This window comes from Mesorhizobium sp. P170090, assembly GCF_057786115.1.
The window spans coordinates 1860210-1917880 of the sequence record NZ_JBYNWH010000001.1 but is presented as its reverse complement, the minus strand read 5'-3'; the positions used below and the strand labels follow the sequence as shown (position 1 = coordinate 1917880).

38 protein-coding genes, 14 pseudogenes and 1 riboswitch (2 of these 53 cut by a window edge) are annotated in these 57671 nt (G+C 59.3%); of the genes and pseudogenes, 19 read left to right on the top strand and 33 right to left on the bottom strand.

Annotation, left to right across the window (positions count from 1 at the left end; all coding sequences use genetic code 11):
• Together AC3EML_RS09230 and AC3EML_RS09225 are read right to left on the bottom strand one after the other, a co-directional pair.
• A protein-coding gene (locus AC3EML_RS09230; RefSeq protein ID WP_488505188.1) for a N,N-dimethylformamidase beta subunit family domain-containing protein crosses the window boundary here: on the bottom strand, positions 1 to 1580 show its 5' portion. 625 nt of this gene lie to the left of the window's left edge; the window shows 1580 of its 2205 coding nt (coding positions 1-1580); its start codon is at positions 1578 to 1580; its stop codon lies off the left edge, out of view.
• A complete protein-coding gene (locus AC3EML_RS09225) occupies positions 1573 to 1860 on the bottom strand; it encodes a N,N-dimethylformamidase alpha subunit family protein (RefSeq protein ID WP_488481995.1) in 288 nt (95 codons plus the stop codon). The genes AC3EML_RS09230 and AC3EML_RS09225 overlap by 8 nt, the downstream gene beginning before the upstream one ends.
• 638 nt (positions 1861 to 2498) lie before the next feature.
• On the opposite strand from AC3EML_RS09225, the gene AC3EML_RS09220 reads away from it, so the two are divergent.
• Positions 2499 to 3785, top strand: a complete 1287-nt coding sequence (locus AC3EML_RS09220) for an ATP-grasp domain-containing protein (protein WP_488376740.1) — start codon at positions 2499 to 2501, stop codon at positions 3783 to 3785.
• A 138-nt stretch (positions 3786 to 3923) separates the two neighbouring features.
• Complete coding sequence (locus AC3EML_RS09215; RefSeq protein WP_352522300.1) at positions 3924 to 4187, top strand: aminotransferase class III-fold pyridoxal phosphate-dependent enzyme; 264 nt, start codon at positions 3924 to 3926, stop codon at positions 4185 to 4187.
• Positions 4188 to 4432: 245 nt separating this feature from the next.
• On the opposite strand, the gene AC3EML_RS09210 is transcribed toward AC3EML_RS09215, so the two are convergent.
• The 7 genes from AC3EML_RS09210 to AC3EML_RS09180 form a co-directional block, all read right to left on the bottom strand.
• Positions 4433 to 6460: a CocE/NonD family hydrolase gene (locus tag AC3EML_RS09210; protein WP_352522299.1), complete on the bottom strand. Its 2028-nt coding sequence runs from the start codon at positions 6458 to 6460 to the stop codon at positions 4433 to 4435.
• 252 nt (positions 6461 to 6712) lie between these two features.
• Positions 6713 to 8335 (bottom strand): ABC transporter substrate-binding protein, encoded by a 1623-nt coding sequence (locus AC3EML_RS09205; RefSeq protein WP_352522302.1) that lies wholly within the window; start codon positions 8333 to 8335, stop codon positions 6713 to 6715.
• 877 nt (positions 8336 to 9212) lie between these two features.
• Positions 9213 to 10214 carry an ABC transporter ATP-binding protein gene (locus AC3EML_RS09200; protein WP_352522297.1) on the bottom strand — a complete coding sequence of 334 codons (1002 nt, stop codon included), beginning with the start codon at positions 10212 to 10214 and terminating at the stop codon, positions 9213 to 9215.
• The gene (locus AC3EML_RS09195; protein ID WP_352522296.1) at positions 10211 to 11224 is read right to left on the bottom strand and encodes an ABC transporter ATP-binding protein; all 1014 of its coding nucleotides are present in this window, start codon (positions 11222 to 11224) and stop codon (positions 10211 to 10213) included. Before AC3EML_RS09195 ends, AC3EML_RS09200 begins: the two co-directional genes overlap by 4 nt.
• Positions 11221 to 12114: an ABC transporter permease gene (locus tag AC3EML_RS09190; protein ID WP_352522295.1), complete on the bottom strand. Its 894-nt coding sequence runs from the start codon at positions 12112 to 12114 to the stop codon at positions 11221 to 11223. The genes AC3EML_RS09195 and AC3EML_RS09190 overlap by 4 nt, the downstream gene beginning before the upstream one ends.
• 1 nt (position 12115) lies before the next feature.
• Positions 12116 to 13054, bottom strand: a complete 939-nt coding sequence (locus AC3EML_RS09185) for an ABC transporter permease (RefSeq protein WP_352522294.1) — start codon at positions 13052 to 13054, stop codon at positions 12116 to 12118.
• A 17-nt stretch (positions 13055 to 13071) separates the two neighbouring features.
• Positions 13072 to 14655, bottom strand: a complete 1584-nt coding sequence (locus AC3EML_RS09180; protein ID WP_352522293.1) for an ABC transporter substrate-binding protein — start codon at positions 14653 to 14655, stop codon at positions 13072 to 13074.
• A gap of 1014 nt (positions 14656 to 15669) precedes the next feature.
• Here AC3EML_RS09180 and AC3EML_RS09175 point away from each other — a divergent pair.
• Positions 15670 to 17694, top strand: coding sequence for a CocE/NonD family hydrolase (locus AC3EML_RS09175; protein WP_352522292.1), 2025 nt, complete (start codon positions 15670 to 15672; stop codon positions 17692 to 17694).
• Positions 17695 to 18833: 1139 nt separating this feature from the next.
• Here the strand turns inward: AC3EML_RS09175 and AC3EML_RS09170 are convergent.
• Positions 18834 to 19004, bottom strand: a complete 171-nt coding sequence (locus AC3EML_RS09170; protein WP_352522291.1) for a hypothetical protein — start codon at positions 19002 to 19004, stop codon at positions 18834 to 18836.
• A 126-nt stretch (positions 19005 to 19130) separates the two neighbouring features.
• On the opposite strand from AC3EML_RS09170, the pseudogene AC3EML_RS09165 reads away from it, so the two are divergent.
• Positions 19131 to 20259: pseudogene (locus tag AC3EML_RS09165) on the top strand (IS256 family transposase).
• A gap of 147 nt (positions 20260 to 20406) precedes the next feature.
• On the opposite strand, the gene AC3EML_RS09160 reads toward AC3EML_RS09165, so the two are convergent.
• Complete coding sequence (locus tag AC3EML_RS09160; protein WP_352522290.1) at positions 20407 to 21135, bottom strand: SDR family NAD(P)-dependent oxidoreductase; 729 nt, start codon at positions 21133 to 21135, stop codon at positions 20407 to 20409.
• A gap of 656 nt (positions 21136 to 21791) precedes the next feature.
• On the opposite strand from AC3EML_RS09160, the gene AC3EML_RS09155 reads away from it, so the two are divergent.
• The 4 genes from AC3EML_RS09155 (at position 21792) to AC3EML_RS09140 (ending at position 27986) form a co-directional block, all read left to right on the top strand.
• Positions 21792 to 23081, top strand: coding sequence for an ATP-grasp domain-containing protein (locus AC3EML_RS09155; RefSeq protein WP_488376741.1), 1290 nt, complete (start codon positions 21792 to 21794; stop codon positions 23079 to 23081).
• A 714-nt stretch (positions 23082 to 23795) separates the two neighbouring features.
• On the top strand, positions 23796 to 24503 hold the full coding sequence (locus tag AC3EML_RS09150; protein WP_352522312.1) for a class I SAM-dependent DNA methyltransferase: 708 nt from the start codon (positions 23796 to 23798) through the stop codon (positions 24501 to 24503).
• Between the two features lie 76 nt (positions 24504 to 24579).
• Positions 24580 to 25941 carry a 4-aminobutyrate--2-oxoglutarate transaminase gene (gene gabT, locus AC3EML_RS09145; RefSeq protein WP_488505187.1) on the top strand — a complete coding sequence of 454 codons (1362 nt, stop codon included), beginning with the start codon at positions 24580 to 24582 and terminating at the stop codon, positions 25939 to 25941.
• Between the two features lie 824 nt (positions 25942 to 26765).
• On the top strand, positions 26766 to 27986 hold the full coding sequence (locus tag AC3EML_RS09140; protein ID WP_352522310.1) for an ATP-grasp domain-containing protein: 1221 nt from the start codon (positions 26766 to 26768) through the stop codon (positions 27984 to 27986).
• Positions 27987 to 28969: 983 nt separating this feature from the next.
• On the opposite strand, the gene AC3EML_RS09135 is transcribed toward AC3EML_RS09140, so the two are convergent.
• From AC3EML_RS09135 to AC3EML_RS09115, 5 genes and pseudogenes are all read right to left on the bottom strand, one after another.
• Positions 28970 to 29881 (bottom strand): LysR substrate-binding domain-containing protein, encoded by a 912-nt coding sequence (locus AC3EML_RS09135; protein ID WP_352522309.1) that lies wholly within the window; start codon positions 29879 to 29881, stop codon positions 28970 to 28972.
• Between the two features lie 468 nt (positions 29882 to 30349).
• Positions 30350 to 30718, bottom strand: a pseudogene (locus AC3EML_RS09130) (IS66 family transposase); the annotation flags it as partial.
• A gap of 167 nt (positions 30719 to 30885) precedes the next feature.
• Positions 30886 to 31881: an isopenicillin N synthase family dioxygenase gene (locus AC3EML_RS09125; protein WP_352522308.1), complete on the bottom strand. Its 996-nt coding sequence runs from the start codon at positions 31879 to 31881 to the stop codon at positions 30886 to 30888.
• A gap of 3 nt (positions 31882 to 31884) precedes the next feature.
• Complete coding sequence (locus AC3EML_RS09120) at positions 31885 to 32079, bottom strand: hypothetical protein (protein ID WP_352522307.1); 195 nt, start codon at positions 32077 to 32079, stop codon at positions 31885 to 31887.
• Positions 32076 to 32783 (bottom strand): class I SAM-dependent DNA methyltransferase, encoded by a 708-nt coding sequence (locus AC3EML_RS09115; protein ID WP_488505186.1) that lies wholly within the window; start codon positions 32781 to 32783, stop codon positions 32076 to 32078. Before AC3EML_RS09115 ends, AC3EML_RS09120 begins: the two co-directional genes overlap by 4 nt.
• A 1195-nt stretch (positions 32784 to 33978) precedes the next feature.
• Between AC3EML_RS09115 and AC3EML_RS09110 the strand changes: the two genes are divergently transcribed.
• The 4 genes and pseudogenes from AC3EML_RS09110 (at position 33979) to ggt (ending at position 38172) form a co-directional block, all read left to right on the top strand.
• The gene (locus AC3EML_RS09110) at positions 33979 to 34359 is read left to right on the top strand and encodes a hypothetical protein (RefSeq protein WP_352522305.1); all 381 of its coding nucleotides are present in this window, start codon (positions 33979 to 33981) and stop codon (positions 34357 to 34359) included.
• A 51-nt stretch (positions 34360 to 34410) separates the two neighbouring features.
• Positions 34411 to 35370, top strand: a pseudogene (locus tag AC3EML_RS09105) (Mu transposase domain-containing protein).
• Entirely contained in the window at positions 35339 to 36166 is an 828-nt protein-coding gene (gene istB / locus AC3EML_RS09100) for an IS21-like element helper ATPase IstB (protein WP_352557363.1), read from the top strand. The pseudogene AC3EML_RS09105 and the gene istB overlap by 32 nt, the downstream one beginning before the upstream one ends.
• Positions 36167 to 36477: 311 nt before the next feature.
• On the top strand, positions 36478 to 38172 hold the full coding sequence (gene ggt, locus AC3EML_RS09095) for a gamma-glutamyltransferase (protein WP_352593654.1): 1695 nt from the start codon (positions 36478 to 36480) through the stop codon (positions 38170 to 38172).
• A 506-nt stretch (positions 38173 to 38678) separates the two neighbouring features.
• Here the strand turns inward: ggt and AC3EML_RS09090 are convergent.
• From AC3EML_RS09090 to AC3EML_RS09070, 5 genes and pseudogenes are all read right to left on the bottom strand, one after another.
• Positions 38679 to 38856 (bottom strand): annotated as a pseudogene (locus tag AC3EML_RS09090) (phage integrase N-terminal SAM-like domain-containing protein); the annotation flags it as partial.
• Positions 38857 to 39223: 367 nt separating this feature from the next.
• A complete protein-coding gene (locus AC3EML_RS09085) occupies positions 39224 to 40393 on the bottom strand; it encodes a M20 aminoacylase family protein (protein WP_352756489.1) in 1170 nt (389 codons plus the stop codon).
• Positions 40394 to 40780: 387 nt separating this feature from the next.
• Positions 40781 to 41259 (bottom strand): annotated as a pseudogene (locus tag AC3EML_RS09080) (malate synthase G); the annotation flags it as partial.
• A 30-nt stretch (positions 41260 to 41289) separates the two neighbouring features.
• A pseudogene (locus AC3EML_RS09075) lies at positions 41290 to 41460 on the bottom strand (hypothetical protein); the annotation flags it as partial.
• Positions 41461 to 41473: 13 nt separating this feature from the next.
• Positions 41474 to 42724 carry a D-amino acid dehydrogenase gene (locus tag AC3EML_RS09070; protein ID WP_352522325.1) on the bottom strand — a complete coding sequence of 417 codons (1251 nt, stop codon included), beginning with the start codon at positions 42722 to 42724 and terminating at the stop codon, positions 41474 to 41476.
• A gap of 48 nt (positions 42725 to 42772) precedes the next feature.
• A riboswitch (glycine riboswitch) is annotated at positions 42773 to 42870 on the bottom strand.
• Between the two features lie 745 nt (positions 42871 to 43615).
• On the opposite strand from AC3EML_RS09070, the pseudogene AC3EML_RS09065 reads away from it, so the two are divergent.
• A pseudogene (locus AC3EML_RS09065) lies at positions 43616 to 43855 on the top strand (integrase core domain-containing protein); the annotation flags it as partial.
• 668 nt (positions 43856 to 44523) lie between these two features.
• On the opposite strand, the gene ehuB reads toward AC3EML_RS09065, so the two are convergent.
• Positions 44524 to 45414, bottom strand: coding sequence for an ectoine/hydroxyectoine ABC transporter substrate-binding protein EhuB (ehuB, locus tag AC3EML_RS09060; protein WP_352522327.1), 891 nt, complete (start codon positions 45412 to 45414; stop codon positions 44524 to 44526).
• Between the two features lie 323 nt (positions 45415 to 45737).
• Here ehuB and AC3EML_RS09055 point away from each other — a divergent pair, with 323 nt between their 5' ends.
• Both AC3EML_RS09055 and AC3EML_RS09050 read left to right on the top strand, forming a co-directional pair.
• A complete protein-coding gene (locus AC3EML_RS09055) occupies positions 45738 to 46904 on the top strand; it encodes a M24 family metallopeptidase (protein WP_488505185.1) in 1167 nt (388 codons plus the stop codon).
• Between the two features lie 127 nt (positions 46905 to 47031).
• Positions 47032 to 47481, top strand: coding sequence for an IS66 family transposase (locus AC3EML_RS09050; protein ID WP_488376742.1), 450 nt, complete (start codon positions 47032 to 47034; stop codon positions 47479 to 47481).
• A 380-nt stretch (positions 47482 to 47861) separates the two neighbouring features.
• On the opposite strand, the gene tnpC is transcribed toward AC3EML_RS09050, so the two are convergent.
• The 4 genes and pseudogenes from tnpC to AC3EML_RS09030 form a co-directional block, all read right to left on the bottom strand.
• The gene (gene tnpC / locus AC3EML_RS09045; protein WP_488376743.1) at positions 47862 to 49520 is read right to left on the bottom strand and encodes an IS66 family transposase; all 1659 of its coding nucleotides are present in this window, start codon (positions 49518 to 49520) and stop codon (positions 47862 to 47864) included.
• Positions 49521 to 49578: 58 nt separating this feature from the next.
• A complete protein-coding gene (gene tnpB, locus AC3EML_RS09040) occupies positions 49579 to 49917 on the bottom strand; it encodes an IS66 family insertion sequence element accessory protein TnpB (RefSeq protein ID WP_435053502.1) in 339 nt (112 codons plus the stop codon).
• 96 nt (positions 49918 to 50013) lie between these two features.
• A complete protein-coding gene (locus tag AC3EML_RS09035; RefSeq protein WP_488376744.1) occupies positions 50014 to 50376 on the bottom strand; it encodes a transposase in 363 nt (120 codons plus the stop codon).
• 146 nt (positions 50377 to 50522) lie between these two features.
• Positions 50523 to 50865 (bottom strand): annotated as a pseudogene (locus tag AC3EML_RS09030) (transposase); the annotation flags it as partial.
• Between the two features lie 74 nt (positions 50866 to 50939).
• Here AC3EML_RS09030 and AC3EML_RS09025 point away from each other — a divergent pair.
• On the top strand, positions 50940 to 51188 hold the full coding sequence (locus AC3EML_RS09025) for a hypothetical protein (RefSeq protein ID WP_488376745.1): 249 nt from the start codon (positions 50940 to 50942) through the stop codon (positions 51186 to 51188).
• A gap of 96 nt (positions 51189 to 51284) precedes the next feature.
• Here AC3EML_RS09025 and AC3EML_RS09020 read toward each other — a convergent pair whose 3' ends face one another.
• The 3 genes and pseudogenes from AC3EML_RS09020 to AC3EML_RS09010 form a co-directional block, all read right to left on the bottom strand.
• Positions 51285 to 52331 carry a GNAT family N-acetyltransferase gene (locus tag AC3EML_RS09020; protein WP_352522323.1) on the bottom strand — a complete coding sequence of 349 codons (1047 nt, stop codon included), beginning with the start codon at positions 52329 to 52331 and terminating at the stop codon, positions 51285 to 51287.
• A gap of 290 nt (positions 52332 to 52621) precedes the next feature.
• A complete protein-coding gene (locus AC3EML_RS09015) occupies positions 52622 to 53716 on the bottom strand; it encodes a pyridoxal-phosphate dependent enzyme (protein ID WP_352522322.1) in 1095 nt (364 codons plus the stop codon).
• 437 nt (positions 53717 to 54153) lie between these two features.
• Positions 54154 to 54324, bottom strand: a pseudogene (locus AC3EML_RS09010) (IS3 family transposase); the annotation flags it as partial.
• 98 nt (positions 54325 to 54422) lie between these two features.
• On the opposite strand from AC3EML_RS09010, the pseudogene AC3EML_RS09005 reads away from it, so the two are divergent.
• Together AC3EML_RS09005 and AC3EML_RS09000 are read left to right on the top strand one after the other, a co-directional pair.
• Positions 54423 to 54681: pseudogene (locus AC3EML_RS09005) on the top strand (transposase); the annotation flags it as partial.
• Positions 54682 to 54899: 218 nt separating this feature from the next.
• Positions 54900 to 55538: pseudogene (locus AC3EML_RS09000) on the top strand (DDE-type integrase/transposase/recombinase); the annotation flags it as partial.
• 15 nt (positions 55539 to 55553) lie between these two features.
• Here the strand turns inward: AC3EML_RS09000 and AC3EML_RS08995 are convergent.
• The 3 genes and pseudogenes from AC3EML_RS08995 to AC3EML_RS08985 form a co-directional block, all read right to left on the bottom strand.
• Positions 55554 to 55808 (bottom strand): hypothetical protein, encoded by a 255-nt coding sequence (locus AC3EML_RS08995; RefSeq protein WP_352522321.1) that lies wholly within the window; start codon positions 55806 to 55808, stop codon positions 55554 to 55556.
• Positions 55809 to 55811: 3 nt separating this feature from the next.
• A pseudogene (locus AC3EML_RS08990) lies at positions 55812 to 56134 on the bottom strand (transposase).
• A gap of 139 nt (positions 56135 to 56273) precedes the next feature.
• The gene (locus AC3EML_RS08985; protein ID WP_352522320.1) at positions 56274 to 56771 is read right to left on the bottom strand and encodes an IS110 family transposase; all 498 of its coding nucleotides are present in this window, start codon (positions 56769 to 56771) and stop codon (positions 56274 to 56276) included.
• Between the two features lie 245 nt (positions 56772 to 57016).
• Here AC3EML_RS08985 and AC3EML_RS08980 point away from each other — a divergent pair.
• Positions 57017 to 57296, top strand: a pseudogene (locus tag AC3EML_RS08980) (integrase core domain-containing protein); the annotation flags it as partial.
• Positions 57297 to 57497: 201 nt separating this feature from the next.
• Here the strand turns inward: AC3EML_RS08980 and AC3EML_RS08975 are convergent.
• Positions 57498 to 57671: pseudogene (locus AC3EML_RS08975) on the bottom strand (transposase) (its annotated part continues 126 nt past the right edge of the window); the annotation flags it as partial.

Genomic DNA, 57671 nt, shown 5'->3' with positions numbered 1-57671 from the left:
ATCGCACTGGTAAACCCGTTCCCGCCGAGGTACATGAGCCGTCCACCTCGATTGAGAAAGTCATCGAGGGCTTGCAACATCGGCAGCGACCAATATTCAGGATGACTCCCGGTAATAAGTACCCGACATTTGTCCAGTGCTGCCAAGCCCTCGCGGTCGAGGTCCTCGTCCGTCAGTGTCTGGTGATCCGGAGCCACGCGGGCGAGCCAGCCTAGCAAACAAAGGTCAATCTGGAAATTCCAAAGCCATCCTCCAGGCTGGAGATTCACCACCGGACGTCGCAGCGAGCCAATGCACCGCTCGCTGCCATCCTCGTGCGGATCGTAGAGCGACTTACCAATGCCCGGGTGTTCGAAAGCCAGCAGATCGAGCGGCGTGTACGAGGATGCGATGCAACCGAGGTTATACTCGTTCGTTTGCCGCTGCATGGTCAAGTTCGCGTAGCACGCATATGTTGCAGTCGGTGCCAGAAAAGCAACATCGCTGGTGGCGTCGGCAGACTGTCGTACAAAAAACGGAACAAAAAACTCTGCATCCGCGCCGCGCAGACGCGCGGCGTAGCAGCCGCTGGGCCAATCGGTCGGCACGGTAAGCCTCAGGTCTTCCTGCCAGCCGGGGGTTTCAATATCGTCGTGGTGGAAGTGAGCCGCGCCGTACTGCTCAGGCGCGCGGCGCCAATCCATCGTTGGGCTTTCCCAAGCCGATCCCTGGACAGCGCGGGTGGGCTGATTGATGCACACGCCGTCGTGACCAGAGCCTGATTCATCTGGAACAACTTCTGATACTGGCTCGCCCATCAAATTCCAATCGCCCAGACAGGGCCAATTCAAAGGTTCAGTCGGTTTGCGTGATGCCAAATCGCTGAGTTGTTCGAGCGACAGTGCCGCAGCCAGAATCCGGGGGCGCTCGATTTTGCCATTAAAATGGTGGCAAGGAAATCCGTCGCCATCCCGCTCGGCGGCTATTAGAAGGCGGCCATCGCCATTCGCGGGCGGCTCTACGTCATCTACAGTAAGCCAATTCGCGCCAACATGGTCATGCGTCCCGGAAGCGAGGCGATGGACCACAACCAACAAATGTCGGCGCTCGGCATCATAGCTCAGAGCAACGAAACTCCAGAGCCACAGAGGTAAGGGGCGATCCAGGCGGTAGATCCGCGGCTCGACTGTATTTCGGAGGATTGCCGCCAGGCAGCCGTCTGCCTCCAGACGCAATGCTACTCCCCCACGGGGGGTCAGAGTACTGAGCAGGCAACGTGGCTGGCCGGCTATAAGGGTCGGCATGACGTAGGCACAAACCGTTACCGATCCAAGATCCGCCAACCGCTGCGATCCATCCACCTTGATGTAGGAGCCAGCGCAAATGGGTTGCTCGCGTCCTGGATAACGCTTGGCCTCCCGAACCGGCATGACGGGCGGCTGGAACGGTGGCATCTCCGGTCCGGCATCGAAGCCAAGGAGCCGCACGAAATCGCAGTCGAAGCTGTCGAGTTTCATGCAACTGACTGCGAAAGAGATCGTCTCGCCAGGTTTAACGCTGTCGCGATCGGCATAAGCGAGAATCGCTGGACGATCAGACATCATTGCCTCCCTCCTGAATTGGGAGCGCACCGATGAGGTGTTGCCAACGCTCCTTGAAAACCCAGCGCTCAACATCCTCGCGCGATTGAAAACGCGCGGGGGCCGTTTCGGCCACCCGCAAGGGTATGTCAAGTGACCACCGCGCAGCGCGCCACTCGCTATAGGGCCGTGTCATAATGGCTATCCATTTGCCAGCTAGCGGCTGTGAGCGCATGACGTCCAGAATGAGACGCAGCTCGGCGCTGTGGCGACCAAAAGGCGCGACCAAGAACTCGCCCACCAGGTCAGAACGCGCGGCAAACCCCGCCAAGGCAGATCGAGCCGCCGCCGTACCGGCACTCTCAGGCGGGCACTCCCATTGAGACTTTACGAACTTAGCGCTCGAACAGTCGATCGTCACAGCGGCCTCCTGGCATAGCGTGGCAATTCTTGGACCCGCGCATTTGTGAACCCTCGATGCTGACAAAATTTTCCGGTAACCTAAAATGAACTCGATCGCCTAGCCGGCTAAAGAGCTCATCGTTGTTGTTGCTTTAGTCGCCGAGGCGTCAGGAGCACCATCGTCTCGATAACGGCACGAAATAACATCTGCAGCGCCAAACACCAGCGCTATCGAACTGCAAAAATATCACCTCGCACCTGAGTCAACAAACAAACCCGGACCACCTTTTTTAGACCTCCGTCGAGCCAGTTCCGATCTCGTGGACCGGCCAGCAGCTGGCGCGACTAACGGCGCGATCGCGCGCGGCTTCATTGCCGCTACTTGCAACAAAACCTTCAAAAAAGTTTGCAGGATCTTCGCGCCCGCAAATCACCGACACTGCTATTGTCACAGCCAAGTCTGAGGTCGTCACGGCTAAACAACCGGGTGGCGACAGGCGCTGACCACACAATACGCAAAGGTAGGCTCAACAACCAATGGCAACGAGAGCACTCATTCTGGTCGAAGGCGATCCAACGGGTACTGGTCTCCTCTACATCCAAGCGGCCCAGCGTCTTGGTCTTCATCCAATTACGCTGTCGGCTGATCCAGCTCGGTACGAGTATCTGGCGGCAGAAAAGTACGAGGCAATCCGTGTCGATACAGACAATCTCGATGCGCTGATCCGTGAATGTTCCCGTCTAGGGGCCACTTATGACGTTGCTGGAATTACGTCCTCCCTGGAGGCGTTCTACGCGACAATTGGCAAGCTCTGCCAGTATTTCGATCTACCGGGACCGAACCCCACATCGATTGAACGATGCTGCGAAAAATTCAGTCAACGTCAGCTCCTTGCGGAGGCCGGCGTTCCAGTACCTGCGTATCGCTTGGCAGCGAATGCGGCGGGCGTGCAAAGCTCTGCCGCGGAGATCGGCCTGCCGGTGATTCTTAAGCCGGCCGTGGGCGCAGGAAGCTGCGGTGTCCGATTGTGCCGCAACGCCGATGAGGTGGCCGAACATACGACCTATCTGTTGGGCGGGAAGCACATATGGCGGTCGTCGCCAAGGATGCTGGTTGAAGAATTCGCCGGAGGCCCCCAGTATAATCTTGAAGTAATGGGAAATGAGGTCATTGGGGTTGCCGCCGCTGACTACGGGCCACCGCATTTCGTCTGTCGTGAGCACATCTATCCGGCCCTGCTGACCGATGACGAGCATGAGCGGATCGCCGATGTTTCGCTGAGCTGTTTGCGAGCTCTCGGCCTTGGTTGGGGGCCAGCGAACATTGAACTCCGGTGGACGGAGCGTGGTCCAGTCGTCATTGAAGTCAATCCGCGTCTTGCGGGTTCGCCCGTTCCTCAACTGGTTCAGGCTGCTTACGGTGTTGATCTCGTTTCCGAGCACATCAAGCTTGTCATCGGGGAGCAATGGAATTTGCGCAAAAGGCGCTCGCACACTGCGGCCGCGCGGTACCTAATTCCCGATTGCGATGGCACTCTCGATTGGATCGATGGCGACAGCAGGGCGGCTGCTATATCGGGTGTCGCCGAGGTCAAATTTTTTGTTGAAGCCAAGACGCTGATCATCAGGAAAGGCGATTACCGAGACCGGATCGGTCAAATCCTCGCCGCTTCCCCCAGCCGTGCTCTGACCGAGGCGACACTTCAGCGTGCCGTCGACTTAATCGACTGGTCCATCACACCATTTCCGACCGTTGGCGAACAGGAACAGTCCCTGGGCCCAACCCTCTCTGCTCCAGCGTCGGCGGCGCCCGATGAAAGATGATCGTTGTCAAGCCCGTTAGAGTTAGCAAACGGACAGCGCACCAACGGAGGGAGCGGCCATGACCACGCTAGGGCAAATCTCACTGACGAAGCTGGCAGCCGATCTAACGCGTGTTTGTACAAGGGAGTGTATTGCAGCATGATGGCACGATCGAGCGCAGAACTCCACGCGAGACGTGAGCGCGCGCTGCCGCGCGGCGTTGCATGTGCGTTTCCGGTATGCGCGGAGCGCGCCCAAGGCGCGGAGATTTGGGACACGGAGGGGCGCCGGTATATCGATTTCATCGGCGGCATGGGCGCGCTTGCGGTCGGACATTCGCATCCGCAGGTGGCTGATGCAGTCAGAACGCAGTTGCAGCGCTTCACCCATACCTTCTTCGGCAGCATTCCTTATGGCGGCTAGGTGCGGCTCGCCGAACGCCTCAAGAGCGCCTTGCGTGTGACGCGGATAACCCGGCATGTTCCTCAAGTAGATCCCAGGAGGTTGCGAGCGATAGACGGATGTGGGCTGAGATCGAATGCTCCGCCACGGACGCCACGTCCGCTTGAACGAGAAGATAGCGTAGAAACCGCACGGTCGTAAGTCAGCACATCCCTGGACGGTCTCGACGAACCAGCAGTCCTGCGCAGGAGGGGCATCGTTACCGGTCAATTGAGATCGCGAAGGAAGTCCTTGACCTCGTCGCGTTCGAGGACAAGCTCCTCACCGTCATGCGCGACGATGCGTGTCTCGATGCGCCATACGTCGCGCAGGGCACGCGCGGTGGCCGAGACCGCGATGCGAACCTTCCAGTCATCGCGGGCGTAGGACTTCTCCCAAATGCAGGTTCCGCGCGCCGTATTCGGGTCGTCCGGATGCACGGTGAATGTGTCAGTGTGCTTTGCGGAAACAATCAAACCACTATGCGGGTGCAGCACGGCACCCGTGTCGCTCGAAAGGCGGAACGTTGTTTCGCCGGTCACCTGATCCGTTGTGATCTCTTGACGCGAAGGTTCACCAGGCCCGATGACCTCCCGTGCCATGGGCCGCGCGCCTTCGGGTTCCGCGAAAGGCGCCAGTTTGACGTCCAGATCATTCGCCTTCCGTACCGGCAAGATCAGGCTGCTGGCGCCGCAATAAATCGAGAGAGTTGCCCTCTCCGGACTGGGAAAAACGATAGGCCAATGGCCGGTAGCGATAGCGAGCCGGATACGTTGTCCTTTTTCGAAGCGCTGTCCGCAGCAACGCAACTTCATGCGTACCGTTTCGGGTTTGCCCGGCGTCATCGGTGCCAGTTCAAGGTCGTCGTGTCGATGGGTCAAGTTCAGGACACCATAGCTGACCAGCACGGCTGCGCCGTCTTCCAGCCCGAGCGACAGCGTGGCCGACAGAATTGCCACCGGCTTATCAGAGGCGAGTGTCACCTCGAACTCCGGGAAGCCGAGAATTTCCACCGCCTCGCCAAGAGGCTCGGTTTCGAACACCAAAGCGCTGTCGGCTTCCATGTGCCGGTCAACCGGCAGCGTCGGCGTCATGCCCTCGGCGCACCAGGCACCGGATGACAGCCCAGCGGTGGACGGCGAACAGATCGTGAGGACGGCGTCGCTGCCGTCCCCTTCTGCAAGACGGCCCGGTGAAAGCGCTAGCCGGCGTTCGACAATGCCCGGCGCGGGCCAGGAGTGCTCTGCCACCCAACGCCCAGATCGCTCTTCGTGGAGCGGCGCGGGATGCGCCGGATCCTGAATCCAGGCGCGCAACATGGGCTCGTCGGCGATGCCGGTATCGATGTCCTTTAGATAGCGGTTCCACCAACGCAGGCATTCCTGGAGGAACCCAATCCGTGGCCCAGGTATGGCGAAGTGCGGATACTTATGGCCCCAAGGACCGATCAAGCCTTTGCGAGGTCCCGGCAGGTTCTCGAGCATGCGGAAGACCGGGTTGGGATAGCCGTCCGCCCAGCCGCTCACGGCGTAGACAGGAACGTCGACGTCGGAATAGTCCTCGCAGATGGAGCCGTGCTTGTAGAAATCGTCTCGGCGCTGGTGTTCAAACCAATCCTGCAGCCAAATGCCGTTGCCGTTGAGCCGCCGCTCCCACATCTCGCGCCAGCGCTCCCCGACGAGCGCGGGGTCGGGCGGGGTCATGGCGATCGTCCAGGCTATCGCGCCCCACGACAAATTGCTGCACATCTGCGCACCGCCGAGATAGTGGCAGTCATCATTGTAGCGATCGTCGGTGGAGCAAAGCGAGATCACAGCCTTGAGTGCCGGCGGGCGGCGGGCGGCAACCTGCAGGCCGTTGAAGCCACCCCAGGAGATGCCGATCATGCCGACGCTGCCCGAGCACCAGGTTTGTTTCGCGAGCCATTCGATCACCGCCAGGCAGTCGTCCTGCTCCTGCTTGAGGTATTCGCCCTTGCAAACGCCTTCGCTATCGCCTGAGCCGCGCATGTCGACGCGCACCCCGGCAAAGCCATGGCCGGCGAAATAGGGATGAGTGAGCGCGTCGCGTTCCACCGTCCCGTCACGCTTGCGGTAGGGCAGGTATTCCAGGATCGCAGGTACCGGGTCTGCCTCAGCGTCCTCCGGCAACCAGATGCGGGCAGCGAGCTTCACGCCGTCCGGCAGCGGGATCCAGATATTCTCGATCTCCCGCACTTTGCGGGGGAAGTCGGAGACGACGCGAGTATCGTCCATGTTGAGACCCTTCTATGCGCTCGCGCCTGCGGCAGGAGCTTCGATGTTCAACGGAAATGGCAAGTCAACCGGCTGGCGCCGATGGTCACGGGGGGCGACACCTCGCTCGCACAAACCGGCTATGCAAACGGGCAACGCCTGTGGAACTCGCAGCCGGAAGGCCTCGCGACCAGCGAACGGCGCTTCCGCGGGCACCCAGATGCAGGGGCTTCGTCGTGCCGACGAAGCTCCCATGATTATACCAGCAGTTTCTCAAGCAGCCTCGTCGAGCCAAACCTTCCCGAGGTCGATCTCGAATGTCGGGTGCATTGCGTAGCCTCTAACTTGCTTTGTAGAATGATTGAACAAGGTAAGCCAGTAAGGCTGTATTATGATGCCAGAATCCTGCAGGAGCGTTTCAATATCCTTCATGAGCCCCTTGCGCTTCTCCGGGTCGGGCATCGTCAATCCCGTATCGAGTTTTTTATCGAATTCGGGGTTTGACCATGCCGTCTCATTCCATGCTGCGCCACCGCGATAGGCAAGCATCAACACCTGAACACCCAAGGGGCGCATGTTCCAGTTTGTTATCGAAAGAGGGTATTTCAACCATCCATTCCAAAAAGTGCTACTGGGCAAAACCGTACGCTTCACCTTAAATTCGGCCTCGCGCAACTGCGCGGCAATCGCATCGCCCGTATCCTTATGCCATTCCTCGTCACTAGTGATAATCTCGTGTTCGAAATCCATCTGCCCAGCTTCGCTCATAAGGCGCTTGGCAGCCTCAACGTCCCGCTTCTTTTCCGGTACCGGGTAATACTCGGGTTGTAGTGGCGCTACATGATAATTCGCAGCAACGGTGCCGTAGCCATTGGCAGCAATTTGTAGAACAGCACTGTTGTCGACTGCCAACTGCAGAGCATTGCGCACGCGCTGGTCATCATACGGCCTAGTGGCAACCCTGGTGCGGCATACTAGCGTTGTCGACGTCTTCGCTTCAGATCTCACCAAGCCGATATCATCAAGGGCGCCGACATAATTTGCGAACGTCTGATACGTCGCGTCGATTTCACCTGATTCGAAGGCGCTCTGAACGACGGACGGATCGCCGCCATAGTCAATGAATTGCACCTCGTCCAGGTAGGCTTCGCCGCCCCACCAGCTTCCGTTTGTTCGACGCTTCAGGACTGCCTTTTGGCCGACGTCGTAGGACGCTAGTTCAAAGGGTCCCGTACCTATCGGATGCGCAACGATATCCGACCCGTTCTTTTCATAGTCACGGTGAACGATTAGCGCGGGATAATCGGCAAATCCCGGAATGATCGTAATATCGGGTTTTGGCAGCTTGAGTTTAATCGTGTGGTCGTCAACTTTTATAATGGCGCCTTCTATTGCTTTGCCCGTCTTTTCATCAACGAGCGTGGCCAGGCGCGCGGCCATTGAGTTCCCAGGCACGTCCCTTTCACACCAGCGCAGCAGGTTAAACACCACGTCATCTGCAGTGAAGTCGTCGCCATTGTTCCACTTGACGCCCTTCCGCAGTCGCAGGACATATTCTCTCGCGTCGTCATTCGTGTCCCAACTCTCAAGAAGCCTGGGTTCGAACGTGTATTCAGTAGTATACTTGACCAAAGGTTCGAGGAACTGGCGGTAGATGTTAGATAGTTGCGGATAATCACTCAGACGTGGGTCTTTCGGACCAAAGATCAACATGGATATTCGCAGAGCTCCGCCTTTCTTAGGCGCTTCTTGGGCGTGCGCTGGCGGCATTGTATCCAGCATCGTGTACGCCATAGCTGTCGACGCACCAAAGATGGAAGCGAGCGCCAGGAACTCGCGCCGATCCAATCCGCCCTTTTTTGCTTCCTCTGCGAGACAGTCGAAGAGCTTAGGCATCGGCTTGCACTTGGTAAAATACCCCACCCGAACCTCCCAGTATTGGTTGCTGATTGCAGTTTCGTATTTTTGGCATTGTAAGACGTGTGAAAGAGCTGGACTTTCCGCCGGAATGTTCAATTCAGGTACGCCGTAGGCTACAGAAAAGGGCGCATCTGAGCACTCGAATTAAAGTCAATCGACAGGCGATTTTTTTTGCGATTCGGCCGCTGATTGGTTTGACCTTACCGGGTGGATGACCGGTCCGGTTTCCTCGTTCTGGCTAAACCCGACGGAACTCTTATCCGGTCGATACCTTGCCGCGCCTGATTTTCGACCTATCGCGCGCAGCGCGACGATTTGAACTTGGTCGAGACCGTTGTCTTGCCGCCGCGCGATGCAGCTCCATGGACGTATCAGCTGGCCACTTCACCCGGATCGTCTGCAGCAAGGGGCCGTAGGGTGCAGACTTCAACCTATTCAAGCTGAGCGGCCTCGACGAGGAGTTCTACAGCGGAAAGACCCGAGCGTTGAATGGCACCCATGGTGGTCTCAAGGACCCAACCGGGCTCGACGAAAGAAATAGCTGTCGGTATCGAGACGATAGCCCTTATACAGGCGACTTCCTTTTTCCTGGAGGCGGCCAGCTTCAGAAGTGATCCGTCACCTTCCGAGGTAATGGCACACCATTGAAGAGCCCAGCATCCGCGTCAGCAACGGTCTCAGCGTCGTCGTAAAATTCGATTACGGCATTGATGCGAGGATAGACCTCGTCGTGGGCTTCGCGGGCCAAACGCGTCAGTTCCACAGCAGTCACCTCGCCCCCGTTCACGAGAGAGGCCAGACCGGTGGCGTCGTGCTATGCGTGTTCCCTTAGCTTCATTGGAGAGATCTTTCCTTAAACTGCAGCTGGTTCATGCTTCAGCGGGAAATGGCATTTGAAGCTGTGCTCCGCGTCGTCCCGGCTTGCTGACGGTTCGGGAAAGACGCGGCTGCAGATGTCTTGCGCGTAAGTACAACGTGTGTGGAACTCACAGCCAGCTGGCCGCTTCATCGGGCTGGGGACCTCGCCCTTGAGTTCGATGCGATTGAGAACGGCATCCGGGTCTGGCTCCGGGTTGGCCGATAGCAACGCTTCCGTGTAGGGATGACGCGGGTGCTCAAAGATACGCGCCGTCGAGCCGATCTCAATGAAACGACCTAGATACATGATCGCCATGCGATCGGTCATGTGGCGCACGACATTGAGATTGTGCGAGATGATCAGGATCGCCATGCCGAGTTCATCCTGAAGCCGCGCGAGCAGGTTTAGCACCTCGCCCTGTACCGAGACATCAAGGCCCGCAGTCGGCTCATCGGCGATGATCAAATCGGGTTTGAGCGCAAGAGCCCGCGCGATACCCACGCGCCTGGCCTGACCTCCGGAAAGCTGATGGGGATAGCGGCGAGCAAAATCCGCCGGCAAGCCGACCATGCGCAGTAAGCGCTCGGCTTCGCTTCCGGCATCGCGATCCTTTAATTTATGGATCCGGAAAGGTTCAGTTAGAAGCGATTGGACGGTCAACCTGGGCGAGAGTGAGCCGATGGGATCCTGGAACATCATGGCCATGCGCCGCAAGTAAGGCTTGCGTTCGGCCACCCTAAGCTTCTCAATTTCCTGTCCATCGAAGCTGATGCTGCCGCTCACAGGCCGCTGCAGGCCGATTATCGTGCGCGCAACAGTGGATTTGCCCGAGCCACTTTCGCCGACAAGGGCCAATGTCTCGCCGTTGTGGATCTCAAAGGAAACACCGCATACTGCGTCGATAAAGGGGCCTTTTGTACCGGTGGCAAGTGCTTTCAGCGGACTCATAGTGCGGAAGCGGACGCGCAAATCCTGGACGCGAAGCAACGCAGTCATGCCGGAATCAGCCGCTCTTCACCCAGAAGGTGGCATCGGGCGACTTGGTCCACGCCGATGCGGTACTCGACCGGGTTCTCTTGCGCACAGCGATTAAATGCCTGGGGGCACCGCTGGCGGAAGATGCATCCTCTCTTGCTACCGAGGAGACTCGGCACCTCACCGGGAATGGTCGGCAAAGTGCGTGTCTTTTTTCTGATCCGCCCTGGGTCGCACTCAAGCAGCGCGCGGGTGTAGGGGTGAGCAGGATTGTGGAAGATGTCCCGTACCGCCCCTTGCTCCACCACCTCGCCCGCATACATGACGGCGACCCGGTCGCACAGCTCAGCCACAACGCCGAGATGGTGAGAAACAAAGAGGATCGAACATCCGATCTCCTTCTGCAGATCTTTGAGTAGATGAATAATCTGCACTTCCAGCGTTGCGTCAAGGGCAGTGGTCGGCTCGTCGGCGATGAGGAGCGCCGGTCTCACAAGTAGCGCCATGGCGATGCAGATGCGCTGACGCATGCCACCTGAGAAGTGATGTGGATAGGCAGCGATCCGACTTTGCGGATCGGGAATTCCGACTCGGTTAAGCATGTCGATGGCACGACCGCGCTTTTCGCTCCGGCTGCTTTGTTCGTGGTGCTGGATGTCGATCATCTGCCTCTGGATTGTCCGCACCGGATTGAGTGCGGTCATCGGATCTTGGAAAATCATCGAAAGACGGTCACCGAGTAGACTCCGACGCGCTGGAGCGGACATTTTGAGCAGGTCTCGACCTTCGAACACGATGCTGCCGGCTGTGACATCTGCATTTTCGGGAAGCAGGCCCAACACCGCATAGGCGAGCGTCGATTTTCCAGAACCGCTTTCCCCGACGATGCCAACTACCTGCCCGGCTGGCACATCGAGCGAAACGTTCCGCAGCGCATGAATACGCCCGCGCGGCGTACCGAAATCGAGATCGAGGCCGCGGATCTCAAGCGGCCGGGAGGCCGTACGGGATATGGAATCCTCGCGTCTCATAGGTCTTTCCGCAGTTTGGGATCGAATATGTCGCGAAGCGCCTCACCCAGGAATGTAAAACCTAGCGTTGCGAGGACGATCGGAATGCCGCCGGCAACGACCAACCAGGGCGTCAGATTGATATAGTTATATCCATCGTTGAGGATAGCCCCCCAATCAGGAGTCGGTGGGCGCACGCCCAAGCCGAGAAAACTGAGACCTGCCTCTACGGCGACGACAGCCGGCACATCCATGCTCACGAGGATGAGGAGCGGCCCGATAACGTTGGGCAGTACGTGCACGGCGAGGATGCGCGTCGTGCTGGCGCCCATACTGCGCTCCGCGGCAATATATTCGCTGTTGCGAAGCGCCTCTGTCTGGGTGCGCACGACGCGCGCATAGATAGGCATGGAGGTTATTGCGATGACGAAAATGACGCTGCCCAGACTGGGTCCAAGTAGCCCAATGACAGCCAGCGCAAAGATAATTCCGGGAAAGGAGCGGATTGTATCGAAGAACACCAGAAGCAAGTTGTCGAGCCAGCGCGGCCCGAACCCTGCGATGAGACCAAGCACGAGGCCGACTGCCAGTGAACTGCCGAGAGAGGCGAATGCGACAAGCAGTGGGATGCGGCCGCCAATGATGACGCGCGAGAATGTATCACGGCCCAGTTGATCTGTGCCCAAGAGAAAATTTAGCGAAGGGTCGGCCAGACGCGGCCCGACCATGATGCGAGTGGGATCATGTGTAATAAAGAGGGGAGCAAAGATCGCGCTTGCGAATACAAGCACTACGAGCACGGCTCCAAGTACGCCCAGACGGTTCTTGCGCAATTGCCGTAGGAAGGTACGAAACGCGCAGAGGACCCCCCCCTTATTGGATTCGAAGTGGATGGATTCAACGCTCGCCATGCTAAAGGCTCTCGCGGGTTCGAGGATCAAGCGTTGCAGCGATCAGATCGGAGACCGTTGTTGCGACGACCGTGAGAAAGGTTGTGACGAGCACAACTCCCATTGCGACCGGATAGTTGCGCGTATTGACAGCGTTCACGATCAACGCGCCGATGCCGGGCCTCGCGAAGACCACCTCGGTAAAAACAGCGGATGAAAGAAGCCACGCTATGCCCACGCCGAGGATGGTTACTGTCGGTAGGATTGCCAAGGGCAGCGCGTAACGCGTAACGATGCGCCATTCCGAAATTCCGAAGGAGCGAGCCGTTCGTAGATGGTTTTCACCCAGGATCTCGAGCATGGATGCGCGTACCAGTCGCGAGATATAGCCAACCCAGCCAATTCCGATGGCGAAGGCCGGCAGAATGAGATGGACGATGCTGTCCGAAATACCCTCTCCGACCCCGACCGCTGGCAGCCAGCCCAGGATGACAGCGAATATCAGAAGTGCGTAGACCGCCATGACAAACGAAGGAATGGCAATCGTGGCGACCGCCGCGACCCCAACGACTTGGTCGATCACAGCGTTACGCCTCATGGCCGAGTAACAGCCGAGCGGCACGGCAACCAAGACCGCCCATAAGATCGAGACCAGGACCAGTTCGATCGTGTAAGGCAATTGATCGAACACGATGTCGGCGACAGGTCTCTGGCTGAACACGTCAAAACCGAGATTGCCGCTGAGCAGCCCGCCGAAGAAGCTAGCTAACTGCACGATTAGCGGTTTGTCCAGCCCCATCTGCTCATGGAGTTGCGCCTTCATTTCCGGCGTGGCGCGTGGGCCGAGTAGGGCCGCTGCGGGGTCACCCGGCACCGCATGAATCATCAGGAACACAAGCGTCACCGCGATCACAACAATTGTGACCGCGAGGACAACCCGCTCGAGGAGGTAAAGCCACATGCTCCCGTCCCCTAAAGCTAAATCGGCTTGAAATCGAGGTACAGCGGATCCCCGTCCGGACGGGTTGCGGGTTCGATTTGCGTGGTGCGATACATGAGTGGATTGCCCTCATGGGTCAGGAACCGGTAGGCGCCGGACTCCTCCATCAGGTCCTGCATCTCGTAATAGAGCTTGGCGCGCTCCTCCGGGTCGCTGACGGTGGGCGCCTTGGCGTTGAGCTCGTCGAAACGCCCGCTGCGGAAGCGTTCCCAGTTCCAGAGGCCCACTTGATCTTGCACGAACCACGACGTCATGTAATGCGGATCCGGCAGACCATCGAACCACATTACGGTGAGCTGCAGGTCCTTCCATTGCTCGCCCTCCGATTCCATGCCGAGAGTCCAGAAGGAGCCCGGATCCTGGACATTGACCTCGAGCGTGATGCCGATCTGCGACAATTGGGCCTGCACCGTCTGGGCGATAGTCGAAAACGTGCTATCGTTCGAGCAGTCTATCCTCAACGCTAGATCGCTCACGCCGGCCTTTTGCAGAAACTCCTTTGCCTTTGCGAGATCGCCTTCTGGTGGGACGAGTGCCTTCGTACGGTGCCCGACAATACCTGGAGGAATGGTACCTGTTGCCACGTCAGCCTGGCCAGAATAAGCAGCATCCAGGATCTGCGGCACATTGATTGCCCATTGAATCGCTTTACGAACATTAATGTCTTTCAGCTTCGGATGCTCCATGTTCATCCCGATCCAGAGGTAATGGAGCGAGGGCCATTCCTCGACCCTGGTATCAGCGGGCGGATTGCTCTTGTACGTCGCAAGTGAATCCAGACTGATACCAGTGAAACCGATGTCGCCCGCCTGGTAGGCGCGTTCTGCCGTCTTGACGTCGGCCAAAGGCAAGATGCGGATTTCGTCAAAACCCGGCTTCGGACCCGACCACTCCGGATTGCGTGTCAAGAGCAAATACTGGTTCCGCTTCCAGTCGGCAAGCACATACGGGCCGGAGAAAGCCGGCGGCTTCATGCCGAAATCACCGCCATCCTTGGTTGCCTTCATTACCGCATCTTCGGAAACTATATGGCCGACCCCATAGGGGAATGCGATGTTCCAAACCGGCACGAACGGCGCCCTGAATACGATGACGCCCGTATAATCATCCTCGAGCTCGACACGGTCGAGCGGACCCCAATCGGGCTTCGCCGGCGAATTGAGTTTGATGACTCGCTCAAAGGAGAATTTAACGTCCTTGGCGGTCAACTCGCCGTAACCGCCGGTGAACTTGATGCCTTTCTTCAGGCGGAAGCGGATATGCGTCGGATCGACCTGTTCGATCTTTTCTGCCGCTTCTAGTTCCCAGGTCCATTCGGAACCGGGCTTATAGCGAATGAGCTTCGAATAGATACAGTTCATCACCTGGACTTGCTGGACTCCTGTGTAGAAGCCGGGATCGAGTTTGCTGAGTTCCGCAACGGCGCGCACCTTGAGCACCTTGCCTTCGGCTGCCCAGATGGCTTGCGACAAGGGCATGCCGGCAGCGACGATACCCCCGCCGAGCGCGGCACCGGTTTTGAGGAACACACGGCGGCTCACCCCCCCCATCATAGCTTTCATGAAACATTCCCCTTTCAGTTGGGCGAATTTCCGCTTGCAGCGGGTCGCTTTCGTTACTTATTCGTCGACTATAGAGCCCACGTCTCCGCGCCACAGTCGAAATAATCTCAATCGCAGGGTGACTTTTCGTCGACTCCCCGAGCTCATACGTCCCGGCGTCAGGGAGTCCATTGATCGCGGCTAGCGGGTCGGGATCCATTGAGCCTTCAGCAGGGTCGCGAAGTTCGCGATTTGGATCGCATTCGGATGTGTCAAGAGGTCACCGTTTCTGAGCGCAGCCGCTCATTTGTGGCACAGACCACGAGCTTGTCTGCCCAATTAACCCGTTCAGGTATTGGCCGGGTGTCGCTCGTGCGCAGCAGGAAACCGACTAGCTCGCAGTGAGTGTCTGGCGGCCGTCCCAAGCGCTGTGGTTCGCATCAGCTGCGCCAACTTGGCCAAGTCGTCGAGCGTGGAGATTATCCAGCGCGCCACAGCGGCTGCCCCAGGCACACGCCATCTTCGATGGTGGAGGTGCTCAATGAAGGCTCTCGTTCTTCCTAGCCTCACTGTCCAGCAGCGCCTCAAATGCGCGCAGCCGCTCTTCGAACAGACACATCTTGGAACTGTGGACTGACGTGCGGCCGCTATCTCTCCCCCGCTCAAGAGCCACAAAGGGGTTCGGAGAAGCCACAGTCACTCATCCGAGCAGCGCTTGATCACGGCGATACAGGGCTGCCGAAAGCAGACCGCTTGGATAGCGAAGTGCACAATAAGTAATCCGCCGGTTGACTTAATTTCGGCTGTCCAGCAAGGCGTCTTCGAATAAGACGAGTGGCCTAAAGTCGAATTGGAGTCAGGCGCACGTCGTTCGAAGGCGTCAATTCGCCGCCACGAGCCTTTACACTTGAGCGAGAGATTGCCCGACCGGTTCGGGTGGAAATGTCAGGTTTTCGACCGGTGGGAAGTGGTTCGTCTCAATAAATAGGTCTCAACCATGGAAAACCGGAAGTTTACCAACATCGACGGTCAAATATGAAGACCGGCCTCGGACCGCTACCCGTCACATTAGTGGATAATGTCTGGATTCCGCTATCCGACGGAACACGATTGGCTGCCAAGATCTGGCTCCCGGAGGATGCGACATCCAACCCGGTTCCGGCAATTGTCGACTACATTCCTTACCGCAAACGTGATGGCACCGTTCTAGAGGACGAACGGATGTATCCCTATTTCGCTTCGCATGGCTACGGGAGCATCCGTATAGACATCCGGGGCACCGGCGATTCCGAGGGCCTGTTCGAGGATGAATACGTCAAGCAAGAACAGGACGATGCTGTCGAGGCCATCGACTGGATCACACGGCAAGTTTGGTGCAGCGGCAGTGTGGGAATGATCGGCATCTCATGGGGTGGGTTCAGCGCATTGCAAGTCGCGGCGCGCCAGCCCAAGGGTCTGAAGGCGATTATCACGACCTGCTCGACTGACGATCGTTACGCCGATGATGCGCACTACATGGGCGGATGCGTTCTCAACGATACATTGGTTTGGGGTACGTCGTGTTTTGTGCGCATGGCTCAGTCGCCAGATCCCGAAATTGTTGGCGAGGACCACTGGCGCGCGATGTGGATGAAGCGGTTGGAGAATGCCCGGCCGACGTTGATTGATTGGCTCACGCATCAGCGCCGAGATGATTTCTGGAAACATGGTTCGGTCTGCGAAGATTACGGCGCAATTGATTGCGCGGTCTTCGCAGTCGGTGGATGGGCAGATGGCTATTCCAACGCCATATTCCGGCTTCTCTCGAAGCTAGAGGGGCCACGGAGAGGGCTGATTGGGCCGTGGGGTCATAAATACCCTCATGAGGGGGTCCCAGGTCCCGCCATCGGTTTCCTGCAGGAATGCCTCCGCTGGTGGGATCACTGGTTGAAGGCCAAGGATACCGGCATCATGCAGGAACCGATGCTGCGTAGCTGGATTTTGGACAGGGCGGAGCCCGCGGCGCATTATGAGGAGCGGCCGGGACACTGGGTCGCGGACCCCAGTTGGCCGTCTCCGCATGTATCCTCACGAGTCTACCGCCTTGGCGCTGGCATGTTGTCCGAGCAGCCGCTGCCGAGAGCCACTCTTGAAATCAGCTCGCCCGCGACGGTCGGAATCGCGGGCGGTGAGTGGTGTGCCTATGGGCTGGGGAGAGTTGGTCCAGAGATGCCGCTAGATCAGCGGTGGGATGATGGGGGCTCGTTAATCTTTGACAGCCATCCCCTGACGGAAGCCACACCGATCCTGGGGTCGCCTGTTCTCGAATTGGAGATTACTTGCGATAAGCCGACGGCGATCCTGGCGGTGCGTCTTTCCGATGTCAGCCCATCGGGCGAAGTCACCCGAGTGACATACGGCCTGCTCAACCTGTCGCACCGCGACAGTCACGAAAACCTGCAGCCGATGGAAGCTAGGAAATCATACAGCATCTGCCTCCCGATGAATGAGATCGGCTATGCCTTCCCGCCCGGGCACCGGATCCGGCTGTCTGTTTCCACCGCATATTGGCCGATTGCATTTCCCGCGCCGGAGCGCGCCACATTGGGGATATATGCGCATGCAAGCCGTCTGCATCTACCGGTCAGAATGCCTCAGCCAGGTGACCATGAGTTGCCCGCGTTTGGCGCAGCGGAAGGGTCTCCGTCGATGCCGACGACGGTAGTCAAACCCGGCAATCTTGAGCGGTTCATTCGCATGGACATATTGCGGAGACAGGTCACCGTCACAGTAAAATGTGACGACGGCTCCGTGCGTCTCGATCCCATCGGCACCGTTGTTGGCCATGACAAATACATGTTCTATTCGGTCACCGAAAGCGATCCCTCGACAGCCCGCACGGAAGTGTACGAACGCTATGAGCTGGGCCGCGGCACTTGGCAGACGGCGGTTGAAGGGAGGACAGTTATGACAGCTACCAACTCGACCTTCCACCTCCAGATCGATTTCGGCGGTTACGCAAACGGCGAGCGCATCTTCGACAGATCATGGTCAAAAGACATTCCGCGTGACTTTGTCTGACCGGATGGAGGTGACTGCGGATATTGCAGGAGAGGGACCACGACACCGCGGCCGGTAGGCGCAACGGCCACGGCGCGTAACACCATCTTGAGAGCCAACGTCATTGCCGAAAATGGGGGCGGGCTATGCAACAGTCTGTCCCTCGTCACCTTGCGCACGTCGAGTATTCGCTCGGAGGCTTGCAACGGGCTTCAGAGGATTTGGTTGAATGCTAGCGTCCTTGAGCCCCAACAGTACTGAGGCCACCCGCACAATATCGAAATGATAGGATTTGCTAGCCACACATCGGCGGCGGGAGCGAGACCGTCACGAGTTGGCTTAAGCAGATCTCAGATTACCCGGCAGCGGTTCCTTTGTAAGACGTTAGTTGCGTCCGCAACGCATTCCCTGCAAGAGAGGTGAGCCATTCGACTTTCGTCCTCACAGCTCCCGGCGGCCTGCGCCCAAGTGCGAGTAATGCCTGGAGTTGGCATGCGGAAGCGTGCTGGCAGGGTTTCGAACTCCGACCAGCTCATGCGCCGGCTTTCTGGCTACGCCGGTCTCAGGCACCGTAGCCATGTCCGGCACACTTCCCGGTACAGCCCGCTGAGCGCTAGTCTATAATAGATAGTTGTGAGGCCTGCCGTGTTAGCCGCATTGTTCACGCAGAGCGGCGTGGCCAGTGCATTAACCGCCTAATCTCCTGATGCAATGCCTTAAGCTTGCGTTAGCCGCTTCCCTTCCGTCGATGAACCGGCCGTCCCGATTCGCCCGCTGATGCGAGGGGTGCCGCGAACCGCGCCAAACTCGACCAGCCGCGTCTTATCGTCATGGGAGCATCAGGCCGAAGTTGGTCAGCCGCACATTGAGGGCAAAGAGCATTTCTCACGTGTCCGCTTGCCAGGGCCTTGATGGGGAGCGGTGCCGCACGCGCCGCCCTTGGCGTGCGAGCAGTCGAAATACACCCGAAACTGGACGAAGTTCTGATACGCATCGCGGCGGCCGGCATCAACAATACCGATATGAACACACGGATGGCTGGTCTTCCGTCGTCGCTGGGGGCGACGGGTAAAAGGCGCGCCGCGATCGTGTGGTCGTAGTCGCATGAGCCCGCCCGATGCATATCAGCAGGTCGATCGCGCACACGTTTGGGCGCCGATTCATGTCGTTCGAAGCTCTGATGAGAGCTGTGCGAGAGGTTCCGCAAAGCCGGCGCCGATGATCCCCGCCAGGTCGTGTCCCATCAGGTGGTGTAGCTCGGCGGTAGCGAAGCCGCTCACGAGCGCGCCGTTATTAGCGCTGTAGCGAGCGAGCGGCGTGTGGGTGGTCATCGGCGCTTTCCGGTAGGGTTTGGTTGTTGACGCCAACCCATTTCGGAAGGACCACCGATGACCGACGACATGATGAACCTGCGCACGCTCGTGGAGAAGACCCCGGATGCCGATCTGCTGCGGGAGATGATCGGCTTTGCAGCCGAGCGACTGATGGGAATGGAGGTGGGCGCGGCCACCGGCGCCCGCTATGGCGAGAAGAACCCGCTGCGGCTCGCCCAGCGCAATGGCTACCGCGACCGGGACTGGGAGACGCGGGCCGGCACGGTCGAGCTGCGCATCCCGAAGCTCAGGAAGGGAAGCTACTTCCCAGGTTTCCTCGAACCGCGCCGCATGGCCGAGAAGGCGCTAACCGCCGTCATCCAGGAAGCTTATGTGCAAGGCATCTCGACCCGGTCGGTTGACGACCTGGTCAAGGCCATGGGTATGAGCGGCATATCCAAGAGCCAGGTCTCGCGGCTGTGCGAGGAGATCGACGGGAAGGTGAAGGCCTTCCTCGAGCGGCCGATCGAGGGCGATTGGCCATACCTGTGGATCGACGCCACTTACCTGAAGGTCCGCCGCGGTGGGCAGATCGTCTCGGTCGCCGTTATCATCGCCGTCGGTGTCAACGCGGACGGCCGGCGCGAGGTACTGGGCATGGAGATTGGCACCTCGGAGGCCGAGCCGATCTGGACAGAGTTCCTGCGCAACTGACACGTCGCGGCCTGCGCGGCGTCAAGCTCGTCGTCTCCGATGCTCACGAAGGCCTCAAGGCGGCCGTCACCAAGGTGCTGTGCGCGACATGGCAGAGGTGCCGCGTCCACTTCATGAGGAACGTGCTGGCCCATGCCGGCAAGAGCGGCCGCAGGGTCGTCTCAGCCTTCATCGCCACCGCTTTCGCCCAGGAAACGCCCGAGGCCGCGTCCGTACAATGGCGCGCCGTCGCCGACCAGATGGGCCGAAGGTGCCAAAGCTGGCGACAATCATGGACGACGCCGAGCCCGACGTGCTGGCCTACATGACCTTCCCCAAGGAACATCGCGCCAAGCTCCACTCGACGAATCCGATCGAACGTCTCAACGGCGAGATCAAGCGGCGCACCGAGGTCGTCGGAATCTTCCCGAACGACGATGCGATCGTGCGCCTCGTCGGCGCAATCCTGCTCGAACAGAACGATGAATGGGCAGTGCAGCGGGCCAGATATATGACTCTGGAAACGATCTGCCAGATGAGCAATGATACCCCAATCAGCCTGCCAGCCGTGGCGCGCTGATCAGCCCGGCCCAAATGCCGCCAGCTACACCACGCCGCGGGACACGATCTCCCGCCAATCGAATGCGAGACCGTCCTCCGCTCCCGCTCCGCCGGAGAATTGCTTTCCACACCGCCGGTCCGAGGTCCTTCGGAAGACGACTTACCTTCACGGAAGACTTAGTTTGGCAGTGCGGCCCCCATCCACGACGAAGATCTGGCCGGTGACGAATGCAGCTTCGTCGGAGGCAATCCATGCGACCATAGCCGCGACTTCCTCAACCCGGCCGGTTCGACCCAACGGATGAATGGCACCCAGCCGTCCCCGCGCCTGCTCGGTCAACGCGGCCATGAAATTGACATTGAGATCCGTATCGATCCAGCCAGGAGCTACGCCGTTGCAACGCACCCCGTCTGGCCCACCATCGACCGCGACGGCACGCGTCAGGCCATGCAGCCCTGCTTTCGACGCGCAATAGGCCGCGTGCCCCGGGTTGGACGCCAATCCCTCAATCGAGCCGATATTGACGATCGCTCCCCGGCTTCTTCGAAGATGAGGCATGGCGCGACGGATCAGCAGGAAAGGAGCATCAAGGTTGAGCGCCATTGTGCGTCGCCACTCGTCCAGCCCCGTCTCATCTATCTTCGCTTCAGCCATGCGCCCAGCGTTGTTGACGAGGATATCGAGCCGGCCGGCCTGTTGAACGACATCGTCAATGATCACGGCCGGAACGTCGGGGTCGCAAAGGTCCGCGACTATCGTTTCTATACGGCAGGCCTCCTCAAGCTGAACCGCAAAGACTCTGGCTCCCTCGCCGGCAAGCCTGTCGGCGATTGCCGCCCCAATGCCGCTGCTGGCGCCCGTCACCAGGGCGACCTTCCCCACGAAGCGGCTCATGCTACAGCCTTTCCGCCGTCCACGTCGCCCACAACAATCCATCTCATTCTAGAAGACCCTCGGCGAACACGGCGTGCCGACCGCGCATCGCTCTGTGAATTCCCCCAAAGCCGCGCGCAGCGCGCCTGAGTTTCACCATCTGCCGGGGAAGGCATCCTCTCGTCCATTAGGCTTCCTCTGGCCAAGTGCTTGGAAAATACGCCGGGCGCTTTCTGCAACCCGTCGCCGGCAGTTCCTGTTGCCTAGCTACAAGGAGGTTCAAAAGCCGTGCCAACTGAGAAGTAGGAGCGCCAAAAAAAGAGTTCTACAGGTTATTCAAAGCCTTAAACGAGAGCGCATCAGCAGCGAAGCCGACCGCCACCGTGTCCCGGACTCGACAAAGCCGACATCGGCGTCGGCACCCTGCGTTTTCCCAGAAAGTGGGCAGGATTTTCTCGGAATCCGTCGCTCTTGGAGACCGTTCCAAATCTCGTAGACTGACCAGCAACTGGCCAATCCTACTTGCAACAAAACCTTCAAATAAGTTTGCAGGATCTTCGCGCCCGCAAATCACCGACACTGCTATTGTCACAGCCAAGTCTGAGGTCGTCACGGCTAAACAACCGGGTGGCGACAGGCGCTGACCACACAATACGCAAAGGTAGGCTCAACAACCAATGGCAACGAGAGCACTCATTCTGGTCGAAGGCGATCCAACGGGTACTGGTCTCCTCTACATCCAAGCGGCCCAGCGTCTTGGTCTTCATCCAATTACGCTGTCGGCTGATCCAGCTCGGTACGAGTATCTGGCGGCAGAAAAGTACGAGGCAATCCGTGTCGATACAGACAATCTCGATGCGCTGATCCGTGAATGTTCCCGTCTAGGGGCCACTTATGACGTTGCTGGAATTACGTCCTCCCTGGAGGCGTTCTACGCGACAATTGGCAAGCTCTGCCAGTATTTCGATCTACCGGGACCGAACCCCACATCGATTGAACGATGCTGCGAAAAATTCAGTCAACGTCAGCTCCTTGCGGAGGCCGGCGTTCCAGTACCTGCGTATCGCTTGGCAGCGAATGCGGCGGACGTGCAAAGCTCTGCCGCGGAGATCGGCCTGCCGGTGATTCTTAAGCCGGCCGTGGGCGCAGGAAGCTGCGGTGTCCGATTGTGCCGCAACGCTGATGAGGTGGCCGAACATACGACCTATCTGTTGGGCGGGAAGCACATATGGCGGTCGTCGCCAAGGATGCTGGTTGAAGAATTCGCAGAAGGCCTCCATTATATCGCTGAGATAATGGGAAATCAGGTCATTGGGATCACCGCTGCTGAATTCGGCCCCCCACCGCATTTCGTCTTTCGTGAGTTCATCTTTCCGGCCCTGCTGACCGATGACGAGCATGAGCGGATCGCCGATGTTTCGCTGAGCTGTTTGCGAGCTCTCGGCCTTGGTTGGGGGCCAGCGAACATTGAACTCCGGTGGACGAAGCGTGGCCCAGTCGTCATTGAAGTCAATCCGCGTCTTTCTGGCGCGCCCGATCCTCAACTGGTTCAGCTGGGCTACGGTGTCGATCTTGTCACCGAGCACATCAAGCTTGTCATCGGCGACGAATGGGATTTGCGCAGAAGGCATTCGCACATTGCGGCCGCGCGGATTCTGGTTCCTGATCGCGATGGCACCCTCGATTGGATCGATGGCGACAGCAGGGCGGCTGCTATATCAGGTGTCGCCGAGGTCAAATTTTTTGTTGAATCCAAGACGCCGATCGTCAGGAAAGGCGATTACCGAGACTGTCTCGGATATGTCATCGCCGCTTCACCCAGCCGTGCTCTGACCGAGGCGACACTTCAGCGTGCCGTCGACTTAATAGATTGGTCGATCACACCATTGCCGACCCTTGGCGAACAGGAACAATCCTTGGACCCGACCCTCTCTGCTCCAGCGTCGGCGGCGCCCGGTGAGAGATGATCGTTGTCAAGCTCGCTAGAGTTAGGAAACGGACAGCCCCCCGTGTCAAGTTCCCGATGCTTGCATAACCGTCAGGTCAGCGACGAGCATGCTTGCCCCTACCACGCGAAGGGCGTTGCAGCAGACCACGACATACACCCGAAGGAACTCAAGATCGTATTCGAGCCCGTGCGACCGGGACGAGGCTCGCCAGCTCGAGCTGAGTCAGCAGCGCATGCTCCCTGAAGCGAGCGCAGTCATGCAGGATAGGCGTTGGCGATCAGTTTGCGATAGAGACGCCCAAGTTGCGCCTTTTCGTCGACGTTACTGGTATGTTATGCTAACAGAATAACTACCACGCCGTGCAGCAGGCCAACATCTGGCTCAAGGCCGCTGCACAAGGTTGCTGTGTTGCGCGACCGCCCGGTTCCGGGAAGCGCGGTCTTCGGCGCGAATACACATGCTAGTCCGCGGGATTGCTTCGAGGACTGGAAACTCGCGAGAAGCAGTACGCGATCATCCGGCATTATGTCAGCTTTGTCGGGTCTGCGACGCAGGATTGTTTGGCCAATTTCTTATTTCGCCTCAAGCCAAATTGCTGAAACAGCCACGAAAAATGTCTCTTCGCCTCGATCGGCCCAATTGGCACGAGTTTTGACACCGTAGCTGCGAGACGGCAGCAGGAAGCGACCCGCGCGCCGCCGATGACCATCTGCCCTATACGGAGGAATTGGCATGAACACCCTCGATCAACGGACGGCACTGGAGCAAGCCGCGCGAGAGCGCATTAAGGATTCCCACGCTCTCGACGGCGACGTCGGTCGCTTGACCCACTTCTATCGCGAATGGGCCAGTTCCTACGAGTTGGATGTCGGCCGCGACGGGTACTGCGGGCCGATGATCGTGGCGGAATTGGCGGGCGCCGTGCAGACAGCCTATTTGGCCAGGCAGCGAGCAGCCATCGCAATCCTGGACGCTGGCTGCGGAACAGGCCTCGTGGGCGTGGAACTGGAACGCCTCGGCTTCCGGTTGATCGACGGGATCGACCTCTCCGCGGAGATGGCCGAACAGGCACGGCAAACCCGCGTCTACCGCCATGTCCAAGGCAATGTCGATCTCAACGGGCCACTCTCCGACTATCCCAGCGCGAGCTATGACCTCACGGTCTGCTGCGGCGTCTTCACGCTCGGGCATGTCCGACCGGATGGGCTGCGCGAACTGGCTCGCGTCACGCGCCCGAACGGATTCATCATCGCAAGCACCCGCAAGAGCTATGCGGAGACCACATCCTTTGAAAACGAGGTGCGGCGGCTGCAGGATGCGGGCGTCCTTGTGCCGGCACTGCGTCTAAACGACGGCAGATACGTCGCCGAGGAGGACGCGCACTACTGGGTTTTCCAGGTGGCGGAGAAGGCCAACGCACCAACGGAGGAGCGGCCATGACGACGCTACCGCAAAACAAGCTGGCGAAGCTGGCAGCCGATCTAACGCGTGTTTGTACAAGGGAGTGTATTGCAGCATGATGGCACGATCGAGCGCAGAACTCCACGCGAGACGTGAGCGCGCGCTGCCGCGCGGCGTTGCATGTGCGTTTCCGGTATGCGCGGAGCGCGCCCAAGGCGCGGAGATTTGGGACACGGAGGGGCGCCGGTATATCGATTTCATCGGCGGCATGGGCGCGCTTGCGGTCGGACATTCGCATCCGCAGGTGGTTGATGCAGTCAGAACGCAGTTGCAGCGCTTCACCCATACCTTCTTCGGCAGCATTCCCTATGACGGCTACGTGCGTCTCGCGGAGCGCCTCAACGCGAAAGCTCCGTTCCCCACGCCGGCGAAAACCCTTCTTGTCACCACTGGCGCAGAAGCGGTGGAGAATGCGGTGAAGATCGCTCGCGTCCACTCGGGCCGAAGGGGTGTCGTAGTCTTCAGAGGAGGCTTTCACGGACGCACGTTACTGACCCTTGCGATGACTTCACAGCTCGATCCATACAAACGCGGTTTCGGCCCCTTCCCCACCGATATTTACCACGCGCCCTTTCCTTCGGCTTATCGAGGCCCGAGCGCAGACGAGGCCCTTCAAGCGCTTCGAGACCTGTTCGAGACGCAGATCGAGCCCGACCAAGTTGCAGCCATGGTGATCGAACCGGTCCAGGGTGAAGGTGGTTTCCTGCCGGCGCCGCCGGAGTTCATACGCGGTCTGCGCGCTTTGTGCGACGCCCACGGCATCGTCCTGATCGCGGATGAGGTCCAGTCCGGCTTCGCTCGCACCGGCCGGGTTTTCGCCATCGAGCATTCAGGAGTGGAGCCGGATCTTGTAGCGCTGGGAAAGAGTTTCGGCGGCGGGCTCCCAATCGCCGCTGTCATCGGCAAGGCGGTGATCATGGACGCCGTGCCGCCGGGCGGACTCGGAGGCACCTACGCGGGGAATCCCCTTGCATGCGCAGCGGCACTTGCCGCCCTGAACGTGCTTGAGGAGAAGAACCTGGCTGCCCGCAGCATGGAAATCGGCGAGCGCCTTACCTCCGGCTTCCGCTCCCTCAATCTGGGGACCAATTGCCCCATTATCGGCGAGGTGCGCGGTTTGGGCGCGATGATCGGCATTGAACTCGTCGATGATGCAATGTCACAGCGCCCGGCGACAGCGCTGACGGCGAGGCTCGTGGAAGACGCCGCGATGCATGGTCTTCTGCTCGCCTCGGCCGGACTTGCGCATAACGTCATACGCGTGCTTGCTCCGCTTACAGTATCGAACGAGATCATCGACGAAGCCTTGGCGATTTTCGAGGATTTGCTTGCGCGGGTGGCCACGCTTCCCACGCTTGATTCATATGATCCCGACGAGATGGCCATGCTGCGCTCAGAAACAGAGCCGCAGATCTGATGGGTGAGCTTTTCCCGCTCCGCATCCAGGCGATGGGGGGAGACGATGGACCGCGTGCACGCTATCTCATCGGCGGATTTGGACGGCATGAGGGCATGGAGCGCCGGCCGGCTGCTTTGCAGATGGCTCCCGTTTCAGGGTTGTCGTTTTGATTGGACTTGACGTGAGGCGTAGCGAAGTGCGGCTGATCAGTCACACTTCGTATTGAATGCTCACCGGCTCCGCAGCATTCGAGCGCGCGTCGTCATCCTCAATGATAGCCTCAGGGCCGCAAAAAGTAGCCTGCCAGGTTGTTTCGGCTGCTGCCGCCGCGGGCTGCATCTAGACTAAGGGAGGACAAACCAGCTCCACGCGGCCCGTGACTATCGCCCAGATTGACCTGTTCTGCGGCATGGATGTTGCCGCTAAATATACGAGAAGCAGCCGGTTGGCCCGTCCGCTTTATCGGAATTGTCGAGGACAAAGGCTTGAGTTGAGGTTGCAACGGCCCATGAGAGCGGGTTCGTGATTTCTTTTCGCAGCACGCGAAGTCGCCCTTCCGACTGCAGAAGACGCGTTGTCCGTGCAGTATCTCGATCATGGTCTGATCGATTCCTACGCATTGGCGTGCCCTGAACATTGCACCCGTCCGAAATCCGTCGAGACGCTTTATATCACAGCGCCGGTATCAAGACGGTTGCAACAGATCCTTCAAATAAGCTTGCAGAACTTTCACGTCTCCCAACCGCTAACTAGGGTACAACGTCCGAGGTAAGGCACGGCTTCAAGAGCTTAGCCTGATTTTACGCTTAGATCCCCCACAGCACGCAATCTCGGAGTTTACAATGGCAAGAAGAGCGCTAATCCTGCTTGAAGGCACAAGCGCGAATGGCCAGCTATACGTCCAAGCCGCCCAGCGTCTTGGTCTTCATCCAATTACCCTGTCCGCTAACCCAGCGCAGTACGACTATCTTGCGGCGGAAAGCATTGAGGCAGTCGCGATCGACACAACCAACCTCGGCGCGCTGATCCACGAATGTTCCCGGTTGAGTGCGACCTATGACATTGCAGGGATTACGAGCGCCGAGGAGGCGGTCTATGCAACAGTTGGCGAGCTCTGTCGGTATTTCGAGCTACCGGGACCGAACCCCACAGCGATTGCACAATGCTGCGACAAATTCACTCAACGTCAGCTCCTCGCGGAGGGCGGCGTTCCAATCCCAGCTTATCGCTTGGCAGCGAATGCCGCGGAGGTAAAGAGCGCTGCTGAGGAGATTGGGCTGCCGGTGGTTCTTAAGCCGGCCGTGGGCGCGGGCAGCAGCGGCGTCCGATTATGCCGCGACTTCGATGAGCTAGCCGAACACACGACCTATCTGTTGGGCGGGAAGCACTTCTGGCGGTCTTCGCCAAGGATACTTGTCGAAGAACTCGCGCAAGGCCCCCATTATTGGGCGCACATAATGGGAAATGAGGCTATTGGTATTGAGGCCGCTGAGTTCGGCTCCCCACCTCATTTCGTCTTTCGTGAAGGTATCTTTCCGGCCCCGCTGACTGATGACGAGTATAAACGTATAGCCGAACTTTCGCTGAGCTGCTTGCGAGCTCTCGACCTCGGCTGGGGGCCAACGAACATCGAATTCCGTTTGACGAAGCGTGGCCCAGTCATCATTGAAGTCAATCCGCGCCTCGCTGGCGGTCCTCAAGCGGTTCAGTTGGCTTACGGTGTCGATCTTATCACTGAGCACATCAAGCTTGTCATCGGCGAAGAATGGAATTTTCGCAGAAGGCATTCGTATATTGCGGGCTGGCAGTCCCTGCTTCCTGATCGCGATGGCATCCTCAATTGGATAGACGGCGACAGCCGGGCGGCTGCCCTGTCAGGTGTCGCGGAGGTCAAATTGTATGTTAAACCCAAGACACCGATCTTCAGGAAAGGCGATTACCGAGACTCTATGGGATGTGTCTTCGCTGTTTCGCCCAACCTTGCTCACACGAAAGCGATCCTTCAGCGTGCCGTTGGCTTGATCAAGTGGTCGATCACACCATTTCCGACCATTGGCGAATAGAAAAAAGTCTGAACCCCAACCCTTTTTGCTCCAGCGCCGGGGCGCCAGGTAACAAATGATGGGCCATTCGTCGCTCACGACGAATCGCCCTGAAAGGGCCAGACCATTTCGGGCCGCGACGATGGCAAGGTTTTTCGGCTTACGCTTGGCGACGGGGTTCCCTGGAGGAATGGGATTGTGCCGGGAAGCAACCAGAGCGCCCGTGAGGAGGGCGGCGCCCTGCCAGCGGAAATGTCGGTGATGCTAGGCACCTTCAACGCAGAGCAGCATGGGCGCGGCCGATCACCTTCCTAGCAACGGCCGCGTCGAACTCGCACACGTCGCCGATAGTGAGAACCAGTTCGTGCTCAGGAGGACGCAATGTTGTCGGGCCAGAAAGAGCCGGCCATGATCGGCGCCGGTAATGCCCCACAGAAGCTATGAATTTGAGATTAATTCACGCACTTGTTGGCGATCAGCTGATCAGCTTGGGGCAACCCTTAGCGCTATTTACATCCCCGGATCAGATTGTTTCCTTTTTCGATCTGCTCGACCAAAGGTGCGAGATTGCACGCGCCGGGATTCTGACACGGCATCAGGCCGACCAGCCGCGCGCAGCACATGCCGCGCGTCCACGAGCGCCCCGGGCTTCTCCCTCAACGCTTCGAAGTCGGATCCTTCCTGTCTGGTCGCAATGTGTCGCCCGGAAACGTCCGAAAAATGGCGTCTTGCGGACTTTCATCGCAGCGAGAGTCTCTCGCCTGCCTGCCGAACTTCTGTCATTTTCGGCGGTCCCGCCAAGGCATGGAGCGACGGCACTTAGCATTGATCGGATTTCTTCCTCATCCCGTCCTGGAATGCGGAGCGGCCACGAAGCTCCCATTGTAGATCGAGGATTCCGGAAGAATCCATGCCCAGTAAACGTCGTCCCGAACCCGTGATGCCGATCACCCCACCGCTATGCCTCCGGGCCATGCAAAGGTGCGCCGGCGCGAGTTCTAACCTCAAGCGTTCCGCTCTTCGGCCGAGATCTTCCGCAACCACTCGCGCAGCCGCTCGGCCCCCGGCGACAGGGTCCGGTTGTCGTTCCACGTCAGATAGTATCCTCCCGGGGCGTCCAGCTCGAGGTCGGTAATCCTGACGAGCTTGCCCTCTTCGACCGATGTTCGCACCAACCGGTGCCAGCCCACGGCAACGCCCTGATCAGCCTGGGCGGCTTGCAAAGCTACGAAGAACTTGCTGAACCTGCGGCCACGAAGCGGTCCGCGGGGAATCCTGGCGCGGCGCAGGACCTCGTCCCAGCCGGCCCACTCCGGCTCCATCCATTCGACGTGCAGGAGTGGCAGTTCGGGCAAGCACTTGGCGGTCGCATCCCTGTGCTCCTGGGCGAAGCCGGGACCGCAGACCGGGTAGATGACATCGCCAAACAACAGTTCCGATCTCTCTTCAGGCCATGAACCGAAGCCATAGCGGATGCGCAGCTCGACTTCAGCGCGCCGATAGTCGCGCGAACTGTCGGAAATCAGATGATCGACTGTGATATCACCATGCTGCGACCAAAAGCTCGGCATGCGCGGCATCAACCACATCGACGCGAACGCGTCGGTAGAGGCAATCGTGACATTCCGGGTACGATCGCCGCGTTTAATGGTCCTGACGACATCGGACGCCTTTGAAAGGGTGCTTGCCAGCACGCTGTAGAGGTCTTTGCCAGCCCTGGAAAGCGTCACGCCGGTTCCTGGCCTCACAAACAGCGGAACACCAAGCTCGTCCTCAATGGCTTTGATCTGCCGACTGATCTCTCCCGATGTCACGTTCAGCTCGGAAGCCGCAAGCTTGAACGAGAGATGGCGTGCCGACGCCTCGAATACCTCGAGAGCAGTCGGGGACGGGAGTTCATAATAACGATGAAGCATTGAAGGCTCCAATCAGATCGACAGTCGCTGTCTAAGTAGCCGCGATATCCATGTCGACCTCTGGTTCAAAGGAGCGCCGCCAGCTCACACGCTAAAGTTGAGATAGTGATAAATCACCATTGGCCTTCGTGACGCACTGCGGTCGCCCACGACGACCAAATCATCGATGCAAGTTGCGTGCCGATAGGCTCACCGTTATGAGTGCACCACACGTCCATACCGACGGACCGGCTCACTCGACCGTTCGTCGAGTTTCCGACATTTCTTGCCAGCATCAGACACAACGTTTGTGGATACACATGCGCGGGATCGTCACATTAACGAGGCGGGACCCGGCCACCGTATGAGGAGGTATAACGACCCCGTCACCCGCGCTATATCCGCGCCGTTTCCCTACCGAGGTGGTCAGCGCGAGAGGTCAGCCACGAAACGGTTCGCCGTTGCGAGAAGTTCGGATATCGGCTATCCGCGACCGCCATCGGTCTTGCCGCTTGCCAGGATCGGCACGGGGTGCCCGCACAATGCGGACGCTTGGCAGCAAGCACATGCGCCAGCGCGTGCACCGACTTCAGCACCACAGCACAGGCGCCGACCTGGTCCGCCAGCGTGGAGAGGCGCAGATCGATGCCCTCGCTCTGCCGGTTCAACGGCGAATGCTGGGCACACTTCTCAAACAAGATCATCGTTCGCCAGTCAGGCCGAACCGCAACACGAGCAGTTCGACGGGGCGGCAATGACGACGCGTTCGCGCGGCAGATGCTCGGGACACGGCTTCCTTGACGGTCGCTTGCGCTCGAAGGCTCTGAGCGTTGTCGACGACCGCCGTCGCCGCTGTGCCTGACAGTATTCCTTCACCCATGACGTTTTATCTGAAATCCATCCGCGGGGCGACTTGGAAAGCCCGCCTGTTTCGGACCGGTTCGCCAAGGACCTGTGGATGGTTGTAACTCTCCGGAATTAAGCGGGCAGGCAGTGTCACGTGAGTAAGTGCCTATCCGCTCTCATCAAACATTGGCCAAGTGAGCGTAACTTGCTGCGAAACGCCTGAATTTGTGCTCGCCGCACGTCACCGGCTTGTAGCGAAGCGGGTTGCTGTCGGTGACACATGAAGGCAATGGTTCGATGACCGCATTGAAATCAGCGTCGATAAAGAAGGGGATCGAGTATCGCTCGCGGCCCGAGGTATTCACCACGCGGTGCATGTTCGCCAAGTAGACATCATTGGTCAGCCGCTGAATCAGATCGCCAATGTTGATTACGAATGTGCCATGGATCGGAATGCCCTGGACCCAGTCGCCATCTCGGTTCATGACCTGCAGACCACCCACGTCGTCCTGCGCCAGGATGGTCAGATTGCCGTAATCCGTGTGGGCGCCAATACCTATGATCTCTTCGTGAATATAGCCACTCTGCGGCGGATAATGAAGCAGGCGCTGAATGCTGATCGGGTTGCGCATGAAGTTCTCGAAATAGCTTTCCGACTGGTCCAGACTGAGCGCGATTCCCTTCAAGAGTATTTTCGCGAGGTCCACCATTTTTTGATGGTACCCGTACGTCAGTTCCCGAAACTCAGTCAGATTTGAGGGCCACTGGTTGGGGCCCAAAAACGGACCTTGCAACGTCGAGCGTTCAGGACCGATGTCAAAGCACTCCTTGAGGTCTCTCGTCTTGCCCGGATCGGTGTTCTCCCCGAACGGCTCAATGTATCCGCGCAGGGCCACATCGGATTTGCTTACATGCAATTCCATCTTCTGCGACATGGGCAGATCAAAGAACCGACGGCTCACATCGAATACCGAATCCACAAAATCCTGCGGAATACCGTGGTTCTTCACATATATGAACCCAGTGTTGGACAATGCCCAACGTATCTCCTTCGCCACCCTATGCTTATCGCTGCCATCGAGAAGCGGCGCGATGTCAACCACCGGGATCTTGTCGAAGCTTTCGCGTTTCGCGCGAAGCTTGTCGTCCAGTTTGGCAACGAGATCTTTGCGCATTGGTCACCTTTGTTGACGATTGAGCAGGAACAACGAATTTGGTGTTTTTTGACTGGCAGTATAAAGAATCGTCGAGAAGGATGGCACCTTCGCGATGCGTTCTTTCGCGCCTCGAATAGGCTGCAAGTCCTCAACTATGTAGAAGAGCCCGACGTCCTGGCAGGGCAGGCCCTCGCGCTCTTCGTGTCGCATCGTCATGGCCGCTCCTCCGTTGGTGCGTTGGCCTTCTCGGGCACCTGGAAGACCCAGTAATGCGCGTTCTCTTCGGCGACGTATCTGCTGTCTTTTAGACACTGTGCCGGCACAAGGACGCCCGCATCCTGCAGACGCCGCACCTCGTCTTCAAAGGATCTGGTCTCCGCATAGCTCTTGCGGGTGCTTGCGATGATGAATCCGTTCGGGCGCGTAACGCGAGCCAGTTCGCGCAGCCCATCCGGTCGGACATGCCCGAACGTCAAGACGCCACAGCAGAGCGTGATGTCATAGCTCGCGCTGGGATAGTCGGAGAGTGGCCCGTTGAGATCGACATTGCCTTGTACGTGGCGGTAGACACGGGTTTGCCGAGCCTGTTCGGCCATTTCCTCGGAGAGGTCGATCCCGTCGATCAAACGGAAGCCGAGGCGTTCCAGTTCCACGCCGACGAGGCCCGTTCCGCAACCGGCGTCCAGGATTGCTATTGCAGTTCGCCGCCTGGCCAAATAGGCTGTCTGCACGACGCCCGCCAGTTCCGCCACGATCATCGGCCCGCAGTACCCGTCGCGGCCGACATCCAACTCGTAAGAACTGGCCCATCCGCGATAGAAGTGGGCCAAGCGACTGACGTCCCCATCGAGAGTGTGTAAATCCTTAATACGCTTTCGTGCGGCTTGCTCCAGTGCCGTCTGCTGATCGAGGGTATTCATGCCAATCCCTCCGTATAGGGGCAGGCTCGATGCAGTAGAGTCCTCATCGGCGGCAATGGCCGCGGCTCAACCCATGAGCTGTTCGTCGTATATTGCTGAGCATGGCTGCCCCAGGCGCTTCCAGCGAAATGCACGCGAACTGCTGCCGCCGGACGGGGGATCTCAAACCTATTCCGGGAATCAATGGGGATGTTTCGTCTTGAACGGTCCGGCATTCCGGCCAAGGCGCCCTGTTCGCCTATCAACTTGTCGAAGACATCGCGTGGCAGTGGCAAGCAGGTGACGACAAATGCCGCAATCGCGGGCCGCGTCGCGGTGCGTCTTGTCACCGGGGGGTGTCCTTCGAGCAAGTCGTTCGCGGCCGCGGAATTGGGTTCTTGTTTGCCAAGACCGCCGGCGTCCAGGAGCTTGGCGAACGGTCGGCCTATCGCTCCCGGTAGCCATGCATCCGAATCATTGTGGAAACGAGTGGCGCGCACGGCGTCTTCTCCAGCCTCTACAGCAGACATAGGACTTCCTTTCACAACTCATTCGGTGCGGCTTTTAGCGAAGTTCAAGCATCGCAAATCGATATCACCGGTCTTTTAGCAGGAAAAATTCGGTTTTATTTTAAAAGTATATTTTATAATATGAACCTACATTGAGTTTTTGTTTAATGTTTGTGTCATAGGCGAAAAATATTCGTCAACATAATACGGTGATCTAGAGGAGATTTGCCCTGAGGGTGTGACGAAATCCTCTTCGACAGCCCGTGAGAGGTCGGGATCGGCCGCGGCCCATCCGACACCACCTGCTGGGGTGGTATCGCTGGAGACCTGGCTCAAGCTTGCCCGCCTCGCGCATGATCCGCTTTCCGGTCTGGCACCGCTAAGGCAGGGCCGGCGGCGCCGAGCGGGCATGATCAAGCGCATGGGTGCTTGGCGCTGGCGCCGAGATGACGCAAATACCAGCGCCATGACGACGTCGATGAAGTTAGCCAAATTATGGCGTTCGGCGCCGTTCAGACGCTCCGTGCCACACCCCCGGGAAACCAAGCGTTGCAACAGGTCCTTCAACAAAATTTACAGAATCTTTGCGACCGCAAGCCGCTGGCGTTGATACGTTCAGTACGAATCTGAGGTTCCGGCACCGCTAAAAAGCTGATGCCTTTTCACGCTCAGATCGCGGCACAGCACGCATCGGAGGGTCAACCCCAATGGTAAGTAAAGTTGTATGCGTCAAGTTCTGCAATTGGGCGGCCATGAGGCTGGTCATGCGGCTTGGCGCGGCCAAGCCCGACCTCGCCGCATGGCTGTCCAAATGGTCGGCCCGCTATTCGCGGCTGACGCCGGCCGGCAAGGGCCAAACTGGAACGGGCTCTTGCCTGTGCTGGGCGACGGGCGTCTTCGGCTTTCCAGCACGACGGACAAGTGTCGCTAAGGGGATTTCCGAAGCATCTATCACCGGTATCAACGCCTACGCGCACCGCGTGAAGCGCGGGCAGGAAAAGCTTCCGCCCGAGTTCGAGAAGCTCGGCCGTCTGCCAACCGATTGTGCCGGTTACGTCGGCAGTCTGTCGGGCGAATTGAGAAACTGACCCCCTGACGAAATGAAGAACTGACCCCCTCGGTTATGAGAGGAGGCATGGATGACGGTTGGGATTTCGGCGATTCCTGCATTGTCGAGAACGATGCAGGGAGAGGAGATGCTTCAGCCTGAAGAGGTGGCAGCGATGCTGCGGCTGCATGAGCTTGGCTGGGGAGCGAAGCGGCTGGCGAAGGAATTCGGGTGCGCGCGCAACACGGTGCGTCGCTGGGTTACTCGCGTCGGCTGCATATCCGTCCCTCGCTTCGGGAGCGCCAGGCGGACTGGTTGGAGGGGATGGAAGGAGCCTTCCTTCGCTTCGGCGGGCTTCCAACGGAAGTGCTGTTCGATAATCCGAAGGCGCTGGTCGAACATCACGATGCGGCGACGCGGGAGGTGCGCTTCAATGTGCGGCTGCACGCCTTTGCCCGCTACTGGGGATTTACGCCACGGGCTTGTGCGCCCTACCGGGCGCGAACGAAGGGAAAGGACGAACGCGGGGTGGGCTACGTCAAGCACAATGCGATTGCCGGCCGCCGGTTCGAGAACTGGGCGGCGTTCGAGGCGCATCTGGACCGGTGGACGCGCGAGATTGCCGATCAGCGTGTGCATGGCACGACCGGCGCGCCTCCTGCGGAACGCTTTGCCGAAGAGGCCGTGGCGCTTCGCCCTCTGGGCGGACGGGCGCCGTTCGGGCAGCTGCGGGATCTCGTGCGCAAGGTCCAGGCAGATTGCGCAATCGACCTGGACACGAACAGTTACTCGGTTCCCTGCCGGCTGATCGGGGAGAGCGTCCAGGTCGTGGTGCTGGGCGGCCGCGTTATCGTGCGTCATGCGGGCGAGGTGGTGGCGGATCATGCCTTGTGCCGCGGACGTCGCCAACGGATTGTCGAGCGCGCATCTTGCCGGCGTGGTCGGCGCTGCTGCGCCGGTGCAATCGGCGCCGGCGGATATTGTTGCGCCTTCCGCTCTGTTGCGGCCGCTGGCCGAATATGAGGCACTGGTGGGAGGCAGCTGGCGATGACGACGGTCATCACGAGATGCTGGTGGCTCAGCTCGACCGGCTGAAGCTGACCGCGATCCGGGACCAGCCCGATACGCTCCTGGACGAAGCGGCGCGTTCGCAAATGACCTTGCGCGAGGCTTTGGCCTTCCTCGTGACGCGCGAGATCGCGCGGCGCGACGAGCGGCGCATCTCCATGGCAGGCAAGATCGCGCAGTTCCCGTTTGTGCGCGAACTCGATGGCTTCGACTTCGACGCGCAGCCGTCGCTGGATCAGCGCCAAGTCCGGGAACTGGCGACCTGCCGCTGGATTGCCCATGGCGACACGGTCCTGTTTCTTGGACCTCCGGGTACGGGCAAGACACATCTGGCGGTGGCTCTCGGGCGCGAGGCGATCCGGCAAAACCATAGCGTCCAGTTCGTCACGGCGGCCACGCTCGTGGCGATGCTGGCCAAGGCCCATGACGACGGTTCACTCGAAAAGCAACTGACGACCCTCTCGCGGCCGAAACTGCTGATCATCGACGAGCTCGGCTATCTCCCGTTCGAAGCCAATGCCGCATATCTGTTCTTCCAGCTGGTGTCGCGGCGTTATGAGCGGGGATCGATCCTGATCACCTCAAACCGCTCGGTGGGCGAATGGGGCAGCGTGTTTGGCGATCCCGTGGTGGCAACGGCGATCCTTGATCGCCTGCTTCATCATTCGACAGTGATAACCATCCGTGGCGACAGCTACCGGCTTCGCGAAAAGCGTCGTTCCGGCCTATTGCAGAAGGCCGGAACGACACTCAGCACCATCGAAACCGCGAAACAATGAGGGGGTCAAATCTTCAGTTCGCCCTGGGGTCAAATCCTCACTTCGCTCGACAGGCAGTCCCAAGAACAAGTTGTCATTTGTCATTCTACGTTCTGTTCGGCCGTGTCCAGTTAAAGACACCTATGTTGGGGAGCCGACACACGGCTGCCGAAAATATTCCGCGAGCGCAGTGCGAAACGTATGATTTACTCCCTCTTGCTCACACAATCTCTTCGGTGGCACGCCGATTGCTTCTCTGTGCCTGCCAGTGGATGGCATGACGGACAACGTCACCGTGTCGCTATTTGCAGGTCCGTACGGGAGGTTGATTGATGCGGCATACTGGCTGGCGCTCTCATGCGGGCGCCACCTTCTCTTGTGAGAAACAACCGGCAACCGGTTCGTGTGGCATGGTGGTGACCAATCACCCGCTCGCTTCCACGGCGGGGGCGGAAATGCTCGCTGCCGGCGGAAACGCGATCGACGCTGCCGTCGCGGCCTTATTCACCCTTTCGGTCGTCGAGGCGATGATGGTGGGGGTGCTGGGTGGCGGCATAGCGCATATCCACCTCGCAAACGGCACGCATCACGTGCTCGACGGCATGAGCACCGCACCACTCGCGACCGGCGCAGCCGTCTACACGCCTGATCCGAAGGCCATGCCCGGCACGCTGGCCACTATCGGCCGCCGCAACGCCATTGGCCCCACCGCGGTCGCCGCCCCCGGCAATCTGCTGGGCTGGTGCGAGGCGCTGCGCCGGTTCGGCACGTTCTCTTTGGCCGACGTTACTGAGCCCGCGATCCGTCACGCCTCGCGTGGCTTTCGCGTGACTCCCTATCTACAGGAATGCGTCTCCAAGTCGGCGGCCGATCTCGCGCGCGATGCGGAAATCGCCAAATTGTATCTGCCCGGCGGCATGCCGATCCAGCCCGGGACCCCCCTGGTCACCGGCGATTATGCCGAGACGCTGCGATCAATCGCGCGCCAGGGGCCGGACATCCTGTATGGCGGCGAACTGGGACGTCACTATGCGGAGCACATGGCGCAGGAGGAGGGCTTTCTGACACTCGAGGACCTGACGAGCTATCGAACCGTCGATCACGAGCCGTTGCGAGGGCGTTATCGCGGCTATGAGGTTGTCGGCCCGCCGCCGCCGTCGTTCGGTCCACTGCACATCATTCAGATATTGAACATCGTGGAGGGTTACGACATCGGCGCGCTCGGTTTCGCAACGCCGGACACGCTACACCTGCTGGCCGAAGTGCTGAAGATCGCTTTCGCCGACCGGGCAGCGGCGTCCGCCGATCCGGCGTTTGTCCAGGAGCCGATCGGAAAGCTGCTGTCCAAGGACTATGCAGCGGAGCGCCGGGCTCGCATCACGATGGACCGCGCCCAGTCATGGAACGCAGGGGTGGCACCTAGCGAAGGTGCGCATACCACCCACCTGACAGTTGCGGACGGGTTCGGCAACGTCGTTGCCAGCACTCAGACGATCAACTCCCTTTTCGGCGCGGGCTACATCGTGCCGGGCACCGGCATGATCCCGAACAACTACATGTCCTCGTTCGATCCGCATCCGGGCCGCGCCAACTCGATCGCGCCTGGCAAGCGCGTGACGTCGTCGATGTCTCCGGTCATGGTGCTGCGCGACGACAGGCTACGCTACGCGATCGGGCTGCCTGGCGGGCTGCGCATGTTCCCCTCAGTTATGCAAGCGCTGTCGAACCTTATCGATCATGGCATGAGCTTGCAGGAGGCGGTGGAGGCGCCGCGGCTTTGGACGCGGGGCTATGGAGTGAAGGTCGAGGTTTCGGTGCCGGAAGGCGTGCTCGCGGCATTGCGCGACCGCGGCCACGATGTGGCGACGGTTAACAGCGTTGGCTGCGGCATGAGTGCGATTCAGTTTGATGCAGACGGCACGATGACTGGCGCCGCGTGCTGGCGTGCCGATGGCATGCCAATCGGGCTCGGCGGCGGGTTGGCGCGGCGCGGCGTATGGTTCACGCCGGACCAGGCGCAGAGCTGAGCGCAGCCGGCGTCTGGCTGCTCCGGCGCGCCGACGATCGGGTGATCTTCTTGCAAAGTGGCGACATCATCGAAGAGGCGCCTCCTGAACAGTTCTTCACGTCTGCGCAGAACGATCGCACGAAGCAGGCTTCGCACAGGCTCTGGGGCACTGACCCGTCATCGGATCCGCCATTGCCGTGCATCGATGGAAGGAATGAGCAACCTCACCACAGCGCTGGCCAACACACTTGGGCCGAAAGGCTGGCTGACCGGTGCGATCTGGACCCGTTCAAACGCGACTGGCTGGGACAGGGCGGCATGGCCGTCTTCAGGCAGTCGCGGCCAGATCACGGCTGCTGCCGTCAGGCTGGCGCATGGTCAGGTTACTTCGTCGCCACGGCGATTGCGCCCCCTGACAATGACCGTATGGCCGCAGCGGGGACGAAATTTGTAAAGTATGATCGCCTCACCCGACTGATAGTAGCCATTATGAAACTGCTTCGCCCACACCGGGCACGGTCATCAGACCAGATGCACTTGGAAAGCGCGGAGGTCTTCAAGGCCAAGCCGGTCCGGAGAGCGGCCGAACTGGCGGGAAAACTTCGCCACCGCGTGTACGTAGGATCGTTGCGTGGCCGGCGACAGATTGCGGATCGTCATGTCCTCGATCATGCGCCGGACGAAGTGGGCTCAACTCAAGCATCTCATTGCTCCTGTTCTCGAAATTGCGCTTCAACAGCCGCAACCCTTCAAAACAGCAGCGTCACCCGCCAACCGATCGCCAAATGCCGCGTTAGCGGCTTCGTTCAATCCTGAATCCCTTAAAACGCGACACGCATTTGGTGTTAACCGCGAAGAGAACCACAGAGCCGGCAGGGAACATGGATACGCCGGAAAGGAGCTTGCAATCAGCTCAGCGGACAGAAAACCCCATCTAAACAGCTAGGTCGATCCAGCCTCGTCGTTTCTTCGTCAACGGCCTCGTCAAAGACCGAGCGGCCGTGAGCGCAGCGATTATATCTCCCCGGTCCAATAGCCAAACCGAGGGGCAGATTACCAAACCGGAGCACTCACGGCGCCAAGATGGTTTCGACGAGTTTCACCCACCAACCGATGCCGTAAGGCAATGCCTCGTCGTCAAAATCAAAAGCTGGGTTGTGACATACAGCGGTCGGTCCGTTGCCAACAAAGATGTAGGCTCCTGGCCGCTCCTGGAGCATATACGCGAAGTCCTCCGCGCCCATGTTTATTCTTGTTGCAGCGTCTACGGAGGACGCGCCGACGAGATCTCGTGCCGCCTTGATGGCCAGCGTGGTCTCCTCCGAGTTGTTGGATGTAGCCGGCACAGAACGCATGTACTTGAATTCTATATCCCCGCCGAACGCCTGAGCGATGCCCCGGGCGACGGCCGGAATCTCTCGCTCGGCGAAGTCTCGCAGGGTGGACGCCAGAGCCCTGACCGTTCCGGAGATGGCAACTTGGTCGGGAATGACATTGTAGGCCTGGGCGGCACTCAGCTTGGTGACGGATATCACCAGCGACTCCAAAGGGTCGGTCCTGCGCGAAACCAAAACTTGCAGACCCAGAATGATCTGAGCTGCGATAACAACGGGATCCACGGTTCGATGTGGGTTGGCCGCATGGCCGCCAGTGCCCTTAACGAGGATATCGAAGTCATCCTGCGAGCCCATGATTGGACCAGGGCGGATGCCGAACTTGCCGATGTCAATGCCCGGCATAATGTGCATGCCATAAACCTGAGATATGCCAAAGCGATCCATGATCCCTTCTTGAACCATCCGCAGGGCGCCCGACGGGAGTTCCACTTCTTCGGCCGGTTGAAAGATTAAGGCGACAGTGCCTTTGAAGTTGCGGCTTTTGGCCAGGTGTTTCGCTGCACCCAAAAGCATGGCCGTGTGACCGTCGTGGCCGCACGCATGCATAATGCCCGGTATTTTCGACGACCAGGGTTTGTTTGAAGTTTCAATGATCGGAAGAGCATCCATATCCGCCCTCAGTCCGATCGTCGGCCCGTCTCCACCCTCGCCTTGAATCAACGCGACGATGCCAGTTTCAGCAATACCCATCTCGATGTGATTGATGCCGAACGAAGCCAGTTTTTCCGCCACAAACTTCGCTGTGTACTCCAACCGATAATCCAACTCCGGATTTTCATGTAGATAGCGGCGCCACTCGGTCGCCTCGCGCTGTAGTTCCCGGAAAGTTTCAATGCTTGTCATGCCGCATTAGCCTTTTGAATGAATTCTGCCGACCCACTTGCCAGCAACGTCCTGTCGGGAAATGGATGGCCGATATTTGTCCTTCTTGAGCGCGGTATGGCAATCCCGCTCAATAGGATGAGAATGTGCCCGAGAAGATTGGAGCAAAAGCGCGTCGGTTTGGTGCCAAACTGCACCGATTGCCGAAACAATACGCCAGAAAGCGTTACGTTTTGAAATGAACGCCAGCTTTTCAGTTAGCTCCGCAAGTGAGGCAATGGGAGGTGGTCGGCTTGAAAGCAAGAACTGCCGTGGAGGACCGCAAGGCTTAATGGCTTGAGGCACCTCTCCTGCGCTGCGTAAAGCGCACTCGCGATGATCATGTTGCAGCCGCGAGATTGAATGCACTCATGTAGCCCCGCAGCACGTTCGCAAACGGTCCTTCTTCAGCTGCAGCCGCCTGGCATGCAGCACCGGCTCGCTGTAGCCGTTGGGCAGGACTGTGCCCTTGAACACCAGGTCGCAGGCGGCCTGAATGGCGATCGACTTGTCGAAATCCGGCCATCGGCCGGTAGAGCGGATCGCCGACGTTCTGGCGGTCGCCGATCGCCGCCATGCGCTGTAGCGACTCCCTGACCTGGATTTCCGAGCACACCTTGTGGCGCAGCCAGTTGGCGATGTGCTGCGAGGAGATGCGCAAGGTGGCGCGGTCCTCCATCAGGCCGACATCGTTGATCGGGCACTTTCGACCAGCCGACACCCTGGTCGATCCGGCGCACGACATAGCCGAGAATGCCTTGCGCGTTGTTGTCGAGTTCGCGCTGGATCTCGTCCGGCGTCCAGTTCGGCCGCCTGGCCACCGGCACCGACAGGATGTCGTCGAGCTTTTGTTGGATGTCGTCGCGGATGGCGAGCAGCTCGCAGTTGCGGGGCGCGAGATCGCGTACGATCGAGGAGAACGAAGCCAAAGGCCGAGTTGCTGATGCTCGTGCCCGCAAGGCTTCGTCGCGGATGAAGTTGTGCAATTCCCGCGCGATCTTCAGTCCCGCAATCTCAACCCACGTCGCATGGACAGCTTCACGGCTCATTGCTCCGGCCCTCCTACGCTGCCAACCGATCGACGGGAAGCTCCGCCGCAACGGCCTGGACCAGAATGGCGGAGGTCGCAGCCGACAGGGTCCAGCCGAGGTGGCCGTGGCCGGTATTGTAGAACACACCCGGCGCACGTCCCTTCCCGACGCGGGGCATCATGTTCGGCATCATCGGGCGCAACCCGGCCCAGGGCACGACCCGGTTGGTCGTGACACCGGGGAAGAGTGTCCGAGTCCACTCGATCAGCGGCCTGACCCTGTCATCCCGAATGTCTCGGTTGAGGCCATTGAACTCAGCGGTGCCCGCCACCCTGAAGCGTCCAGCGCCAAGGCGGCTAGTCACGATTTTTGCTCGGTCATCCAGGATGCTCACCCAGGGCGCGGCCGCCTGTGCCGAGGCATCATTGAGGTCGACAGTGATCGAGTATCCTTTAACCGGATAGATGTTAAGACGATCGCCGAGCATGGCCGCAATGTCACGGCTGTGCGAACCTGCACACACTACGATTGCATCAGCTTCTATGGCCAGTTCGGCGCTTTGTCCGCCCGCGCAAGGGGCTGAATAGGTCAGTCGGAATCGATCACGCTGCTCGATTCGGGTGACCTTCGCGTCGTAGAGGAAGGCGCCGCCACGCCTTGTGCAGGCTTGGGCCAGCCTCGTGGTATACTTGTGGATGTCACCGGTCGAGTCGGATGGCGTGTAGAAGCCACCATGGAAGTTACCGTTCAGGGCCGGTTCGATTGCAGCGATCTCGGCCGCGGTCACTGGTCGCCGGTCCAGCCCGCCTTCAACCAACATATCGTTCACCTTTGTGGCGTGGTCGAAACCCGTCTTGTCCCAGCAGACATGAAGGATGCCGCGGCAGACATGATCAAAATCGATATGCTCCCGCTCCGCAATCTCGAACATGTACTTGCGAGCAGCGATCGCCAGCCGTGTGGTCGCAACTGTGTTCTCGCGATACCGGGAGATGTTAGACACGAACTCCGCGAGCCAGCTATACTTGTGCCACGAGGGCGCCGGGTTCATTAGCAGCGGCGCGTCGCGCCTGAGCATCCATTTGACCCCCTTAAGGATAGTGGACCAATGGTTCCAGACTTCGGCATTGCTGGCCGAGAGCTGGCCGCCGTTGGCGAATGAGGTCTCCATCGCGGCATAGCGCTGCTGCTCAACCACGGTCACATCGTAGCCATGCTCCAAAAGGGCATACGCCGTCGACACGCCGGTGATACCGGCACCAATCACAGCAATCGTGGGCAATTCACTCTCCAGACAGAATAGCGGTTGCAGGGCGGTTGCCCGCGGCTTATCCTCAAATCTGTCTCTGTACCTGAGAGCTTAACCGGACAGCGGCCCGGCTTTCCCCTTCGGTGGACGCTAGGGCGCCGCTCTCCAGAGCGTTCCGCGGCACGGTCATTTCTGCCTGAGAGTTTCCTTGGGGGGTTGGTCCGTCGGCGTCAGCACTTGCTGATCTCTCCCGTCTCGCGCGTTGAACGGCACCTTTATAGGATGACCCGCTGCACTTGCGCAGCCAATCAGTTTGTTCCAGTGAAACGTTTGAGCCAATCTCAGCGCGTCTCTGCAACAGGCCAAGCAGGATCACTTCGAGCCAAGCTCCTCGAGGATGACAGCGACCGTCTGCGCCTAGCGACTTGCCCGCGATGCGCCCTACTCGCACACCCTTCATCTCATCCAGCGCCACCCGCTGTCGATATCGCACCCTTGTTGCCGTCCTATCAGCTGATTCTGCCGTGCTGACAACCATACCGGACCGGAGCGGCCGGATCGGGACCTTCGGCCATGGCTTCGCCGCGCCGATAGCCGCCCGATGGGCCCGTCTTATTCGGAGCGTCTGAATCGTCGTATTCACTCGCGCACGGGTGAGCGGATGCGGAAAGCTGGTTTTAGTCGGCGTGCAGCGGCGTAGACGCTGGCCGACTGAGAGATTTTGGATCCTTTCGGCAGTTGGCGTCAACCGAGCGACGGGCGCCGATGTGGCGATGCGCGACCTAGCTAGAGCACGTCCTGTTTAATCCGATCATATCCTGCGGCTTTGAAGCAGTTTGTCAATGACCGTGGAATCCGGACCCCGCATTTTCGAGTAAAAGGTGGACGAAAAGCACCCCTCAAATGGAGTGCGCCCCTCGTGGATCCATGGGCCGGCGCGGCAATCGCTACGATAATGCGGAAGCGGAAAGCTTCATGAAGACGATGAAGGTCGAAGCCGTCTATCCGATGGCCTACGAAACCTTCGCCGACGTCGCTGAGGACCTTCCCCGCTTCATTGATGAGGTTTACAACACCCGCCGATTGCACTCAGCGCTCGGCTATCTCAGCCCGCAACAGTTCGAGGACCAACACGCCCGGCAGATGGTCAAAACTGCGGCTTGACCCTGTCCGGTCCGAGGGGCGCACTCCACAACGGGGTCCTCATTCCATGAAAAATCACACCGAACAATACATGCTCGGTTCGATCCGCGCCCGGGCCGCGCCAGCTCGGTCGCATCCGGCAAACGCCTTGCCCGTCGATGTCCGCGACGGCAGGTTACGCTAGGCGATCGGCCTGCCTAGCTGACTGCATATCTTCCCGCGGTGACGCTGTCGAACCTGATCGATCATGCCATGAGCGTGCCGCAGGTGGTGCAGGCGCCGCGCCTTTGGACGCGGGGCCATGCGGTGAAGGTCAAGGCTTCGGTGCTGGAAGGCGCTCTCGCGACATTGCGCGACCGCGGTCACGGTTGGTCGGGAGGTCGAGGGACTGTTCCATGAGTGTGTAATAACCCTTAATGTGATGGCTGGTGCCTGTCAGTGAGCTGACCTGCACTTCGCCGGGTCCGAGGCATTAAGGTCGGCACCGTTATGACGATGCGCGAATACCATTATACCCGTCTCGCATCCGGCAATTAAATCACTTAGTCGGGCGACATCGACCGCACACCAGCTTGCCGCAGGGCGCATGGCTATTCGGGTCAGGTTCGAATTTTCCGAGAGAGCGGCTGTCCAGCTATTCGTCCGAGGGATATGCGGACCACGAGCGCTAATCGCCTACGTACTGGTACTTACCGATAGTTGCCCTGGCAAAGAGACTCCGCGGTAATTTTGTCGCCAGCCAGTTCAGCCTTAGCGAAACCGTACGACGACAGCTTCTCCCAGACTGTGCCGTCGGACTTTCTGGCGGCAAGGCTTTCGTTGAATAGGTCACGGAAATCCGCGTCCTCTGGCCGGAAAGCAATTGCCGAATAGCCGAGCTCTTCTTGGCCATCTTCCATGATGCGTCCAGTGAACGGAGCCGCGCGCTCGATGCCCTTAACGTTGGGGTCGTTGAGAATGCCAAGAGCCGTGCCGCTGGTCATCAGGATCGCATCGACCCGATCCGCCAGAAGCGCAGAGACCAGTTCGTTGTAATCTTGGAAGAGTTCGATCTGATCTCGCGACACACCCGAGGCGATCGCGCTCTCCGTCGTGGATGCACCGCGCGCATCACCTATGCGAACTTCAGAGTTCTTTGCCATGTCGGCATAGTTGTGAATGTTCAGAGGGTTTCCCGCTTTCACGATTGCAGCATCGCCTGTGGCCATGAAGGGCTCGGAGAAACTGACCTGTTTGCAGCGTTCCGGAGTGATGTTCATACCAGAGGCGACTGCGTCTATCCGGCGGGACATGAGGCTGGGGATCAGCGCACCCCATTCCATCACAACGAAATCGACTTCCTTAACGCCGAGCGGCTCGACCACCGCCTTCAGAACGTCGGGATGGACGCCCGAGACGGTGCCTTCCTCATTCTTGACGCCCCAAGGCCAACGGTTGTGAATTCCAATAGTCAGTTTTCCTTCCTTTGCAATCTTCTCCGTGAGCGTTTCCGCTTTGATCGCCTCCGACGAGACACTGACCAGGAGAAGTGCTGCCGTAATTAGCATAGCGGCTCTGCGAATGACGCCGAGGATTCTCACCTGAAGCCCCCGTTGAAGAGTTTCTAACTGTGTAGCACCGTATATTGGGTATACCTGCTCTGTCAACATGATGGAGGCTCATAAAGGAGACGCCGACGGAGACCAAATGGTTGCCCTTGCCTCGCGGGAGGTGGGCCATCCCGTTCAAGCTGGTTCCGTCGAATAACGCGGGTGGTACCGTCCATCAGGGCGTTGATCGTTTCGGTGCGGATCGCGCGGTGACGCGCTGCGCAGAAGAACAACGAAGGGCCGGAGTTCTTACATCTTGACGTAAAATTATACCCGGTATACAAGCCGTTGCGTTGCTCATTCAAGGGTACATTATGTACGATAACCTACTGGTGCGTGCGGACGAGTATCGGGAGCGTATCGACACCCTCCGCAGGTGCATGGCAGAACAATCTGTCGATGCGTTTCTGATCTCGGATCAGGATAATTTTGAATACTTCAGCGGCTACAAGTCCTTGTTCTGGGCTTCCAAAGCCCGGCCCTTTTTTTTAGTCGTCCCAAAAGACAGCGACGCGGTGGTCGTGGCCGCCGCTGCCGAAGCGAGGACGTTCTATCAAACCTCGGAACTGCCTCTCGGTCTGGCATACCAGCAGTATTCCGGCTTCATCGAGGGTGCGGTCGACAAAGTCATCGAGGTTCTCGGACAGTCCGACCGTCGCACTATTGCGCTTGATTATGGATTCGAGAGTTTTGGCGTGGGTTCATTCAGTCTGATCGACAAGCTGAAGACCCAATTCCCTGCAGCACAGCTTGTTGAAGGTGCAGATTCCATTTGGCCCATCCGAATGATCAAGACGCCGGTCGAGATCGCCCAGAAGCGGCGTGCCCTCGAGATCGCGCACGACTCGTTCCACCACTGCCTGAAGAACTTGGCACTGGGGACGACGGAAAAACAGTTTGCCAAGGCATTGACGCTGGACCTGATCGAGCGTGGCGCTGAATCGGTTCCCTGGTTGCCGGTGCGCTTCGGACGCAAGGATTTCGCCTATAGTCTGCCGCCGACCGATCGGGCGCTGGCAAAGAATGATTTCATTTGGGTCGATGTCGGCTGCCGGTTGTTTGGTTCAATTTCCGACGTTAACCGGATCGCCAAGTCAGGGCGCGTCACCAACGAAGAACAAAGCATCTACACGCAGGTCCGAAACGTGACGATCGCGACGTTGTCTGCAATTAAGCCTGGCATGACCGGTGCCGATGTCTATGGCACGTTCGAAGTGTATGCCCAGGAGACGGAGTTGGGGCTTCCGAGTGCAACCGCATCGCGGATCGGCCATGGATCTGGTCGCAACCTGACGGAGCCGCCTTCGATCGCGGCGACCTCAAAGGAAATACTTCAGGAGGGAATGATCATTCACGTCGAGCCGAAATACGAACTGGAGATTGGTGTGTTCCAGTTGGAAGAGGTGGCGGTGGTGACGAAGGACGGCGCCGAACTCATCACCAAGCTTTCCGAAGAAAAATTCCCTGAAGCGCTGGGCTAGTTTCTCAGAATTTGCCTAGGCCATAGCCTGCGTCCCTCCCCTCAGCGGATCATGGATGTTGCCGGGGCGGATCGATCTCGCCCCGGCTTCGTAACGACGAGGTGCCGGGAAACCGGAATTCGGTTACTTGTCGAACCGCGGCTGGCGACATCTCGTAAGCAGAATAGAGGACGATATCCGCGGCCGATCGGCCGATGAACGCCATGCGATTCGTCAGGAAATAGCCGCGCTATTGTGGCCGATCTCGAACCCTGGCTGCGCGAGAAGCTCGGCCTGGATTAGCCAGAAGACAAAGCTCGCCGAGGCGATCCGCTACACGCTCTCGCGCTGGCAAGACCTCTCGCGCTTCCTTGACGACGGCCGCATCGAGATCGACAGGCAACACCGTCGAGCGCTCAATCCTTCCAATCGCCATCTCGGGGTCATTCTGCCCATGTTGGGCAGGAGGTCGAGGTCCATTACCGTTGGCACCCGTATTTCGGACGTCGGCTTCGCTGCGAGAACAGCGAAGCCGACGTCCGGATCATTCATCTCGTCATCGCGCCCGGGCATGTCATTACCGCTCCGGCCTGGATGATCGATCCCGTGGCTTGCGCGGCGATGGACCTAGGCCCCCCGGCACGTATCGCTTGCCGCGCTGCTTGAGCTGCACAAGCTCTTGATCGAACGCCGTTTCCGGCGAGGCTCTTCGGATGGTTTCACCATCGCGGAGGCGCAACATGAGAACCCTGCCACCCCCGACACGATCTCTCGTGGTCGTTCGCCAACTCAGCTTGCCGCTCGACTCGGAGAAGCTGAACGGGCTTAGTTCAGCGCAACGGACCATAGTGACGTGGTCCGTAGGCCGGAGCCTCGAGCCCGCGCGCTATGTATTTGCGCACCGTCTTGCGGCGATCTCGGCGGCGTTTCCTTTCCGATTAAGCCGGCCACCGACTCCGATTTGAAGCCGGCCAGTCATTAGGTGTCGTAGAGCTTAGCGATTGGGTCAGGGGGAAGACATGTTCGTCCCGATCGTTGCCCACCAGTGCAGCGGGAACCGTCTCGACGCACAGCATCAAGATCGAGCGCACCTTGCCCATTCTTCGTAACCGCTGTTCTCAGGCCACGGCCTTGAGCGGCGCGGGGGCATAGGCCCAGGGCAGCAGGTCGTCGAGCTGGCTTTGCGGATGGCCTGCGACGATGCGGGCGATGACGTCGGCGAGCTAGGCGTACGGGTCGACGCCGTTGAGTTTCGCGGTTTCTACGAGCGAGGCGATGGTCGCCCAGTGCTCGCCACCGCCGTCGGAACCGGCGAAGAGCGCATTCTTCCGATTGAGGGCGATTGGCCTGATCGAGCGTTCGACGACGTTGGAGTCGATCTCGACGCGGCCGTCGTCGAGGAAGCGACCAAGTCCGGCCCAGCGCGAGAGCGGGTAGCGGATTGCTTCTGCGAGCTTGCTCTTCTGGCTGACCAAGGTGAGCTTCTCGCGCAGCCATGGCTGGAGGGTATCGATGACGGGGCGGCTCTCTCCTGGCGGGCGGTTCGCCGCTCTTCGGGCGAGCGTCCCCGTATCTCGCTCTCAATCCTGTAGAGCTCGGCGATGCGCTGGAGCGCCTCGGCGCGGGTCCGGACTGGGCCAGTTCGTAGAACCGGCGACGGACATGCGCCCAGCAGAACGCTAGGCTCACGGCATTGCGCTCGGCCAACGCCCGGTATCCGGCGTAGCCGCCGACTTGCAGGATTCCGACGAAGCCCTGAAGGTGCCGGAGTGGCTGTTCGGCCTTGCGGTCGGGCGCATAGAGATAGGCGACACCGGGCGGATCGATCCCGCCCCAGGGGCGATCGTCGCGCGCATAGGCGAACAGCTGGCCCGTCTTGGTGCGGCCGCGCCCGGGATCGAGCACCGGCGCCGTGGTCTCGTCGGCGAAGAGCTTGCCGGACGCCTTCAGCCGCTCGAACAGCCGCTCGTGGATCGGCCGTAGCAGGAAGGCTGCCTTGCCGACCCAGTCGGCGAGCGTGGACCGATCCAGGTTCACGCCCTGCCGGGCATAGATCTGCGCCTGGCGATACAGGGGAAGATGGTCGGCATACTTCGACACCAGCACGTGGGCGACGGTCGCTTCGGTCGGGATGCCCCCCTCGACGAGGCGCTCCGCTGCGGGCGCCTGCACCACGACCTCCTCGCAGCTCCGGCAGGCATACTTCGGTCGGCGCGTGACGATGACACGGAATTGGGCCGGCACGATGTCGAGGCGCTCGGAGCGATCCTCGCCCATGACGTGCAGCATTCCCTTGCAGCACGGGCAGATCTTGTCGGGAATGTCGATGACCTGCTCGATACGCAGCAGGTGCGCGGGCAGTGCACCGCGGTTGGTGCGGCGCTTGCTGGCGCGAGCCTCGCGCTTGGCAGGGTCGGCGGTGTCCTCTGCGGCGAAGCCCTCCGCCTCGACCTGCTCGGCCTCTTCCAGGCCCAGCAGCAGCTGGTCGACTGGCAGGCTCTCTGCCCTGCGGCCGAAGCGGTGGCGCTGCAGTTCCTTGATGATCTGGCGCAGCCGCTCGTTCTCGGCGCGCTCCGCCGCGAGCATCGCCTGAAGCGCGATCGGATCGTTGGTCTGAGGCTCGGCCGGATTGCTCACAAGGCCGATTCAATCATGCATTCCAATGCTTTGCCAGCGTCTCTGGCCTACCATGGAATCAACTTGCCGCGACCGGCGCGCGCGTCTCGCGGGTGTCATGCACGCGCCGCCAATCCAACCCTTCCAGGAGCGCCTGCAATTGCGCCGCCGACAACCTCACCACGCCATCGGTGATGGCAGGCCAGCAGAACTTCCCGTCCTTCAGACGCTTCGCCAGCAGGCACACGCCGGTGCCGTCGAAGTACACCAGCTTGACCCGGTCGGCGCGCTTGGCCCTGAAGACGTAGACCGCGCCGGAGAACGGATCGGCGCCCATCGTCTCACGCACCAGCGCCGCCAGGCCCTCGGCCCCCTTGCGGAAGTCCACCGGCTTCGTCGCGACCATCACCTTGACCATACCCGTCGGCCCGATCACGACGGCGTCTTCAGCGCACGGATCACCGCCGCCACCGTCCTGGCGTCGGCGCCACGACCGACCCGCATGGCGACGCCGTCAATCTCCAGCTCGATCACGCCGGCTTCTCGCGCGGCCTTCCGCTTCCGTGTCGATCTCGCGCGCTTCCCCGCCGGTTCGGGTTCCTGTGCCGCGACCACTGCTGGAACAAACAACGGCTCCGGTGCCGGCGCATTCGCCAACGGCACCCGCGCGGACCGGCGCCAGGCGAACAGCTGCTGCCGACAATGCATGTCGCCGAGCCACCGCGCTCACGGTCTCGCCAGCATCGTAGCTTTCCGCCACGATCCGCGCCTTCTCCTCCGGCAACCATTCGCGCCGCCGTCCAGAACCCGTGAATATCTCAAGCCGTCGAACCGGCTCCTCGTCCCTGGAATTAAGCGTAAGCTCTGAAATCGTCATGTGTCGAAGCCCTCAAAGGCTCCGAGCATCGTGGCTCACGACCACGCGCGAAAGGTGGCGCCGGGACAGCGCTCACCCATTATCGGCCCTGCAGACCCGATTGCTTCTCGAGGCAACCGGATGCTGCCCTCCCGAGGACATCGGGGTTCTTCCGTGATCGCCTTCACCTTGCGGGTCGACACGCCCTGCACATACATCTCCGCCAGTGTCGCCACCAAGGCCCGCTCGGAACGCTGGTAGCGCTCGAACAGCTCGGTGGAGAAGCGCCCGGCCCGGTCCTGCGGAACCCGCAGCTCGAGCTTGCCGACCCGCGTCACAAGGGTACGGCCGTAATAGCCCGAGCGATAGCCAAGCCGTTCGGGCGTGCGCTCGCTCCTGGAGGCACCCAGCGCCTCGTCCATCACGGAGCACTTCGTGCAATCCATCCGGGTTCGAAAGCAAAATGTCTTTGACGGCAGCGCTGGCGGTCTTAACTTCAGTCTTGGTCATGGTGGCGTTCCTTCGCGGGAATCAGGTGACGTGAACAATCACCAGCCTGCCATGACCGCCCCCTCTCAGCGAATTTGCAGAACTCTCAGCACACTACCGACATCGGCGGTCCGTGGAGCTATCCGGAGTTCCGTGAGGCTTGCGTCGATCCGACCCACGAGGGGCATGCCGAGCTCATCGAATGGTGGGGCAGCAAAATTACGATCCGTAACAGGCCAACTTCGCCGAGCTCAACAAAGCTGTCGACGACTTGGCCGCAAAGTGAGCTCGCAAATCACGCCGAAATCCGAAAGTATATTCGTTATCGATCACTCACCGCATGATCTCTTGTCGGACCTTTTCGTGCAGCGCACCAACAACTGGTCCTCAGCATAGAGCACGCTCCCAGAAGGTATAGGAAGCGCGACCTTAAGGCGTGCTCATCGTGACAACCCGACTTTATATTCAAGAATGTTCTGAGGGCCAATTGGGCCGCAGAAAGTAACGCCTGTGTCCCAAAAACCCGACTTCAGATAAGTTTCTCTGGCTGTCACATTGCGTACGTTGACGCCTAACATGAGACGGGTGACGTATGGACGGTTTGTTAATATCCATCCAGCAGCACGTCTAATTGCCGTCTTGCCATATCCATTGCCCTGGTATGCTTGGCCCACGCGAAAGCTGTGCAAGGTAATTGCATCAGGCGGTGACCATTCCGGCACCGCCGCCTTTTCACGCAGGACAAAAAAGCCAACTACATGATGACGGACGATGATCGAGAACGGGTGCTCCAGTTCGCGGCGCGAGCTATTCTGAAGCTCAGAGAACACTAAACCTAACGGGTCCACAAACTGTTCTTGCTCTGGCTCAAGGTTTAAATGGGCGACCTTGGCGTGGTCAACGTGAGACAAAGCTTCCAGCATCGCGCCACATCCCTGCTTAATAGGCTCGACAGTCTCAAGGTGTCCCAGCGCATGGGGTTGAAGAGAATTTGGATTGGGGGCGGGGCTCATAAACAGTCCATTGTCCCGGTGCAACTGACGAGTTGCATCAAATGCAGGGGTGAGCCAATGAACCTTGTCGAAGTGTGGGTGGTTGATATTCGAGTGAAGGAGATTACCTCCCAGCTTGCTAAGGCTTGGACTGCAACATGCTTGCCCAAACAGACTGGACTTTACGCTATCGACGCCAACGGCATCCAATTCGGGGAACACTATCCCTACGTATTTGGAAGTGCCGCACATGGAGCCCCCTGATCCCACCATGCCAAACAGGCAGTCGATCTTTCCCGCCTTCTTGATAAGCAGCTCAGCCAATTTTGCGCAGGCGAGCGGATTATCCGCATTGGAGTACAGCGAGTGCCAATAGCTGTCGGCTATCCCTTTCAGATATCCGGCCAGCCTGTCCAATCGCGCGTGCTGATAGCCGCCATTGGATGCGGGCTTGTCGACAATCTCCACGTGTGCGCCAAGCTCAAGAAGGCGCATATGAAGGTGTCGAATCATCTCGACAGTCCCATAGGCGATCTCCGTGATCAGTGTGTCTCTGGAACAAGATAGGGGTCTGCGGTATAGACCTCCGGGAGATCCGAGTACATTTCGCAAGCATGCTCTCCCAAAACGGACGCAATTATGACAAACGTTACGTCAGATTTGTTTCTGACGAGAATAATATTCCTTCTTGATCAATAGCTTCATGTTCTACCGATCACGTTGTGGTGCGGCAGTTCTGAAGTTTTTCCAAGCATGCGTGATCAAAGTGCGCTTCCAACAGCACCTCACGGATTGTATCCAGCCTGGCGGGGCATCGGATCGCTTCCAGTAACATCTCGATATTTGCGTCGACCCCATTTGAATCGACACCATTCCTCCGATACCGTTTCTAATGAAACGATATCCCTTGGCCCTCCCCAATCCCGAATGAGGTCTTTGCTCCAGTTGTTCAACCATCCGGGATTAAATATCGTCTCCGCATAACGGACGCCATGATCCGGTAGAATGGTGAGAACGTTCTGCAAGGGGGCCCGAGTTGCACGCCACTCCGCAACAGCCAGAGCTGCACCGCTCGATGGCCCGACGAGCATTCCGGTACGTCGATGAAAGTCGTGGACTTTCTGAATCATCTTCGGTACCGGCACCCAATGGACTTCGTCGCAGATCTCGAAATTTACGTTGCCCATGGGAATTCCTGCGCCCATCGCCAAAATTTGTTCGAACGTTTCCCTGCACATCTTGCTGATCCGCTTGGCTCGGGCGCCAAAAATCACGCTTCTATTGTGATCGACTGCGATCACCTCTAGGGCTGTGTTCTCGCGCTGCAAAACAGACGCAATTCCAAACAGCGAGCCCCCGCTGCCAACTGCACCAACGATCGCATCAATCTTTGGCTGTGCCATGAGGGCTCGCTCGGCAACCGGCCGGTAAGACGAACGATTCAGTGGGTTTGAGTATTGTTGCGGCCAAAAGCTATCAGGAACTGAGGAGCATAACTCGGCCAGCACGTTAAGGCGCGCCTGCTGAATTCCACCTTCGCAGTTGTTACTGGCGTGGACCGTATGCAGGACTGCGCCCAAATTCTCCAGTCGCCAGCGCACGATTTCAGAGGTTGGACCCGTGACCAGCGTAAGGTGCAGGTCATATAATGAACACAGGATAGCTAAGGCTAAGGCGAACGTGCCAGAACTGCTTTCAATCACATGTCCCCCGGCCCGCAATTGACCGCTTGCCAGTGCGGCGTCGAGAATGTGCTTTGCCGGAGTAAACTTCATTAGGTCGAATTTCGCGGCGACGAGATTGTGCGAGACCTGTACGAAGGTCGGGAAGGAAAGCGCCTCGGTGACATTTGCGCCGAACGGTTTTGGAAGTGCATCCATGCTTCTACTCACCCTCGCTATCGTGAAAGCGCCAAGCGGTTGAGGTCCTGCTCGCGAGCTAGCTAGTTCGTTTAACTCCACTTGGAGGCTTACGGTTTTTCAGTTGCCCAAGAACGCAATCTGGCAGATCTGACATGTTGCGTGCTCCCTTGTCTCGATTCGATTGCGGTTAGCCACGACTTGAATGTCAGCGGAAAGCTCCTTCCGACCCGCGACAAGGAAACTTCAAAAGTTGTGCCAATTGGCGGTCGAACTGAAGAAAAATTTTGTGGTTTCACTTCAGACATTTACCCTGAAGCGTGACAAGAGATTGGCCAAGTCAGGCTGTGTCGCTCGCCCGACAAACCCGACAGGAGGTGTCGGATAGCAGCTGCGCCGCCTATACGGCGAAGTCGCCGAGTGGCCTGCTGCCGGTTGAGTGGACAGGCACCAACGTCCTATTCCTGGAAATCAACTGAGCTGAGATAGCCCAGCGTGCGTCGAGTGGCGCCGCTTGGGATTGTAGAAGCGCTCGTAGTCGAACACATCCGCCCCGGCTGCGTCCGTCGTCTGTAGACTTTGCGAGCCGTGCTCTCGGTTTTGAGCGACGAGAAGAAGCTCTCCACGCTAGGCCGCGAAAGACGCTCGGCCGGAGAACGCCAGTGCCGTTGCCCCTTTGGCTTAATCCGGTTTGAAGTTCGCTCTGGTCCAACGCGAGGACCAGAGAATGAAGCGCAGCCGTTTCAGTGAAGAGCAGATCATCGGGATTTGGAGCAGCACGAGGCCGGAGTTTCGGTGGCCGATCTGTGCCGCAAGCACAAGGTCAGCGACGCCAGCATCTACAAATGGAAGGCGAAGTATGGCGGCATGGACGTGTCGGAAGCGAAGCGGCTGAAGACGCTGGAAGATGAGAACGCTCGTCAGAAGCGGCTCCTGGCGGACGCCATGCTCGACAATGCCGCTTTGAAAGATCTTCTCGGAAAAAATGTATGGTCCGCCCCGTCCGTGCAAGGTGTCGCGACATCACGAATGACGATTTCAGTTGCATAAATGTATCCGGCCTCTCGCGAGTGAACTGCTGTTGCAGCCAGGCCATGATGAGATCCGCACATGCCGTTCCGAATAAACGGTTCGGGCACGAAGCCCGCTTTTTTGCACAGGGCTTACGGCATGCTGATCCACCACGGGGCGGACCATCCCATTAATGTTGACGCCCCCGGCCAAGCGGAAAGCTGTCGCTCGCCTGAAGGAAGGCTTCGGGATGAGCGAACGGCGGGCGTGTAAGGCCATCGGCTGTTGCCCGCATGACGGTTCGCTACGAGACCAGCAGGCCGGACGACCGCGAGCTTCGTGAGCGGATGAAGGCGATCGCGCATGAGCGCCGGCGCTTCAGCTATCGCCGCCTGCACGTGCTATGTGGTCAATCACAAGCGTCTGTTCCGGCTCTATCGCGAGCAGAAGCTTGCCGTTCGGCGCCGTGGCGGCCGCAAGCCGGCGATTGGAACGCGGGCACCGATGATGGTCCCCGTTGCATCCAACGACCGTTGGTCACTGGACTTCGTGTCGGATCAGCTGACCGATGGGCCGTCGCTTCCGGAATTTGACCATCGTCGACGACTGCACGCGCGAGTGTCTGGGGTTGGTCGCGGATACGTCTCTGTCCGGCGTGAAGGTTGCCCGCGAACTCGATCGGCTCATGATCGGACGCGGCAAGCCGAAGATGGTGGTCAGTGACAATGGCAGCGAACTGACCAGCAATGCGATCCTTGTCTGGGCCGATGCAAGCCGCGTGGACTGGCATTTTATCGCGCCGGGCAAGCCAATGCAGACGGATGTTATAGAATAGCCCCTTCTTTTCTCATTTGGCAGCTTTTTCCACAGCATTCTGCCTCTTCGGCCTCGTTCGCCATCGGGAAGTCGCTGCTGCGTAGGCAGCTTCCGCCTTCTCGACCCGGGATCGTTCTTCGGCGCGCTTGGCCGGGATGTTGTAGTCGAAGGCGGTGCAGCGTCTGGCATGGCTGGTCGGAAGGCCGGCACGCAGCTCGACCGATCTGAACTTGCGGCCGAGCAAGGCCGGCCGGGCCCAGATGTAGTCGGTATCCTTGCTCAGCATGTGTCAGATGATCATTGCAAGCTTGCGCGCAGTGGCGACGGCCGCGATGTGCTTCCCGCGGCGCGAGGCGATCCGCTTGTGGAAGGCGCGAAGAGGTCCTGGCGGTCGCTCAGCCGCCCATGCCGCCTCGACCAGCATCCCCCGCGCATGGCCGCGGCCCTGCTTCGTGATGCGCCCGTGATAGGCTGGCCCCTCACCGGACTGCCGCACGCTCGGATTGAGGCCAAGATAGGCAACGAGCTTCTGTGATCGCTGAAGCGCCGTATGTCGCCGATTGCCGCGGCAACGCTCGCAGCCACGGTGACGTCGAGGCCGGGCAACGTCATCAGGCGGCGGATTGTCGGGTCCTGGAGGGCATGGACGGCGATATCCGCCTCGACCACCGTCAACGCCTCGTTATCTGGTTAATCAAGCCGAGGTTGCGCTCGATGGCGGCGCGCTCATCCGCAGGCAATATTTGCCTCGTCAGCCATTTGCGCCCGCTGATCCGACGAGGTTCCCATGCGGGCACGGCGGGATCAGGTGGGCGTGGAGGATTGACTGGATCAGGTTCTTCAGCCGCGAACGCTGGCGAACCAGCTGTGTCCGCCTGGTGACCTGTCTTCGGAGGGCAAGGGTCCCCGGATCCGGAACCCAGACCTCCGGCAGAAAGCCCGAGGCGTAGAGCTTCGCAAGGACAGTGGCGTCGATCGTGTCAGTCTTCACCTTCGCGTGCGCGATCATGTGCACCTGCTTGGGATTGGCGATCACGATCCGATCGACGTAGGGCGACAGCACTTCAGCGACGGCAGCAGCATTGCCCGTGGCCTCGATCCAGATGATCATCGTGGGTGAGTTCCTTCCTGGCGAACTCCTCGAGCTTGTTGCGCAGCATTTGAAGCGGCCGAGCTTGACGATCTCGCCATCAAGCAACGACACGACCTCGGCGGCTACGCGGTGTATGTCCATGCCGATAATACGCAACGGTTCCCTCCATCGTTGGTCACGAACAGGGAGCGAGCGGGCAACACGACTAATACGGATCCGCGCTCGCAGCGCATCCGGGCCAGTCGTAGGGGCGGCCAGATAATGTGCTCGAACTCGCAGTTCATCTCATACGACGGCCTGCCCGCACTTGCGTGCTCCCGGTGCCCCGTGGCCCGGATGCGCCAAGCTTAACGAACCTGACGTACCGAACAAACGATGGCACCAAGAACATCATGCCGGATAATGGCTTCATCGAGAGCTTCAACGGCCGACTACGCGATGAACTGCTCAACGAGACGCTGTTTACTTCGCTGGCTCAGGCATGCGTCGCCATCGCCCTGTGGCGCCGACTACAACACCGCCCGGCCGCAATCCCAAATCGCCTGGCAGACACCGGCCGAGTTCGCCACCACCTTCAATCTGCTACGGGCGCTGCGCGATGCCAAAGGCTCCGCGCCAAGCGCCCGTCCACCCGCCCAGCAGGGCACAACCCACGCCGGAAACGAACTCAAAACTGGATAGAATGGGGGCAACGTCAAGTGCACTCGCCGGAACGAAACAAATCGGGCGAAAACCTATGACCTGATGGGATGGACGGCACTCCCTCATGTGACTTGCGACAGCCACACTATGGCACCTCGATGCCGGGAGCGGAGGCCGTCCATCCCATCAGGTCACGTAGGCTACAACTACGAAGCCGGCACAGCCGATGTGGCCGACATTCTAGTCTAATTGCCTGGCTCGAAACTCGTTTACGTGCGAGGTGGAGCTGCGGCGGCGGAGCATGAGGCGGATGGAGGCGATGCACATCCATGCCTCGGCGCTGACTATAGTCGCCTCGAGCGAGCCGGCGACAACGTCCGAGCCAGGCGAAAGTTCACTCGACGACCCATCGTC

Bases quoted from the DNA above. Each gene is read 5' to 3' on its own strand.
- AC3EML_RS09220 (WP_488376740.1), top strand. From the start codon at position 2,499: ATGGCAACGAGAGCACTCATTCTGGTCGAAGGCGATCCAACGGGTACT.
- AC3EML_RS09215 (WP_352522300.1), top strand. From the start codon at position 3,924: ATGATGGCACGATCGAGCGCAGAACTCCACGCGAGACGTGAGCGCGCG.
- AC3EML_RS09210 (WP_352522299.1), bottom strand. From the start codon at position 6,460: ATGGACGATACTCGCGTCGTCTCCGACTTCCCCCGCAAAGTGCGGGAG.
- AC3EML_RS09205 (WP_352522302.1), bottom strand. From the start codon at position 8,335: ATGCCTAAGCTCTTCGACTGTCTCGCAGAGGAAGCAAAAAAGGGCGGA.
- AC3EML_RS09200 (WP_352522297.1), bottom strand. From the start codon at position 10,214: ATGACTGCGTTGCTTCGCGTCCAGGATTTGCGCGTCCGCTTCCGCACT.
- AC3EML_RS09195 (WP_352522296.1), bottom strand. From the start codon at position 11,224: ATGAGACGCGAGGATTCCATATCCCGTACGGCCTCCCGGCCGCTTGAG.
- AC3EML_RS09190 (WP_352522295.1), bottom strand. From the start codon at position 12,114: ATGGCGAGCGTTGAATCCATCCACTTCGAATCCAATAAGGGGGGGGTC.
- AC3EML_RS09185 (WP_352522294.1), bottom strand. From the start codon at position 13,054: ATGTGGCTTTACCTCCTCGAGCGGGTTGTCCTCGCGGTCACAATTGTT.
- AC3EML_RS09180 (WP_352522293.1), bottom strand. From the start codon at position 14,655: ATGAAAGCTATGATGGGGGGGGTGAGCCGCCGTGTGTTCCTCAAAACC.
- AC3EML_RS09175 (WP_352522292.1), top strand. From the start codon at position 15,670: ATGAAGACCGGCCTCGGACCGCTACCCGTCACATTAGTGGATAATGTC.
- AC3EML_RS09170 (WP_352522291.1), bottom strand. From the start codon at position 19,004: ATGACCACCCACACGCCGCTCGCTCGCTACAGCGCTAATAACGGCGCG.
- AC3EML_RS09160 (WP_352522290.1), bottom strand. From the start codon at position 21,135: ATGAGCCGCTTCGTGGGGAAGGTCGCCCTGGTGACGGGCGCCAGCAGC.
- AC3EML_RS09155 (WP_488376741.1), top strand. From the start codon at position 21,792: ATGGCAACGAGAGCACTCATTCTGGTCGAAGGCGATCCAACGGGTACT.
- AC3EML_RS09150 (WP_352522312.1), top strand. From the start codon at position 23,796: ATGAACACCCTCGATCAACGGACGGCACTGGAGCAAGCCGCGCGAGAG.
- gabT (WP_488505187.1), top strand. From the start codon at position 24,580: ATGATGGCACGATCGAGCGCAGAACTCCACGCGAGACGTGAGCGCGCG.
- AC3EML_RS09140 (WP_352522310.1), top strand. From the start codon at position 26,766: ATGGCAAGAAGAGCGCTAATCCTGCTTGAAGGCACAAGCGCGAATGGC.
- AC3EML_RS09135 (WP_352522309.1), bottom strand. From the start codon at position 29,881: ATGCTTCATCGTTATTATGAACTCCCGTCCCCGACTGCTCTCGAGGTA.
- AC3EML_RS09125 (WP_352522308.1), bottom strand. From the start codon at position 31,881: ATGCGCAAAGATCTCGTTGCCAAACTGGACGACAAGCTTCGCGCGAAA.
- AC3EML_RS09120 (WP_352522307.1), bottom strand. From the start codon at position 32,079: ATGACGATGCGACACGAAGAGCGCGAGGGCCTGCCCTGCCAGGACGTC.
- AC3EML_RS09115 (WP_488505186.1), bottom strand. From the start codon at position 32,783: ATGAATACCCTCGATCAGCAGACGGCACTGGAGCAAGCCGCACGAAAG.
- AC3EML_RS09110 (WP_352522305.1), top strand. From the start codon at position 33,979: ATGGTAAGTAAAGTTGTATGCGTCAAGTTCTGCAATTGGGCGGCCATG.
- istB (WP_352557363.1), top strand. From the start codon at position 35,339: ATGAGGCACTGGTGGGAGGCAGCTGGCGATGACGACGGTCATCACGAG.
- ggt (WP_352593654.1), top strand. From the start codon at position 36,478: ATGCGGCATACTGGCTGGCGCTCTCATGCGGGCGCCACCTTCTCTTGT.
- AC3EML_RS09085 (WP_352756489.1), bottom strand. From the start codon at position 40,393: ATGACAAGCATTGAAACTTTCCGGGAACTACAGCGCGAGGCGACCGAG.
- AC3EML_RS09055 (WP_488505185.1), top strand. From the start codon at position 45,738: ATGTACGATAACCTACTGGTGCGTGCGGACGAGTATCGGGAGCGTATC.
- tnpB (WP_435053502.1), bottom strand. From the start codon at position 49,917: ATGGTCAAGGTGATGGTCGCGACGAAGCCGGTGGACTTCCGCAAGGGG.
- AC3EML_RS09035 (WP_488376744.1), bottom strand. From the start codon at position 50,376: ATGACGATTTCAGAGCTTACGCTTAATTCCAGGGACGAGGAGCCGGTT.
- AC3EML_RS09020 (WP_352522323.1), bottom strand. From the start codon at position 52,331: ATGCGCCTTCTTGAGCTTGGCGCACACGTGGAGATTGTCGACAAGCCC.
- AC3EML_RS09015 (WP_352522322.1), bottom strand. From the start codon at position 53,716: ATGGATGCACTTCCAAAACCGTTCGGCGCAAATGTCACCGAGGCGCTT.
- AC3EML_RS08995 (WP_352522321.1), bottom strand. From the start codon at position 55,808: ATGCTGAGCAAGGATACCGACTACATCTGGGCCCGGCCGGCCTTGCTC.